Below are 57,671 nucleotides of genomic sequence, written 5' to 3'. Positions count from 1 at the left end.
CACAACGTTTTGTTCACCGAGCAGCTCTTTTAACTGGAAAATCACAGCATGATCTGCATGAACTTTGTATGCATCTGGAAGTCTCATCGTCTTTTTTTGCTTCTCATAATACAAATAGACATCTGCTTCTCCGCTGTGCATCGAGAGGACTCGTTTTACTTGCTCTAACAGCTCCTGCGTGTGATTCTCTTCTTTCACCCGAATGTAGACAGACTCTTTTCTTTTTGCGTCCATCTCTTCCAGCAAAGCAGCTTCTTGCACGATGATTTGACTGCTGTCATTTCTGACCTCTACTCTGCCTTCAACATAAAGCATGGTGCCCTCCTCAAGCAAGGGGGACAGCTTTCTAAATTGCTCTGGAAAGACGACGCCTTCCATTTCTCCCGTTTCATCCCCAAATGTAACAAATGCCATCGATTGTCCATTTTTTGTCCGAATCGATTTCACTTTTGTCAAAAGACCACCCATTGAGATTTTACGCTTTATATAGGAAGAAAGTCTGATGATTTCCACTGCACCATTCTCTCTTAAGCGGTCTCGGTACGCTTGTACTGGGTGATTTGATAAATATAACCCGAGTGCCTCTTTTTCAAATTGCAGGAGATCAACAAGCGGCATTTCTTCTATCTCCGCATATTTTGGCTTAATGGAGAAGGTTGTATCCCCAAGAAAGTCCAGCTGATCCTCTGGATTTAAAAATGACACGTGATCTAACGCAATATCTATCGATGCTAATAACGAAGCACGATTGGGATAAAATTCATCCATCGCCCCTGAAAAAATGAGCGCTTCTATCGTTTTTCGGTTGACACTCTTTGGTGATACTCTTGCGCAAAAATCAAATAAATCTTCAAACGGCTTTTCCTGTCTTGCTCTGTATATATCCTTTACAGCTGACACTCCGACATTTTTGATCGCTCTTAAGCTGTAGCGGATCTCCCCTTTTTCAACCGTAAATGGAAATTCACTCTTATTAATAGAAGGCTTCAACACAGATATCCCTTTTTCCTTCGCCTCATAGAAATATTGAGCAATTTTGTCTTCATTTCCAATTACACTCGTTAAAAGACCGCACATAAAATATAACGGATAATGCGCTTTTAAATAAGCAAGCTGAAAGCCAATCATGCTATATGCAACAGCATGGCTTCTATTAAAACCATAGTTTGCAAATTTGACGATTAAGTCATAAACGTCATTTGCAATGTTAACAGGATACTCCTTTTTTAGGCATCCTTCAACAAAATGGCTTCGCTCTTCATCAAGGACCTTTTTATCCTTCTTCGAAACAGCTCTTCTTAATAGATCTGCCTCGCCCAGCTGAAAACCAGCCATCTTCGCTGCAATCAGCATGATTTGCTCCTGATAGACGATGACCCCATATGTATCCTTTAATATGTCATACAAATCAGGATGAGGATAGGAGACCTTGACTCTGCCATGCTTTCGGTCGATAAAAAGCGGGATATTTTCCATTGGACCTGGACGATAGAGGGCATTGACCGCTACGATGTCTTCTAAACTAGACGGTTTCAGGCGTCTCAGCACCTGACGCATTCCCTGTGATTCAAGCTGGAATATTCCAGTTGTATCTCCCGCGGATAACAATTCAAACGTTTTCTGATCCTCATATGAAATGTCACTAAAGTTAATGTGGACGTTTTCCTGTCTTTCAATCTGGTTTTTAATGGATTCAATTAATGTTAAGTTTCTGAGCCCTAAGAAATCCATCTTTAAAAGTCCGAGATCTTCTAAATAATTCATGGCATACTGCGTTAAATACACACCTTCATGGCCGTCTTGAATCGGAACGACCTCTGTCAGCGGCTCCTCGCTCAGCACAACGCCAGCTGCATGTGTCGAGGTGTGTCTTGGCAAGCCTTCTACTTTTAAAGCAGTTTGGAACACCTTTCGAAGCTCTTCGGATTGCTGAAGCATCGTTTTTAATTCAGGAGATGCAGTCACCGCTTCTTTCAGCGTCGTTCCTGGCTTTGATGGGATCAGCTTGGCAAGACGGTCCGCTGCCTTTGAATCAATTCCCATCACACGTCCAACATCCCTTAAAGCAGCCTTGGCTGCAAGTGTTCCAAACGTGACAATTTGCGCCACATGCATGTCTCCGTATTTGTCTTTTACATAAGAAATGATTTCATCTCTTCTCGTGTCGGGGAAATCAATATCAATATCTGGCATACTGATTCGCTCTGGATTTAAAAAACGCTCAAATAAAAGACCGTGACGGATCGGATCGACATCCGTAATAAACAGAACATACGCAACAAGTGAACCCGCTGCTGATCCCCGTCCAGGGCCTGTGACAATCCCTTTGTCATGCGCATACTTCATAAAATCCCACACAATGAGAAAATAATCACTGAAATTCATTTTTTGGATAATGCTCAGTTCATATTCAAGCCTTTTGACATACATGTCATGTGAAGCAATCTTTCTTTGCTTCATCCCTTCTGCGCACACTCTGCGTAAAAACTGATCTGCTGTTGATTGATCAGGAGTTGGATAGGATGGGAGTTTTGTCTGTCCAAGATTTAAATCGACTTCACAGCGGTCTGCAATCTCTACCGTTCTTGTCAGCAGCTCTCGATCATCTCTATACCATTCCAACATTTCTTCAAAGGATCTGAAATGCTTTTCTCCTCGGTCTTCCTCTATCTCTGAAAGCTGCTCCCCCGCTTTAATGGCTTTTAAACACGTATAAGCCATTTTGTCTTCTCGATTGATGTAGTGAACATCCCCCGTCGCAACAAGAGGAATGTCCGCACTTTGTGAGACGTCCCGCAGTTTGCCGGCGAGCGATTCGTCTTGTTGAAATGGCTGAAGTGCGATATACACATGTCCCTCGCCGAATATATGCTTCAATTGTTTTGCGGCTTCACGCGCTTCTTCTATCTGATCATGCTGCAAAAGCGTTTCGATATAGCCAGATGCGCCTGGTGTGATGGCAATGAGCCCGCGGTGATAGCTTTTGAGCCATTTTTCTTTCAGTCCGGCTTTTGATTTTGATTTCAGCACACTGCTGATTTTGATCAGATTTTGATAGCCTTCATTGTTTTTTGCAAGGAGTACCAAGGGATAAGCCTCTGTCTCTTGTTCATCTATGAAGACAGAAGCTGTTAAACCGATAACCGGCTTGATGCCATGTTTTTTACATTCCTTATAAAATTCAACCGTTCCATACATCACATGGTCATCGGTAAGAGCGAGCGCCTTGCAGCCAAGTTCTTTTGCTTTCAGCACAAGCTCCTTTACTTTAGCTGCACTGCTTAACAAGCTGTATCCACTGTGGACCTGAAGATGAACATAAGACATGCTTAATCCACTCCTTTCGTCTAAAGTCATTCTTTCATTATAAAACGCGATGCGGTGAGAAACAAATGTTCTTTCTTTTCTCTCTGTTCATACTTGTCCAGCACACACCATATATTGAATAGAGTGAGGTGGACAAAATGGATGTGAAGGAAGCTTTTATTCCGAATTTTATCAGCTGTTATTTTATCGCCCTTGGGGTCATTTTGGGTGGTGCTATCATAGGCGGTGTTGGTGCGTATTTATCTGGTCAGCCGCCTTTATCCATTATTACTAGTCTTGCCAACCGTTTAAAAATTTGGGCGCTTGTCGCCGCTATCGGCGGAACATTTGATGCTGTTTATAGCTTTGAACGAGGCATTTTCGAAGGAAACACGCGTGATATTTTCAAGCAGATTTTATTAATTATCTCTGCCATGGGCGGTGCACAAACGGGGTATCTCATTATTACGTGGCTCACCCAGGAGCATGTGTCATCATGAGGGTGCCGGAGCTGTATAAACGCCCAGGCTGGCAGCGTTTTTTTGCGGGAATGATGTTTGGTGCGATTGTAAGCTGGCTTATTTTTCTCTTTACATACGGAACCTTTCAGGAAAAGCAAGTGACACTGCTGAGAAGCCAGCAGCATCATATGGACAGTCTGAAAGAACAAATCACACTCTATCGGGAAGATCTGCATAAGTTAAATGAGGATAATAAGAAGCGGCTGCTGATTCAAAGCGTAGATGTTCATCTCGTGAATCGTGAGCAATATAAAATCCCAGAGCCAGATACGCTAAAGTTTGAAGATCAGGTCAAGGAGGATATCTCAGAAGTCATTACAAAGGATATTGAAAGTGTCTATAAAACAAAGGAATTACTAAAACGGACAGTGGAAAATAAAGAATATACCATTCGGGAAAAGGCATACCGCGCCAAAGTGACAGAGCTGACAATTTATACGAAGCTTTCACTAGAAGTACGTATTTCATTTGCTGAATAAACAGGTTGTGGAATTTTTATGAATTTCTGCCCTCAATGATCGCTTTTCACGCTTCATTTTTATACACTAAAAGTAGAACGAGATCTTAAATAGAAAGAGGTGAGGACAATGGAGGTTTACAGCTATCGTCAAATGGCACGAGACAAAGCAAGCCGGATCAAAGACGGCATGTGTGCTTATGCTGAGACAGAAATGATGGCTCATTTAATTAAAAAAGAATTAAAGCATCAAAATCTCCAAGCCTATGAAGATTCAACAGACATCGGCTGCTGGTTTATCCCTGTATGCAAGTAACCCTTTTCTCCATGACAAAAAAGAGAGAAGGGACTTAATATCCCTCCTCTCTTATGATGATGATTTACATACTTCTTCTAAATCACGCAAAATCTCATCTGCTACGGCCCAATCATAAATGGACGCACCGGCTGCAAGCGGGTGGCCGCCTCCATGATATTTTTTCGCAATGGTGTTAATGACGACACCTTTAGAGCGGAATCTAACACGAATCTGATCGTTTTCTTCCACAAAAAAGACCCATGCCTTAATGCCTGCAATATTTCCTAGTGTCCCAACAAGCTGTGAGGCTTGCTGCGCTGTTGTTTGGAACGATTCCAGAATTTCACGCTTAATGAAAACAGATGCAACCCCGTTCTCTGACAAAGAAATATGTTGAAAAATATAGCCATTTAATTTCACGACATTCAAATCTGTCTCATACAATTGATTGAAAAGATCTGAAGATGAAAATGGATATTCGATGAGTTCCCCTGCATATTTGAGTGTCTTTTTCGTTGTGTTTGGGAAAAGGAAGCGTCCTGTGTCTCCTACAATGCCGGCATAGATCAATTCAGCCGCCTTTGTATTCAGCTGATATCCTTCTTCTTTCCCCTCTAAGTACAATTCATAAATCATCTCGCTCACAGAGCTTGCCTCTGTATCCACCCAAAGCAAATCACCATAAGGATCTTCATTCGGGTGATGGTCGATTTTCATCAGCTTATCGCCCATTAAATAGCGCTGATCATCGATTCTTGCTTGATTGGCCGTATCACAGACAATGACAAGGGCCCCTTTATACACATCGTCTGGTACCTCATCGAGTTCATATAAAAATGAAAGGGATGGCTCAGGCGTTCCTGTCGCATAAATATTTTTTTCTGGATAGGTGGCACGCAAGATTTCCGTAAGGCCGCACTGCGATCCATACGCATCAGGATCTGGTCTTACATGTCTATGGATGATGATGGTGTCATATAATGATATGGTTCTAATCAGTTCTTTTTTCATAAAAACTCCTTCTCATGCGATACTCTTTTTATTATTAAATCATAATCTATCGTGACGGAAAAGTGAGGAATAGACAATTTATTCTAGTAAGCAAGCCTATTTACGTTTAAAATAGGGTTGTAACCACTTACAATGGAGGCTTGGCACATGCTTGTTTTGATTGTGTTTATTATTTGTTCTGCCATGTTTTATTTATACTACAAAGCAAAAAATGTCCGTACGAACCGGCCAGTCGAGAAAAAATTCTGGTCGGCGAAATCCAGTATGGCACTTGGCTGCTTTGTCCTGCTCTTCGGTGTGAATCAATTATTTTTAAACCGCTCGTCACTCGCATTTGTCATCGGATTTATTTTTGTTGCTGTCGGTATCGGCAGTACATGGGCTGGGTATAAAGCCTACAAGCATTATCTTCCGCTCTTTTTAAAGGAAGGCGAAAAAGATCACGCGTAATAAGGAAAGGGGCGACATGAGTTCGCCCTTTTTATCATTATCCCCTCTCCATCAGCTGCACCATCAGCATCGCTTTGCCTACGATATTCGATTGATGGTACACCTCGACTTCCAGCTTTCCAAACTTGCGTCCTACTTCTAAAATATTCGGCTTGATCTGGATTGTGGATTCCATTTGGACCGGCTTTAAGAAATAGACAGAGAGACTCTCGACGATCAGTTCGCCCTTTTTATGAGATTTTAAGAAGCGGTTGGCAGATTCGATTAAAATTTGTGTGAACACCCCATATGAAATGTTTCCAAGCTGGTTCGTCATTTGCGGAGTGACCTCGTATTGATAAACCGCATCTGCTTTTGGTTTATCTGTATCGGTTTCTTTAAACCCTCTTGAGACAACATCATCCAGCTTTTCTCCGACCTGCGGCTGCTTTTGAATCATTTGGAGCGCCTTGAGCACATCCTGACGGCTGATCATACCAATCAGCTTCGCATGATCATCCACAACTGGCAGCACCTCAATGCCTTCCCACACCATCATTTGTGCAGCTGAGGCGACAGATGTCTTGCCAATGACCGTCAGCGGATTTTTCGTCATCACCTTTTCAATCGGTGTGGAGCGGTCATGCCCCGCAATATCCTTTGAGGTGAGGATTCCGTGAATCTTCATTTGATCATCTGCGACGGGGAAACGGCCGTGGCCAGTTTCATAATTCTTTTCATACCATTTTTCAAGCTTATCCTCTGGTGATAAATACACCGTCCGTTCTATCGGCGTTAAAATATCTTCCACCAGCACAATCTCTTTTTTAATTAATTGGTCATAAATGGCTCTGTTTATGAGGGCCGCTACGGTAAATGTATCGTAGCTTGTCGATAAAATCGGCAGCTCCAGCTCATCTGCGAGCTGAATGATTTCATCATCTGTTGAGAATCCGCCTGTGACCAGCACAGCCGCTCCTGCCTCTAATGCCTGCCTATGGGCATTGATCCGGTTTCCGACGATGAGCAGGTTGCCAGCTGCCGTATAGCGCATCATTGCGTCCAGCTCCATCGCTCCGATGACAAATTTGTTTAACGTTTTATGTAAGCCGGCGCGCCCTCCAAGGACCTGTCCATCAATGACATTGACCACTTCAGCATATGTCAGTTTTTCAATATTTTCTTTTTTCTTTTGTTCAATTCGAATGGTGCCGACTCGTTCAATGGTACTGACGAATCCTTTATTTTCAGCATCTTTGATGGCCCGGTAAGCGGTGCCTTCACTCACTTTCATTTCTTTCGCTATGCGCCGGACAGAGATTTTCTCCCCGACATCTAATGAATCAATATACGATAAAATTTGCTCATGCTTTGTCGCCAATCCCGTTCACCCTTTTTGTTTTCAGCGTTTTCATCTATGTTTCATTATAAGGGCAGGAGGCTTTTAATAGCAATTTGTCTTTTCTTTCAGCAGATGAAGGCAAACAAAAAAGCCGGCATTTGTGTGCCAGCTTTTTCATATGAGGATTAAATCTCGATTGATTCCCCGCTGTTTAACACATGACCGACGCCGCCATGCAGGCTGTCTGCAAATGCATGCGGATCCTGTTCAATTGGCGGGAATGTGCTGTAGTGAATCGGAACGACCTGTTTTGCCCGCAGCCATTCTGCTGCGATTCTTGCATCCTCCGGTCCCATCGTGAAGTTATCACCAATTGGAAGGAATGCGAGCTCAATATGATTCAGCTCACCAATCAGTTTCATATCTGAAAAGAGTGCAGTGTCTCCTGCATGATAAATTGTTTTGCCCTCTGCGGTAAATAAAATACCTGATGGCATCCCTGTATACGTAATCGTCTGTGCCTCTTCATCAATGACAGCTGAACCGTGGAACGCTTGCGTGAGCTTCACTTTACCAAATTCAAACTCACGTCCGCCGCCGATATGAAGCGGGTGCGTTTTCACCCCTTGCCAGCTTAAATAAACGGCAAGCTCATTTGGCGCAACGACGAGAGCGTCATTATTTTTAGCAATTTCAATGGTGTCACCGAGGTGATCTCCATGCCCGTGTGTCAGCAAAATGACATCTGCTTTCACATCTTGCGGTTTAATATCTGTGTGCTTATTTCCATTTAAAAATGGATCAATCCAAATATGGTATCCGTTTGTTTCAATGTGTACAACTGAATGTCCATGATATGTAGCTTTCATGTAAGTATATCCACCTTTCAAATTTTGATCTCATATCATTTATTCCCTCTATAAAAAGCTGAAAAACTTAATGCCTGTGAATCACGTTAAGACCACCTGTTGCTTCAATGACGGTCCCTGTAATAAGATCTGAACGGTCATCGCATAGAAATGAGATGATACGTCCAATATCCTCTCCAGTGCCAGACCTGCCTATAGGCGTTTCATCGTCTTTGATTTGACGGGCTTCCTCTATTGTCGATTCTTTCATGTCTCCAACGATTTTGCCTGGACACACCATATTGGCCGTGATGCCATTTTCGGCTTCTTCAATCGCAATGGTTTTCGTCAATGACGCAAGGCCCACTTTTGCCGCTCCAAAGGCTGATCTGTGCATCCAGCCTGGCGCATGGTCTGCACCTTGGAAGCCATAAGTGATAATGCGGCCAAAGCCTTGTTTTCTCATCATTGGGATGACCATTCGGAACAAATGGAATACTGCTGATAGGTTGCCTTCCAACATTTGATACCATTCATCTTCAGAGTAATCCGCCAGTTTTTTTCGTTCAAAAATATAAGGACCAGCATTGTTAATTAAGGCATCAATCCGCCCAAATCGCTCTGCTGCCAGCTCTACCATGTTTTTTAAATCTTCTTTTTTTGTCACATCACCTTGGACAAATTGAAGCTTATCTTCGTACTGCTGTAATTCTTCTTTCATCTGCCGGACAGCTTCATCATCACTTCGATAATTCACTGTCACAGAATACCCCATATTCAGTAAAGACTCGGTGACTTTCCGGCCAAGTCCTTTAGAACCCGCTGTTATTAATGCGTGTCGCACACAATCTCCTCCTAAAGCAAAGGTTGCAAGTTCACGTATTTCTTATCTTATCTTTTACTTTACTATAAACCGTCAACTGGCGCACTTATGAACCCTTTATCAATACGGGTAAAACAGTATAGGGTGATTCATCCACTGTTTCATATCCCATGAGCCATGGATATCGAGGAGCAGCGAAACAAAACGATAGCATTCTCTCACCTCATGAAGATCATGAGGAAGCGGACAAATCTCTTCATAGCCCAATTGAACATTGCGGGCAGCTTCTTTTGTCAAAAGGTATTCCAATGCAATAAAATCAAACGCTGCTGGTCCAAATACGACATATTCCGTATCAACTAAACTCGTCACTTGATCATCTTTTTCAATATATTGAGACGGATCTAAATCAATTAAAATGAGACAGGCTGACTCAGGAGTCCTTAGCTTTTCAATCTTTTGCTGCACAAATTCTGCATAACAGTGAAATTCAGGCTGATCCGCGTAATAGCGGTCTATGAGTTTGGATACAGCCTTTTTTAACACAGCATGGAATTCTCTCAAATGCTTCTTTTCAGCACCGTATACTGCACCAAAAAAGTCAGTTCGATATGAATGAAGATATGCTAGTTTCCTCCCGTAATCCTTATAAAAGTCTGATGAACGTCCCTCAAAAGATGTGAAAGGTGTCCCTTCTATTTTTTCCATGACATAAAATTGTCTCCCTGCCTTCTTCACTTTACGAACAACTTTTGGAATAAGAAAGGAATTCGTATGAGACAGCTTTTGATTGATTTGATCGATATAATCTTGTACAGTACGGTCATCTACTCCATAGATCATATTGATTCCAGACACAAATTCACTTTCTTCTCTTGCAGTTTTAGGAGATTTAATCACATATTCCGTTTTATCTTGTAAGGAGATCAGCCACACATCATTAGCCCGTCCGTCATATTGTTCTCCTAACGTTTTCACTGAAACGATCGGTTGATGAAACAAAGCCTCAAGCGTTTTCTTCATGATCTGCTGTCACTCCCTCTTCTGCTTGACGACGGTATGCTTTCATTTTCTCCAATGATCATCAATCTCCTTTTTCCATGACAAAAACCATCCGTATAAACGAATGGTTTTTGAAATGTTACGCCAGGCAGGCTTTTGCTTTTTCTAGAGCGAGCTGGATTTGTTTGAATCCAGTTCCGCCTGCACTTGTTCTTTTTTCAACAGCAACATATGGATCAAGAACAGTGTAAATGTCTTGTTCAAAAAGATCGCTTGCTTCTGTAAATGTTTCAAAAGGAAGATCGCTTAGATAGATACCTTTTTGAATACATGTATACACAAGCTTGCCAACGATTTCGTGTGCTTCACGGAATGGCATGCCTTTTTTCGCAAGGTAGTCTGCCACTTCTGTCGCGTTTGAGAAATCTTCTTTTGTTGCCTTTTTCATGACATTTTCGTTCACTGTCATCGTTTGAATCATGCCTGTGAAGATTTGGAGGCTGCCAGCGATGGTTTTCACTGTATCAAACATGCCTTCCTTATCTTCTTGCAAGTCTTTGTTATACGTAAGCGGCAAGCCTTTCATAATCGTGAGAAGCCCCATCAGGTTGCCATACACACGGCCTGTTTTCCCGCGGATTAATTCAGCCATATCCGGGTTTTTCTTCTGCGGCATCATGCTGCTGCCTGTTGCATACGTGTCATCGAGTTCAATGAATTTGAATTCTTGCGAGCACCATAAAATGATTTCCTCACAAAAACGTGAGAGATGCATCATCACAAGGCTGCTATTAGACAAAAACTCTAAAATGAAATCCCGGTCACTCACACCGTCGAGGCTGTTTTCGTAAATGTGGTCAAAGCCAAGCTGCTCTGCTGTATATTCACGATCAATCGGGAATGTCGTTCCTGCTAACGCTCCGCATCCAAGTGGAGACACGTTAATTCGCTTCAATGAATCTTGAAAGCGCGCTTTGTCACGCTCAAGCATCCAAAAATAGGCGAGCATATGATGGGCAAACGAAATAGGCTGTGCACGCTGCAGGTGCGTATATCCTGGAAAAATTGTTTCAACGTGCTGTTCTGCCTTTTCTACAAGCACCGTTTGAAAAGAAGAGATCAGTTCAATGATATGCTCTACTTGGTTATTCAAATATAAGTGCATATCGGTTGCGACTTGATCATTCCGGCTTCTCGCTGTGTGCAATTTGCCGCCAAGCGGACCAATCTCATCAATGAGCATTTTTTCAAGGTTTAAATGAATGTCCTCATAATCTACTGAGAATTCCAGTTCATCCGCCTCTGCCTTTTTCATGAGCGTATTCAGTCCGTCTTTGATCGCAGCGGCTTCCTCATCATCGAGGATACCGCATTTATTCAGCATACTTGCATGAGCAAGGGAGCCGGTCAGATCTTCTTTGACTAATTGTTTGTCGAAATGAATGGACGCGCCAAACTCATCGACCCATTTTTCAGGTGTTTTTTGAAATCGGCCTCCCCAAAGCTTTTTCATGCTTTAACCTGCTCCTTTTTATTCACGATGCTGTTTACTTTTGTCGGTAAGCCCCAAAGGTTAATAAATCCTACAGCTGCATCATGATCAAATTCATCTGCTTTTGTATAAGTTGCTAGATTCTCATCGTAAAGTGAATATGGTGATTTACGTCCTTCTACAATGGCATGGCCTTTAAATAGTTTCACACGTACAACACCTGTTACGTTCTGCTGTGTTTCTTGTAAGAATGCATCTAGTGCTTCTTTAAGCGGTGAGAACCATAAGCCGTTGTATATTAATTCAGCCATTTTTTGTTCAACGATTGGTTTAAAGTGTGCGACTTCTTTGACAAGCGTTAAGTCTTCAAGCTCTTTATGTGCTTTAAGAAGTGTGACAGCACCTGGGCACTCGTACACTTCACGAGATTTGATGCCAACAAGACGGTTTTCAACGTGATCGATTCTGCCTACACCATGCTGACCAGCGACTTCATTTAAATGAAGGATGAGATCAGATAATGAATACTGGATACCGTCAATCGCTGTCGGTTTTCCTTTTTCAAACGTGATTTCAATGATTTCAGGTGTGTCAGGCGTTTTTTCAAGTGGATTTGTCAGATCATATGCACCTTCTGGCGGCGCAGCCCAAGGATCTTCTAAAATACCACATTCGTTACTTCTGCCCCAAAGGTTTTGGTCGATTGAATATGGGCTGTCTAAGTTAATCGGAATTGGAATACCGTGTTTTTGTGCATATTCGATTTCTTCATCACGAGACCATTTCCATTCACGCACTGGTGCAAGAACTTCTAGGTCTGGATTTAATGCTTTAATGGATACTTCAAAGCGAACTTGGTCGTTCCCTTTTCCAGTACATCCATGAGCGACGGCTACTGCATTTTCTTTCTCTGCCACTTCCACTAATTTTTTTGCAATAAGCGGGCGGGATAGGGCAGATACTAGTGGATATTTTCCTTCATACATTGTGTGTGCTTGTAATGCAGTGAGTGCGAATTCTTCAGCAAATTCTTCTTTTGCGTCAATCATGTATGATTGAACGGCTCCAACTTGAAGTGCTTTTTGCTGAACGAATGCCAGGTCTTTTCCTTCACCTACGTCAAGGCAGCAAGCAACGACTTCGTATCCTTGCTCTTGTAACCATTTAACTGCAACAGAGGTATCAAGACCTCCGGAATATGCTAATACAACTTTTTTATTTTGTGACATGATTGAAAAGCTCCTCTCGCTTGTTTTGATTCTGTGAATGTTTTTTGCATAAAAATAAGTTTTAATTTATAAACATGCATTTAGTATGTATACACTGTAACAAGGAAAAATTGTTTTTTCAACCCCTTTATGAAAAAAACTCTGCCAAATTTTCTTGGCAGAGTCATTTTGGGCTATGTTTAATCCTTTTCAAGCTCTCGTAAGACGTGAGGAAGCTCTGGAATCACAAGTTTTGTCATGGCTAAACGAACGGCTCCGGTAGATCCTGGCGAGGCAAAGACAGCTTTTTGATTGACGACTCCTGCCGTTGCCCGGGACAAAATAGCGGCTGAACCTATGTCTTCTGTATAACTGAGCATGCGGAAGATTTCGCCAAAGCCAGGGAGCTCTTTGGAGAAAAGAGGGGTGATGGCTTCAATGGTCACATCCCTTGCGGCAATTCCTGTCCCGCCATTTAACAAGACGGCATCTATTTTCGCTTCGCTTGTTCCTTCCAGCACAGCGTCTTGAATGGCTCCAATATTATCTTTTACAATATCGTATGCAAGAACAAGATGTCCCTGTTCTTTGAGCAAATCAATCATCAGACGGCCGCTTTTGTCTGTTTCTTTTGTTCTTGTATCACTGACCGTAATGACTTTTATATAAAGCCTCTCTTTCGCCTCTCGTTTATGTTCTGTCACGCTCATCTTTCGCAACGCTCCCTTTTGCTTCATATTGGACAACATTATAGCATGCTGCTTTTAACAGAAAAAAGCCCTTTTCCAATAAGGAAAAGAGCTCAGCGTGTAGACAAACCCTTGCATTTGGTGTCAGGTCTGCGCTTCGGTGCTCACGAATGTTAAATTCGCTCCGCTCCGATGCTCGGCCTTCCTAGACTTCAAAGGTTTTCTATCACGCTGAAAAAAAGACAAAAGGCTAAAATAAAGATCATTTTAGCCCTTTGTCAACAATATTTTGATTACGCTAAACGCATAACGTCTCTTGCAATCATTACTTCTTCGTTTGTTGGGATGACGATCACTTTTACAGGAGAGTGCGGGTAGCTGATGAATGCTTCTTCGCCTCTCATGTTGTTAAGGGAAGGATCCCAGTAAACGCCCATGAATTCTAGACCACGAAGTACACGTGCTCTTACTTCAGAACTGTTTTCACCGATTCCAGCTGTGAAGATGATCGCATCTACGCCATTCATTCTTGCTGCATAAGAACCGATGTATTTATGAATACGGCTCGCAAAAATATCAAGAGCGACTTCTGCACGGTCGTTTCCTTCTTCTGTTGCTTCTTCGATATCACGAAGGTCACTTGACAGACCAGACACACCTAAAAGACCACTCTTCTTATTCAAAGTAGAAAGCACTTCTTCAGCAGTATGTCCTGTTTTTTCCATAATGAATGGAATAAGGGCAGGGTCAATGTTACCTGAACGTGTACCCATTGCAACACCAGCAAGTGGTGTGAAGCCCATAGATGTATCGATTGATTTTCCGCCTTCAACCGCTGCGATACTCGCGCCATTTCCAAGGTGGCAAGAAATCAAACGAAGCTCTTCTAGAGGACGGCCTAATAGCTCTGCTGCACGCTCTGTAACGAACTTGTGGCTTGTCCCGTGGAATCCGTATTTACGAATACCAAAGTTTTTGTAATAGTCATATGGAAGGCTGTATAGGTAAGACTGCTCTGGCATTGTTTGGTGGAATGCTGTATCGAATACAGCAATCGCTGGTACGTCAGGCAGAATTTGTTTGAATGCTTTGATTCCTACAACGTTTGCAGGGTTGTGAAGTGGTGCAAGCTCTGAAAGCTGATCAATGTCATTGATGACTTCATCTGTTAAAACAACAGAATCGCTGAATTTTTCTCCACCGTGAACGACGCGGTGTCCTACGCCATCAATTTCATTAAAGTCTTTGATGATGTGAAATTCAGTTAGTTTTTCAAGCAGCATTTTGACCGCTACTGCGTGATCTGGAATATCTGTCACTTCTGTTTTCTTTTCTCCATCTACAGAAATCGTGAAGATACTGTTGTCCATTCCGATTCTTTCAACAAGACCTTTTGTTAAAACGGTTTCTTCTGGCATGTCGAACAATTGGAATTTAAGAGATGAGCTTCCTGCGTTGATTGCAATAATTTTGGACATTACTGTCGCTCCTTTTACTCAGTTGTTATATAAGGTTTCACGTTTTTTCCGGTGCTATATTCAACCTGTTTGACGGGTCTTTTATAGTTTAACGATAAGTCCGAAAAATATCTGACTTTTTCATTTAAACATTGAAAACTTTGCATTTCAAGTGCACCTTCGAACTGTTATCGCTTACATAAATAAGTCGTTATTTTCTGAATAGTAAAATAGCCAGAAATGACTCTGGCTATTCTTTCGTTTCTTTTTCTTCTATAAACCACTGGTCTAATTTTCTCATCACACCGACCATTGCTTCCTTCTGTGAGAAAGACGGCAGATTGGCAAACAGCATTCGTTTTGGTGCTTCCAGCCCTTCTTTTTTCTTCTGCATCACAAATAAGCTTTTGGCGTGTTTTTTGTCCTTAAACATGGACACTGGCAGCTGAATTAACGCATTCATATACGCATGATCTTTGATGAAATCCTTTAATTGTACGCTCTCTTTTCCTTCAAACAAGTCGTTTGGAATGATGAAGAATAAGAAGCCGCCTTCTTTTGTATATCGCAGGCTTTGTTCAATGAATAAATAATGGGCAAAGGCATGTCCTTCTTTTGCCTTTAATTCAAAGTCCGCTGCACGCTCATCATTTGGATAATAGCCTACTGGGAGGCTGCATACAGTGACATCCACTGGTGAGATCAGAAGCGGCTCAAGACTGTCCTGATGGAAAAGCTCGACTTCTTTCTCTTCTAAATTCGCCTGTGCCCAAGCAATTTTAATGAGCACATCATCAATTTCAGACGCAAAGCCGCGTTTTGTTTCTGCCGTGAGATTGTTTAAGACAGCAAGCAGTAGGTTTCCTGTTCCCGCTGCTGGATCAAAGACAACAAGCTCTTTTTGACCTTCTAAAAATTTATTCACCAAATAGCTGACAAACAGTCCAATCGTATCTGGTGTCATTTGGCGATTTGGATGAGAAATATCCTTTTGGCCTTTCAATACGGCGAGCTGAAACGCTTTACGAATCTGCTCATGATCATAAGAAGCAAAATCTGCTTTCTCTATTAAATCCTTTAATAAACCGTTTCGATCATTTGCTTGGAAAAAGGCTTCTCCTGCTTCTGCCAATGCTTCAATATAGGAAATGCTCTGTTCCTTTTTTAATCGAATAGAAGCTGTATCGAGCAGTTCAAAAATCGTACTTACTTGATCTTTCTGCAATGCTTTTCTCTCCTCGCTTTGTTAAAAGCTATATGTTCTCATTGAAAAGAGCCCCAGGATGAAGCCGGAGCTCTTGTCGATGCTGCTTTTATAACAGTGATTTTGCAGCTTCAATGGCTTTTTCATAATTTGGGTGATTCGTTGCTTCACTTACGTATTCAGTGTAAACCACTTTTCCGTTAGGGTCTAATACGAAGACTGCGCGCGCCAATAAACGCAATTCTTTCATATACACTCCGAATGCTTCACCAAATGACATATCTCTGTGATCAGATAATGTTTCAACATTTTCAATTCCGTTTGCTCCGCACCAGCGTGCTTGTGCAAATGGAAGATCTGCACTAATCGTATAAATATTGACCGGACCTAAACCGGCTGCCTCTTCATTGAAACGTCTTGTTTGTGCGTCACACACACCTGTATCAATAGAAGGAATCACTGAGATGATCGTCACTTTTCCTGCTAAATCAGAAAGTGAAACTTCTCCAAGTGAGTTCGTTAATACCGTAAAATCAGGAGCCTGCTCGCCTACTTTTACTTCATTTCCTACAAGCGTGACAGGACTTCCTTTAAATGTGATCGATGCCAAAACAATTCCTCCCTTTTCAAATGTATGGTTCTATCATAGTAGAGAAAGCAAAAAACTGCAAAGCCTAATCGTCCATTTTGAAAAAAAAGTTAACTGCAGCGCAGCTAACTTTTTAAAGGTCTATGTCATCTAGTTTTCGTTCTTTGTGACGGTGCTCCCGCTCATCCTTCTTAAACATGTGCTGAAGACGTTCAATTGCTTGAGGAGCAGAATCCAATATTTTATCGAGCAGATGTGTGTGTTCATCCAAATGAAGCATTCGAACTCCGTTTGTTCCTACAATTAAGAAGGCGATTGGTGTAATCGACACCCCGCCGCCGCTTCCGCCGCCAAATGGGAGTCTTGGTTCTTTTCGTTCCTGTTCATCAGAACGTTTTTCTTTCTTTTGGTTCCCGTTAAATTCACTGCCGCCGGCTGCAAATCCAAAACCAACCTTTGACACAGTGAGAATGACACTGCCGTCAGGGGTTTCGACTGGATCGCCGATGATTGTATTCACATCTATCATTTCTTTTAAGTTTTCCATCGCTGTCTTCATGAGACCTTGGATTGGATGATCTGCCATTTTCGGGTTCCTCCTTAAACAGATGATTCATTCTTCGTTGCTTGAAGAGAGGCACTTTTTCTCGCCTTTCTCCCTTTTAACCAATGGACAAGTAAACGAATGGCTGCAAGCATAGCATGTCCAATACGAAAATAAGCTATACATGTAAACTGAGTCTGTGACACATTGTGCTGAAAGGCCGGAATGACTTCATATACCGGTTTATGCTTAAAGGTGAGATGCTCCTGCATAAAGGCAAGCAGTGCTCCTTTAACTGACCACACACCGCCGGCTGCTACACCTGTTAAAGCGGCGTCATGAAAGCCGATCCATGTCGACCAGTGAAACGAGACAATCTTTACGTGGATGAAGAATTTGCGCATGATCCGGTTTAAATCGACAATCTCTTTTGTGATGCGTTCCATTTGGTGAAGGATTTGCTTCATATCACGTTTTCCCACTTTTTTATGCATGGTTTCTTTTTCGTGATCAGGCGTTTTGGCGCTCTCCATTTTCTTTTCACGAATATCAATCGTTTGGTCTTCCGGATTGACCCTCACCATCGGAATCTCTTTTTTGAGTCTGACCAATCCATATAAAGTGATGACCTTCAGTGCAATGTGGTCATTGTCGTTTGTATGCGAATAGTCCAGCGAAATGGTTACTTTCATGAAAATCAACAAGATCACAAGAAACAAAAACGCTGCGATCCAAACGTAAAGCACTGTGCTCACTTCCTCCATAACAAATGATGCTTCCCCTACGATTATGGCTCTCATTCTGGATTTTATACCCAATCATCAAAAAAGAGTTTGACCGGTCCCCGGCCAAACTCGTCTGATTACACGTTTGCTTCTGTTTTTTCATATAAATGTTCATGGACGACCGCCGTATCGGCAAAGTAGTCATGAACCCCTTGCTTTTTTGGTGAGAATCCAACGATAGCATAGAGAACAAAGATCGTATTAATGTAGCGTCCCACAATCTCTCTAAAGAAAATAACATCCCATGCCAGCTTCTTCTCAGGCTGTAGCGAGACCACTTTAATCCCAAACACCATCTTGCCAAGTGTTTGTTGAAAGATTTTCGTCATGATGGCGAAATAAAGGAGGAATACAATCGTCGTTGTGACGGAAAATGGAGAAAACCATCCCCCTCCTTTGGACCAGCCGAACAGACTAAAGATGGGAGAAACCGTCAAATGGTTTACACCCCAGACGACGAGCCAATCAAGAATAAACGCCCAAAATCTAATCCAAAAACCTGCAAACGCCTGTGCTTCAATTGAAGCGCGCTTCACAAAGGCCGGCTTCGATTCTTCCTCTTGGCTGCGGCTTTCGCTTACTTCATCGAATGTAGAATCCATCTATGATCCCTCCTTTATTTTGAATAGAGATACATCGGTTTAGACCCATTTGAGCCAGCCAGTGTTTCTTTTAAATTCAGAAAATCAATTTCGCTTTTAAAGAGCTTGCTTGCACTCATGTTAAAGAGAGAGTTCCAGCCAAAGCTTTGAGAATAGCTGACCACTGTTGCTCCTTTTAAGCCTTTTTCATTTTTCTTCATCGCTTTTAGTGCATCTTCATAATACCCAAGCTCATCGACTAATCCGTTCGATTTTGCCTGTGTTCCGTCATATACTCGGCCGTCAGCAATTTTCTTGACGTCCTGTTTTGACATGCCGCGTCCTTCAGAGATCACTTTGACAAATCCTTCATAAGAGTTATCGACCATGCTTTGCATGATGTTGCGCTCATCTTTTGTCATATCACGGTTTGGAGACATGATGTCTTTGAATTTTCCGCTCTTAATCGTTTCATATTTAATGCCTAAATTATCTGCGAGCTTTGAATAATTCAAGCTTTGCATAATGACACCTAACGATCCTGTTAATGTTTCAGGTGAAGCAAAGATTTTCTTCGCTGGAGTTGACACGTAGTAGCCGCCAGAAGCTGCCATTGAGCCCATAGATACGTAAATCGGCTTCTTCGCTTTTTTCACTTCTTCTAATTTTTTATGTATTTCAGCACTTTCATAGACACCGCCGCCAGGAGAGTTTACGCGCAGCAGTACACCTTTTACCGAAGCATCCTCTTTCGCTTTATCTAGTTCCTTGAGGAATGCACGATGATCATAACCTTCTCCGCCTAATAGGCTCGATGCGCCGCCATTATCTTGAATGGTTCCATTAATCTCAAGAACCGCAATTTTGCCTGCACCGCTGCCATTCTCTAGTACCTTCTCTTCTATTTCATCCCCAAATTGATAGCTCATTTTATTGTCATTGAAGCTATCGAACAAGGCCATCGTGACACTAATCACAATTGAAAATCCGAAAACACCAAGTGCAATAATTAACGCTACCCATCTTTTCGCATTCATCTTTTTCTCCTCCTTTTTGTCTCACTTCATTCATACGAATGCCCACATGAAATGTTTCACAGGAATTGTGGTTTTTTTACATTTCATGTAGGCATATGATAGCACCTCTCTTAAATAACGATCAACTTTACATCGTCTACTTAGACATGAGCATAACGAAAAATTGGCTTTTTTATCCTCTCCCTGCACCTAATAGGCTAGATCTTCACCGCAACGAAACACCTAAACCTTTCTTTCATGAGAAAACGGCTATTCAATTATGCTCAGGATCCAGCCATTTCGAATCCCTTACATTGACTCATTTCTCAAAAAGCAAATTCGATCATGAGGCGGTCTTTCTAATGTTTTTACTTTCATATGAAAAAAGTGTAAAATGTGAGCAAGGGTTTTCATGTAAGCCCTTTATCATTGGAAATTATTTTTGACAGCAAAGGGGAGAACGTCAATGACAGACAATCGTCGCAATGTATTTTTCTTTTACAAAAAAGATCATGAATTGGATGGACACATTTCTTCTCTCGAGAAGCTCGCTACCGACCAAGGCTTTCACGTCGTCAAGCGTGCAGAGGATGCCCACATTATTGCTTCAATTGGCGGGGATGGCACATTTCTTCAAGCAGTCCGCAAAACGAATTTCCGGGATGACTGCTTGTATGTAGGGGTATCAAAATCAGAGAATACGCACCTATACTGCGATTTCTCGTTAGAGCATTTTGATAAAATGATTGATGCTATGAATACTGAACAGCTTGAAGTGAGAAAATATCCGATCATCGATGTAAGCGTTGACAGCACAAACCAGTTCCATTGTTTAAATGAACTGTCGATCCGCTCCAGCATTATTAAAACATTTGTGATCGATGTGTATATAGATGATTTCCACTTTGAAACTTTTAGAGGCGACGGCATGATTATTTCCACTCCGACTGGCTCAACGGCCTACAATAAATCCGTGAGCGGCGCCGTGGTTGATCCAATGCTTCCTTGTATGCAAGTCACAGAGCTTGCATCGCTGAATAACAACTCGTACCGTACATTAGGCGCTCCTTTCATCTTAAGCAGTGACCGCAAGCTGACGCTGAAGGTGGTGCAGGATGGAAACGATCATCCAATTATCGGGCTTGATAACGAAGCGCTCGGCACAAAACACGTCAAACAAATTGACATTGGCCTTTCAGGAAAAGTGATTAAAACGGTGAAATTAAAAGACAACTCTTACTGGGAAAAAGTAAAACGCAGATTCCTTTAATTTTTCAGATTTGAGGGTTTGTCCGCACGCTGGAAGCTCCTTTATGGGGCTTTTTTTTTATGTCTTTTCATTCACAGTCATGGTTATGGTATGATGTCACAAGTATGAATGTACGAAAAGGAGAACACGATGACATTACAACATTTTGATCAATATCCATTAAGTGATGAATTGAAACAAGCGTTAGAAGCGCTTCACTTCCATACACCTACACCCGTTCAGCACGAGACATTATCCGTTGCTTTTTCAAAGCAGGATTTAATTGTCAAATCTCAGACTGGGAGCGGCAAGACTGCAGCCTATGGTCTGCCGATTTGTGAAATGGTTGATTGGGCTGAAAATAAACCTCAAGCCCTCATCCTCGTTCCAACACGAGAACTCGCCATGCAGGTCAAACAAGACCTCACAAGCCTTGGGCGATTCAAACGAATCAAAGCCGCAGCCATTTATGGAAAAGCCTCTTTTCAAGCGCAGAAAGTAGAGCTTTCACAGAAAAACCATATTGTGTGCGGAACACCAGGCCGCATTTTGGATCACCTTGAGAAAGGCACCCTTTCTTTAGAAAATCTCAAATTTTTCGTGTTAGATGAAGCGGATGAAATGCTGAACATGGGATTTATCGATCAAGTCTCTTCTATTATTCAGTATCTGCCGCCAAAGCGCATGTCGATGCTGTTTTCAGCGACAATGTCTGATGACATGAAGAAATTGAGCGAACAGTTTTTACAATCACCCAAAGTCATTGAGATCGCACGGGAAGAAACGTCTGTACAGCAAATCACCCACACCGTGATTGAAACAGAAGAAGAATCGAAATTCTCCCTTCTTCAGCGTACGATCGTCATTGAAAATCCAGATAGCTGCATTATTTTCTGTAATACACAAGACCGGGTGAATGAACTCACGATGAAGCTGGACGAATGGGATGTGCCCTGTGACAAAATTCATGGCGGCATGAGACAGGAAGACCGCTTTGATGTGATGGATGAATTTAAAAAAGGTGAATTCCGTTATCTGATCGCAACAGATATAGCAGCCCGGGGAATTGATGTCAGCGATATGACACATGTGATTCATTATGATCTTCCTTATGAAAAAGAACGCTATATTCACCGGACTGGTAGAACAGGCAGAGCGGGAAAAAGCGGGAAAACGATTGCGTTTATGACAAAGAATGCAAAGCCGCTTATTGATGAATTAAAGCAGGATGCCGGCATAGATTTTCAAACTCAGCCTTATCCAACGAAAGAAGAAGCAGAGACGCATGTAGAAAGCTTTGAAAAGAAGATTGAAACGCCTATTCAAAAGGAAAATAAACAGGCAGGCGTTGAGAAGGATATTATGAAGCTTTATTTTAACGGCGGGAAGAAAAAGAAGCTGCGGGCTGTTGATTTCGTTGGGACCATTGCCAAAATAGAAGGCGTTGCATTCGATGACATTGGGATTATTACGATTCAAGACACGAAAACATATGTCGATATTTTAAACGGCAAAGGCCCTCTTGTGCTGAATGCGATGCGCCATACAACCATTAAAGGCAAGCAGTTAAAAGTACATGAAGCACGTTCATAAAAAGTGAAGGCTAAGCGCCTTTACTTTTTTATTTAAAATAAAATAAGCTTACAACCCCTGAACCATCAGCCTTTCCTGTGTCCAACATGACAAATGTCATATTGAATACATGATGGGTGCTACTATGAGCATGACACCTTTCCTTCTATACTTTGAAGTAGAAAGAAACGGAAAGGACTTGAACGTTCATGACGACTTCAACAAACACAAAGCAGCAAGCCACTTTAAGAAAACAAGTGGGTCAATTCTCTGGTGCTAATTCGAAAAAAAGTATCATTCAACTCTTTAATACATTCATTCCATTTTTGGGGCTTTGGTTTCTTGCCTATTATAGCCTGAACATCTCCTACCTTTTAACCCTCTTCTTTGCGGTTATTGCAGCTGGTTTTTTAGTACGTGTCTTTATTATTTTTCACGACTGCTGCCATCAATCCTTTTTCAAACAGAAGCCGCTGAATCACCTGTTCGGTTTTTTAACGGGCGTACTCACCCTTTTCCCTTATCTTCAATGGCAAAGAGATCATTCAATTCACCATGCCACAAGCAGTAATTTAGACAAACGAGGTACTGGCGACATTTGGCTCCTGACAGTCAAAGAATATCAAGAAGCATCAGCATGGACGAAATTTCGCTACAGATTTTATCGTAACCCTTTTGTGATGTTTATTTTAGGTCCGATCTTTGTCTTTCTCTTAAAAAACCGTTTCAACGTCAAAAATGCTCGTAAAAAAGAGCGCTGGAACACGTATTTCACAAACGTGAGCATCATTGCGCTAGCAGCAGCAACGTGTCTTCTTTTTGGCTGGCAGGAGTTCCTACTTGTCCAAGGTCCAATCTTCCTGATCTCAGGATCAATCGGTGTATGGCTGTTTTATGTACAGCATACGTTTGAGGATTCTTACTTTGAAGCAGATGAACATTGGAATTATGTGCAGGCAGCGGTAGAAGGCAGTTCTTTTTACAAATTGCCAAAGCTTCTTCAGTGGTTAACAGGCAATATCGGTTATCACCATGTCCATCATTTAAGTCCGAGGGTACCGAATTATCACTTGGAGCATGCACATGATCATAGTGAGCCGCTTCAAAATGTTCCAACCATCACTTTAAAAACAAGTATTGAATCAATGAAATTTAGACTTTGGGATGAAGAAACGAAAGCATTCGTTACCTTTAAAGAAGCACGGCAATCTAAGAAGATGCCCGCACCTGTCATTAAAGGAGACATTCTAAAGAAAAATGCATAATTGGTGCAAGCTCTTTCTTACACTAGAAGGAGCTTGTTGTCATTTACAGGATGCAACCATAAGTTGAATTTGATAAAGTAATGAAAAAGAACGAAAACGGAAAAGGTGGCACACGGATGAAAAAACAGTTTAAAATTCAAAAGTTGCATGGGATTTCCCCCTATATATGGGCCATTTTTTTCATCCTGCCCTTCTATTTTATCTTTAAGACACCTTCGACTTTAGGTATTGTGATCGGCATTATTTTGAACGTCGTCTTTTTCGCTGTGTATCGTTTTGCCTTTGTCGCAAAAGGCTGGTCTTTATATGTCTTCGGCCTTTTATTGATCGGCATTTCAACTGGTTATGTGATGCTCTACAGCTATATTTATTTCGCTTTTTGCATCGCCTATTTTAACGGACATATTAAAAGAAAAGTCCCCTTTTATATCTTGTACTATATCCATCTAGGAAGCGCTGCTATTGCAGTGAACTTTAGTTTGATCTTAAAAAAGGGCTGGTTTCTCACACAAATTCCTCTTGTCGTAATCACCCTGATTAGTGCCATTCTTCTTCCTCTCAGCATTCGGAGCAGGAAGGAACGTGAACGGCTTGAGGAGAAATTAGAATATGCCAATGAACGGATTGCTGATCTTGTGAAGCTTGAAGAAAGGCAGCGCATTGCACGCGACCTGCATGACACCCTTGGACAAAAGCTTTCTTTGATCGGTTTAAAAAGTGATCTTGCCCGTAAACTCGTGTATAAAGACCCTGAACAGGCTCGTGCCGAACTCAAAAGCGTCCAGCTGACCGCCAGAACGTCTCTCAATGAAGTGCGGAAGATTGTTTCCTCCATGAAGGGCATCCGAATCAAAGAGGAAATGTCGAACATCGAGCAAATTCTGGATGCAGCCGGAATTGAATTGATCTATGATGAAAAGGAAGCACCGAAACACATCTCACTTCTGAACGAAAACATTGTGAGCATGTGCATCAAAGAGGCGGTGACAAATGTCGTCAAACATAGTGACGCGACTGTTTGTAAAATCACCATTCACCAAAAATCAAAGGAAGCCATCATCACCGTTGAAGATGACGGAACATTTAAAGGCGACAATCCGCCCTCTCAAATGAAGGGTCACGGCCTTTTAGGAATAAGAGAAAGATTGGAATTTGCAAATGGCCGCCTGCGTATTGAAACAAAAGACGGGACAAAGCTCATTATGAGCATTCCAAATGATTCAGCAGCAAAAGAAAAGGAGGGGATGAAATGATCAACATCTTTATCGCAGAAGATCAGCAAATGCTGCTTGGTGCACTCGGTTCACTTCTCGATTTAGAAGACGATATGACGGTTGTTGGGAAAGGTACGAATGGCCAAGATGCCATCGATTTTGCCAAAACACACCCTGTTGATATTTGCTTAATGGATATTGAAATGCCGGGAAAATCCGGACTTGATGCAGCAGAAGAGCTTAAAGGGTCAGATGTGAAAATCATCATTTTAACGACCTTTGCCCGCTCCGGTTATTTCCAAAGGGCGCTAAAAGCTGGCGTCAGCGGCTACATGCTGAAAGACAGCCCAAGTGAGGATCTGGCAAGTGCCATTCGCAGTGTGATGAAAGGGAAAAAGGTGTACGCACCTGAATTAATGGAAGACTTATATAGTGACGAAAACCCTTTAACGGAGCGAGAGAAATCGGTTCTTGAACTCGTCGCAGACGGTAAAAACACAAAAGAAATTGCAAAAGAACTCAGCATTAAAAGCGGCACTGTCCGGAACTACATTTCCATTATTTTAGATAAGCTAGAAGTGAAAAACCGCATCGAAGCCATTACACGATCAAAAGAAAAAGGCTGGTTTAAATAAGAAAAAAGATCAGGACACATGCTGCCTTGATCTTTTTTTTATCGAAAATCCCCCCTTTATTTTTTATCACCAGCTATCAAAATGTCATTGACAACAGCCTACAGTCTTATGATATGATATCCAAGTGATAATAATTATCATTATCACTAATACACCCAATATCCGGCTTATGTGCCGATTTCAAAGGAGTCTACATTCATGAAGAAAATATTGTTCCCTCTGATGCTCATCTTTGTACTTGCATTGAGCGCATGTGGCAATAGCAGCAGCTCTTCCTCAAATAAAGGAAATCAATCAACATCATCAGACAAAATTACATATCAATCTGAAAATGGGCCTGTAAAGCTGCCAGCACATCCAAAGCGTGTTGTTGTTCTCGGCTCTTACACAGGTAATGTCATGTCACTTGGTGTGAACCTTGTCGGCGTCGACTCTTGGTCCAAAAAGAATCCGCGTTTCCAAAAGGAATTAAAAAATGTGGAGGAAGTATCGGATGCCAATGTAGAGAAAATCATGAAGCTAAAGCCTGATGTCATCATTGGCTTAAGCAATACTAAAAATGTAGAAAAACTCAAAAAAATCGCACCAACCGTTTTGTTTACGTATAACAAAGTTGATTACCTTCAGCAGCACATTGAAATTGGAAAAGTATTAAACAAAGAAAAAGAAGCAACAGCTTGGGTAAAAGATTTCAAAAAACGCGCAGCGGAAGCTGGAAAAGAAATCAAAGCAAAAATTGGTGAAGATGCAACAGTTTCTGTCTTTGAAAGTGGCACAAAAGATCTTTACGTCTTTGGAGATGCATGGGGCCGCGGAACAGAAATTCTCTATCAAGCCATGAAACTGAAAATGCCTGAGAAAGTGAAAGAAAAAGCATTAAAAGCCGGCTACTACGCGGTTTCACAGGAGGTCATCCCTGAATTTGCAGGAGACTATATGATCATTAGTAAAAACAGCGAAATGGACAATTCCTATCAAAACAGTGAAATTTACAAGTCCATCCCGGCTGTCAAAAAACATCGTGTGTATGAAGCCAATGCAGAGGAATTCTATTTTAATGACCCACTCACACTTGAATTCCAACTATCATTCTTTAAAAAGCACTTTTTAGGTAAATAAGCTGAAGCAAGGGACCTCTTCCCTTGCTTTTTTCTTGTCTGCTTCTAGCGGCAGGGACTTTTTTCCGCTACAATGACAACAAGTGAATACAAAAAGTGTGGTGCTGATTTTGTTTAAGATTCTACTGATTGAAGATGATACAACCCTCTTCCAAGAAATCAAAGAACGTCTAGTCAACTGGTCCTATGATGTCTATGGGATTCAAGATTTCCATCAGGTTTTGCAGGAATTCACGTCTGTCCAGCCTGATCTCGTCATTATTGATATACAGCTGCCAAAATACGATGGCTTTCATTGGTGCCGGATGATTCGGCATCATTCAAATGTTCCAATCATCTTCCTCTCCTCAAGAGACCACCCTGCTGATATGGTCATGTCGATGCAGCTCGGTGCCGATGATTTTGTGCAAAAGCCCTTCCACTTTGACGTGCTCATTGCCAAAATTAGTGCTGTTCTTCGCCGCGTGCATGATTATAATGCAGAACCGGCCAGCCTAAAGGTGTGGTGCGGTGCTGCCATTGACCTCGAAAAAAACACCGTAACAAATGATCACGGTGAGGTTGAATTAACGAAAAACGAGTTATTTATTCTCAAGGAATTGATTCAGCATAAAAATCATATCGTCAGCCGGGAATCCCTCATTCAAGCATTGTGGGAGGATGAACGGTTTGTCAGTGACAATACTCTGACTGTAAACGTCAATCGCCTCAGAAAAAAACTAGACGAGATCTCCCTTGGCGCCTTCATCGAAACAAAAGTGGGTCAAGGCTATCTTGCAAAGGAAAAGGATGATCAATGATGCTGCAAGCATTTTTAAAAGAACGAAGAAGCTGGATTCTTTTCTTTCTTAGTTTGCAGCTCCTCATTCTGTTTGTTGCTTATTTGGATACGACCATTCCAATCGCTTCTCTTTTTTATATTGTGCTATTGTCTACGTTTCTCATGATCGTCTTTCTCTTTTTCCGATACCGAAAAGAAACGGCTTATTATGAGAGGCTGAAAGAATGGGATGATGACATTGAACATCAAATGCGGCTAACCCCCTCTTCCCCATTTGAGCACCTCATCCATGATGCGACGTCAGAGCAAATTGCACGCTACCGGCGGATGGCAGCAGAGCAGAAAATCGCTCTTGAAGAAGAAAAAGATGAATTGCTCTCTTGGATACATGAGGTCAAAACACCGCTTACAGCGATGCGCTTAATGATTGACCGCTTAACAGATCAGCCGCTGAAATCAAATATGACGTATGAATGGCTCAGAATCCATTTATTACTCGATGCCCAGCTGCACCAAAGCAGAGTACGTCATATCGAAAATGATTTATTCATTGAAAAGCTTGACCTGCAAAGCATCATAACAAAAGAAATCAAAGCGCTCCAATCATGGTGCATGCAAAAAGGAATCGGCTTTGAGCTGGCGCTGGAGGAACGTACCGTATTAAGTGATATAAAATGGTTATCCTTTATGATCAGACAAGTACTCACAAATGCAGTCAAATACAGCCATTCGTCCGATATTGTCATTGAAAGCACGCAAATAAATGACCAAGTCATGCTGAGGATTACAGATCAAGGCAGAGGAATTGATCCAAGAGACATCTCTCGTATTTTTGAAAAGGGCTTTACCTCAACAAGGCATCACAATGACACCGCCTCAACGGGAATGGGCCTCTATTTAACGAAAAAAGGAGCAGACGCTCTTCATATCACGATCGAGGTCAACTCCACGATAGATGAAGGTACAACCTTCACCTTCATCTTTCCGAAAAAGAATGATTTTGTTCATATTGCGAGCATGTAAAAAGCAATCGCAATCTCTTCGCGACGTCAAAACTTGCGCGAAGAGATTGAGGTGGCTTACTTAGGAAATACTCCCCGCTTCTTGGCGAAAAACATCTCCCATCTGTCTCCGTCTATAAATACTTAAGATCAGCCCAACAGCCATCATTTCTAGAAGAATATGTGAACCTCCATAGCTCATGAAAGGCATAGACACTCCAGGTAAAGGCAGAAAGCCAAAGTTTGTGAAAATGCTTAAGAGACATTTTGCTGCAAAAACAGCCGCTAAACCTGTCATGACCATTTTGCCATAAGCCATTTTCACTCGTTTTGCTGTATGAAATACTCTGTGAATAAAGATGACAAACAACATGAGCGCAATGAGCCCTGCCAACCAGCCAAATGAATAAATGATATATGTAAACATCCAATCCGTGTGAACTTCAGACATGGCATAAGGTGTGATCTGAAGCCCGTTTGAGCTGAATTCATGAATTCTATAAAAGAAAAGGTGCCCATCTGCTTGAAAAAGAGAAAATAATTCAACCATCAGATATAAAATGCCTGCTGCTGTCAGCATAATGATTTGCCATAAACTTGCGCTAGACACATACATCACGGTTAAGCACATGACGAGACAGATAACGGTCGCAGGAAGAAAACCAATCGTACTGATTAAAATAATCGGTAAAGCCATCATCCCTACTCCAAGCCAAGCTTTGTACGCATTCTCCCAATTCCAATTGTGAAAGATACCTGCTAAAGAAATAGCTAGAAGAAAAGGCATAATCTCAGTCAAATTTATAGATACATCACTTATTCTTAAAAAAAGAATACCGTTCACTCTTGACCCGAACATCATTGAAAAAATCAGCGTTCCGAGTGTCCCAATGTATAAATGCCAAGAGTATTTCAATAAGCGCCGATAATCGAATGAAAACAAACCAAACATAAGCACTAAACCCACTAGATAAAAAGCAAGGCTTTTATAAAAAATGTTCATGTTTTGAAGATTTGTAAAATCTGAATGAAACTGCAAAAAGTACATCACAAACAGCCCGCAAAAACAAGTGGCTAACACTAGAAGAATCGTTTTAAAATCGATTTGGGTTTTATGTGTTTCATGGAGCTGCATTCCGAGAATTTCCGCATCACCAATTTGGTTCAATGCTTGATCTACCGCCTCTTCTTCAGACAACCCAGCATTCATCGCTTCCTCTTTTAGTGTGTATAGATGATCCATCAATTCAAGCTTTACACTCGAATGAACATCTTTATTTTTAATTCGTTTACATACACTTTTGACATACTTCTCGAACTTTTTATCTAATCCCATGCGATTTTCTCTCCGTTCAATACGCCATCGACTGCATGTTTGAAAACGTTCCATTCTTCTTTCTTTTCCTGTATCAATGCTTTCCCTTGCTCATTGATTTTGTAATACTTTCTTTTCCGATTGCCATTCCCTTCGCCCCAGTAAGAAATAATAAATTCTTTCCCCTCTAAATTGTGCAAAATAGGATAGATTGTTCCTTCTTTAAAGCTGAAAACCCCTTCCGACTTCGCCTCCAATTCTTTAATCATTTCATATCCATACATCGGTCTTTCATTTAATAAGCTTAATATAAGGGTAGCTGTACTTCCCTTTAGAAGCTCTTTACTCACTTTCATTCTTAGTTACCTCCAATACATAGATTTACTATGCATATATTTAATATGCATATCATACATGAATAAAATAACCATGTAAAGCTTCAAAACGCCACCATGACATGAAAAATCATAGAAGATTGATACATAAGAGTGAAAAACAGATAAAATAAATAGATAAAGAAAACTCACCTTGCATAAGAAACGGGTTTACATAAAATTTGTTTAAAAAACAAGCATGTGACAACAATGTCACATGCTCGTCTATTTTGTTCGCCAAATCGAAGGAAGTCTGGCAGGATTCTTTTTATACTAGAGATATCAATTAAAAGAAAAAGGGGTTCAGCAAATGAACATTTTAGAAGCTCGCAAAATCTATAAAAGCTACGGAAATAAATTCAATAAACAAGAGGTGCTGAGCGGCATTGACTTGACCATTGAAGCCGGAGAATTTGTCAGTATCATGGGGCCTTCAGGCTCTGGGAAAACAACCCTTCTGAACGTATTGTCCTCTATCGATCATGTGTCCAGCGGATCAATTCGTATTGCAGATGCTGAGATGACGCAAATGAAGGATCAGCAGCTTGCTGAATTTAGAAAAAAACAGCTTGGCTTTGTTTTTCAGGATTATAATTTACTTGATACACTCACGGTCAAAGAAAATATTCTTTTGCCTTTATCCATCTCCAAAACACCAAAAAAAGAAGCTTTTGAACGTTTTCAGCAGCTCGCAGAAGACATGGGGATTTATGAACTAAGAGACAAATACCCGAACGAACTCTCTGGAGGACAAAAGCAGCGGACATCAGCGGTTCGTGCCTTCATTCATGAACCGAGTCTTATTTTCGCTGATGAACCTACTGGTGCACTTGATTCCAAATCTGCATCTGACTTGCTTAACAAGCTGCAAGATTTCAATCGTAAACGAAAAGCGACCATTGTGATGGTGACACATGATCCTGTCGCAGCCAGCTATTCAAACCGCGTCATTTTTATCAAGGACGGACAGATTTATACACAGTTGAATAAAGGCGCTTTAGAAAGAAAAATGTTTTTCGAGGATATTATGAAAACGCAAGGTGTCTTAGGCGGTGTGAAGCATGAACATTAATCAGCTCATCTTCCGTAATCTGAAGAAGAATTTGAAGAATTACTATTTATATGTGTTTGCTCTCGTGTTTAGTGTCGCGCTCTATTTTTCCTTTGTCACCTTGCAGTACTCACCAGCACTTGATGATGTAAAAGGCTCCATTAAAGGCGGCGCTTCAATTAAAGCCGCTTCGGTTCTGCTCATTGCCATCGTCGGTATTTTCCTGCTATATGCGAATAGCATTTTTATTAAGCGCAGAGGAAAAGAAATAGGTCTCTTACAGCTCATTGGCATGACGAAACAAAAAATTGCCAGACTGCTCAATGCAGAAAACTTTATCCTATACGTGACAGCCATGGCGATCGGCATCATTGCCGGCTTTATCGGTTCAAAGCTGATGCTGATGGTGCTATTTAAAGTGACTGGTGTTAACGCCATCGCCAATCTGCATTTTTCAGGCATGGCCCTTCTGCAAACACTCATTGTCTTTTTCATTATCTATGTATTGATTATGCTAAGAAATAGACGCTTTATTAATAAACAGACGATTTTATCTTTGTTTAGAACCACGTCTTCGACAGAACAGCGTGTGAAAAAGATCTCTGTGTTTGAAATCATCATTGGGGTTTTCGGTATTGTCTTGATCAGCTCAGGCTATTATATTTCTTCTAAGCTTTTTACCGGCTCATATACGTCCATGCTTGAGTTACTTTTAGCCATGATTTATATTCTAGCCTCTGTCATCATCGGTACTTTTCTTTTTTACAAAGGCTCTGTTTCTTTCATTGCCAATATCGTACGTAAAAGAAAAAATGGCTATCTCGCCATTCATGAAGTGTTATCTTTGTCATCCATTATGTTCCGGCTAAAATCAAATGCACTGCTTTTAACGATTATTACAACCGTATCTGCACTTGCCATCGGCTTGCTGGCTCTTAGCTACATTTCCTATTACTCAGCAGAAAAAACAGCTGAGCAGCAAATTCCAGCTCATTTTGTCATGGGCTCAGAAAAAGAAGCAGCAACCTTTACTCGTGCACTATCTGACAAGCACATTGCTTATGATCAAAAGCAGTTCAAAGTGATTCAAGCGAAATTTGATGCGAAAAAAATCATGGATTCAGAGTTGAAAAATATGAATAATGATCCAGGCGTATTGACACTGCCTGTGATCAGTGAGAAAAACGCACCAAATATTCATGTGGAGAAAAGCGAAGTGATTTTAAGCGGCTACAGTGATCTATTAAAGAAATTCATGCCGATTCAAAGCTCAGGCAATGTGAAGCTTCTCATCAAGAAGCCTGTTGATTTGAAAGTCATGGATATGAAGAAAGATTATCTCATTTCTTACAAATTCACTTTTGGCGGTCTGCCTGTTGCCGTCGTGAGTCAAGATGTTTTTGAGCAGCTTGACAAGCAGAAAGATCCTAAGCTGCAACTTGAAAATAGCCAATATATTGCAGTCAATATAAAAGATGATCAAAATCTTGAACAAGCAAATAGCGTGTTTACATCTTTAAAACTAAGTGACAACAGCATGTCTCAATTAGCTTCAGCACAGCAGCAAAAACAAACAATAGGACTAATGATGTTTGTGGTCGGGTTTTTAGGTCTCAGCTTCCTTGTCACATCAGGCTGTATTTTATACTTTAAACAAATGAATGAAAGTGAAGAGGAACAAAGTTCCTACACGATCTTGCGTAAGCTTGGTTTTACTGAGAAGGATCTATTACAAGGCATCCGGCTTAAACAGCTGTTTAACTTTGGGATTCCGCTCATCATCGGATTGCTGCACAGCTACTTTGCTGTACAATCAGGCTGGTTTTTATTCGGCGGTGAATTGTGGACTCCAATGCTCATCGTCATGTCGATTTACACTATCTTATATTCTGTCTTCGGATTCCTGTCTGTCCAATATTATAAAAAGGTCATTAAAGAATCCTTGTAATCAATTCCCCATAGGCATCACCTATGGGGTTATTTTATTTACGAAGGTGTCGATTCAAATTTGTGTGATAAAATATGGTCTCTTGCCGCATAAGCTTTTCGTTTGACCTCTTCTAGGTTCACACCGACAAGCTTCCCGTTTTGTTTCACTGCTTTTCCAGCAACGTAAACAGAATCAACATTTGAAGGATGTGCCGTTTGGACAACCGCTCCAGCTGGATCTGTCATCGGAAGAAGATTCATGCTTGTCCGATCGATCAGAATGAAATCAGCTTCTTTCCCAGGTGTAAGTGACCCAACTTTATGATCGAGCTGTAATGCACGAGCACCATTGATCGTCGCAGCCTCAAGCATTTGATAAGCAGACAGCCCAAGTTCAGGCCCCGGCATGATCCCATCCATTAACAACGATTGATTTTGGATCGCACGCTCTGCCTGAAGCCCGAATTTCATTTGGGCAAACAAATCTCCTCCTGTCGCTGTCACTACGTCTACACCGAGAGTTGGAAGAACACCTTGTTCAATCGCAAGTCCTGTGACAGGATAACCGTGACCCATCATCATTTCAATTTCAGGTGTAATGGATATGGAGCTTCCGCTGCCTGCCAGCATCTTCATTTGATCCGCATCAATCGCATTAATATGCACCATGTTCAAATCCGGTCCGAGTAAACCTGCTTTGTGAAGCCGCTCAATCGATCGATCCTCCGCTCCCCAATTCCCAAAGCCGATGTGCATACTGCATAGAGCGTCTAGAGACCGGGCTGTTTCAATTTCAAATACCGACGTCTCCCATGAAGAAAACTCTGGACCACGAATCGCTAGTCCCATTGTTAAAAGCTGATCTGATGATTGAAAATGCGCTTTTTTCACACGTGCTGCGTCCTCCATATTGGTGAGCGTACTCTCCCTATCCCAATATTCAGCATCTCCAGAGGAACCAAAAGCAAAAACAGCTCGTATGCCCGCATCTTTTAATCCTCCAATGAGCTCTTCTGTATGATCCATTGAATTGATCATCGTCCAGTCTAAAAACGTGGTCACACCTGCATCTAAAGCCTCTAATGCCCCTAAATAATTGGCGATGCGATCGTCGGATGGGCGTCTCATCGCTCCATAGTTGCCATAATAGATTTTGCTCAAATATGTCTGCAAAGACCAATCTGTCCCTATGCCCCGGATGACAGACTGCCACACATGCCGATGTGTATCTACAAGACCTGGCATGATGACCATATCAGATGCATCAACGATGTCAGCATCACTTACTTCAATTGAAGGTCCAACTTCTAAAATGTGTTTCCCTTCAATTAATAAATCTCCCTTTTCAAGAAAACCTAAAGATGGATCCAGTGTTAAGAGAGCTGCATCTTTAAACAATGTTTTCTTCATCCATATCCCCCTTTTCAAATGACAAGGATGAGTGACCCCGCCTCAATGTCATTTTAAAACAGTACAGGATCAAATTAGAAGAAAAGTGACTTATCCAAATGTTTTATGAGCTGATGTTTCTGAAATAGTTGTATGTGCGTTTTAATTTGATGTCATGTTTCCCTTTTGGACTTTCCATCATCCCAAACTCAAAGAACTTCACAGGTTTGATACCGACATATTGTAAGAGAGCTCGTTTCATTAACATCTTGTGCGCATTTTGTAAAAAGAACAAAGGGTAGTTGGTTGGTCCTTGCATTGTCGATACACAAACGGCGCTTTTCCCTTTTAATAGTCCTTCTGGCAGCAGCCCGCCTGTTTGACGATAGGCGAAATTCGCAGCAAACATGCGGTCAATAAAGCCAAGGAGCATAGCTGGCGGCCGCCCCCACCAAATGGGATAAACGAACACGATTTTGTCCGCCCACTTGATCTTATCCTGATACACCTGAATATCAGGGTCCTTATGCATATCACGTCTTTTTTTCTCTTTATTAAAAACAAGCACAGGATCAAATTTTTCTTGATATAAATCGATGATTTTCACTTCTTGAACCATTGGATTTTCTTCACTGCCTCTAACTATTTCTTTTAAAAAAGCACCATTTAAACTATTGTGATGAGGGTGAGTATAGATAATGAGTACATTCATATTTTTCTCCTTTAGTTATCATTTGATAACAAAACAATACACCCCACTCCACTAGTTGTCAAATGATAATTGTTTTTTGATAATAAATTTGGTATGTTACGGAGGAGGTGATCATCATGCAACATCCACATTTCTTCAAGGAATTCGTCGCATTTGCTTCTACTTTTTCGGAGTTAAAACATGACTTGATGAGCAAAGTCAAACCACCAGAATTAACACCCTTACAATATTTGATTTTAGAGCAGCTAGCGGTCAGCGAACCGCTTACCCCTAGTGAAATTGCAGACTGCCAGCATATGTCTCTTCCGAATGTCAGCAGAGAACTGAAAAAGCTGCACGAAAAACAATTCATTGATAGAGAAGAAGACCGTAATGACAAACGAAAGCATGTCATTATACTTTCTGACAAAGGCCGTGCCTGTATGAACGAAGCCTTCCAGCATATCGAAAAGATGCTGATAGACAGCCTATCTCCCTCAGATATAGAACAAATGGATGATATCGTACAAGCTCTCCGTCTATTAAATCAAACGATATTCAAAAAATGACCCAATGAAAAAAGCATGAGCGCTATGCTCATGCAGGATTGGGCTGCTGCACTTCCAACTTGACAAAAAAAGCGCTGGATCATTACGTCCAAACGCTTCTTTGTTTGATTCTTTATGTACCTTTACACAATCAATTGATACGCAATATATAACGCAACCAGCCAGATCATGACCGCTGAAGCTTTATTGATACGGTTCATCCACTTGCCGTTTGTATCTAACTTCCCTAACATCTTCCCTAAAAGGGCGAGCCCAATAAACCATAATCAGGACACGATGATACAGGCAAGTGTGAACGCCAGCTTTTCTGCTCCGCTATATTGCAGCGAATTCGTACCAATGACACCAATCGTATCGAGAATCGCGTGGGGATTTAAAAGAGAAACTGAACAAGCAAATAAAATTTGTTTTCTTGCAGGCATTAATTTCTGCTTCTCTTGATCCCCTGATGATGAGCTTGTGTTCCATACAGACCATCCCATATAAACTAAAAAACAAAAACCAATGATATAAAGACCGATTTGCAACGCTGGAATGGTAAACACCACAACAGAAACACCTATGACAGCTAAAGCAATTAAAAGTGTGTCACAAAGAGTAGCCGTGATGACGACAGGCAATGCTCGATATAAACGAGGCTGCAGCGCTCCTTGTTGAAATACAAATACATTTTGTGCGCCCAAAGGTAAAATGAGACCAAAGGCAAGTACAATTCCATGAATGATCGCAATGGACATCTACTAACATTCTCCTTTTTCAGAAATTCCTACATATTTTAACATAAAGCACCCTGCCTGCTTTCAACAAATTTCATTTTCCGTACAAAAAAAGCGCTGGATGCTTCCATCCAAACGCTTCTCATTTATTCATTATTTACTTTTTCGTGCAAGCTCTCTTTCTCTCAGCTCTACACGGCGGATTTTCGCTGACGGAGTTTTTGGCAGTTCGTCAATGAATTCGATTTCTCTTGGGTATTTGTACGGTGCTGTTGTGTTTTTCACATGTGTTTGCAGCTCTTTGATCAATTCATCACTTTGCGCAGTTCCATCACGAAGGACGACGTATGCTTTGACGATTGATCCTCTGATTTCATCTGGGCTCGCCACAACTGCACATTCCTTCACTGCTGGATGCTTGATCAGCGCATCTTCTACTTCAAACGGTCCAATCGTATAGCCCGAGCTGACAATGATGTCATCTCTGCGGCTTTCAAACCAGAAGTACCCATCTTCGTCTTTTTTCGCGCGGTCACCCGTAATAAAGTAATTGCCGCGGCGCTGCGCCTTTGTACGCTCTTCGTCTTTGTAGTATTCCTTAAATAGAGCCGGTGTTTCTAGATGTACCGCAATGTCACCAATTTCTCCAGGTGCGCAGACGTTTCCGTCCTCATCAATGATGTCTACTTCGTTGCCAGGGGTTGGTTTCCCCATACTGCCTGGCTTGATGTCCATTCCTTTTAGCACCCCTACGAGCAGTGTGCTTTCAGTTTGGCCATAACCGTCTCGTACTTCTATATCGAAATGTTTTTTGAATGTATCAATGACTTCACGGTTCAGCGGCTCTCCCGCAGAAACAGCACTATGCAGCTTTGGCAGCGCGTACTGACTCAAATCATCCACTTTTGCCATAAAGCGATATTCTGTCGGTGTACAGCATAGGACATTGATTTCATTTTTTTGAAGCAGCTCTAAGTATGTATTTGGATTGAATTTTCCTCCATACACAAAGCCTTCTGCTCCACTTCCTAACACAGATAAGAGGGGACTCCACACCCATTTTTGCCAGCCTGGTCCTGCTGTTGCCCATACTTTATCTCCTTCATTAATGGAGAGCCATGCTTTTGCAGCTGTGCGTAAATGTGCATACGCCCATCCGTGTGTATGAACAACCCCTTTTGGGTTCCCTGTTGTACCCGATGTATAGGATAAAAACGCCATGTCTGTGCGCTTTGTATCAGCCAATTCAAGTTTGTTTGATTGCTCTTCCTTTTGCGCTAGAATGTTTGTCCAGCCATGATCGTTTTCACCGATTGAGAATGTTATAAAATCGTTTGGCTGTTTGGTTCCGTCGAACGATTGAATGAATGAAGAGTAAACGATCGCTCCCTTTGCTTCTGCATGTTCAATTCGGTAATCTATATCTTTCGCACGCAGCATTTCAGAACAAGGAATCACGACCATTCCTGTTTTCAAAATCGCTAAATAAATGCTGTATGCCTCGAGCATGCGCGGCACCATCACAATGATTTTATCGCCTTTTTTGAAGCCTGCATTTAATAAAACATGTCCAATTTTATTTGCCTCTTTGACTAATGCTGCATATGTCACATGCGCTTCGTGGCCATTGCCATCCTGCCAGTGCAGGGCCATTTTCTCCTTGTCATGACTGAACGCTTCAATCTCGCTGACTAAGTTATATTGTTCTGGTGCAATTAAGTCTTCTCTTTTCATGGTACAGCTCCTTTTAGCCTCTTTCTTATGAAACGAAACATGTTTCAATTTACCTATTCTAACACTCATAACTGAAAAATGCTTGAATTAGGACCTACTCCTAATATTATGCCATAATTTTTTTCATTCGTCTCCTTTTTTAAAAATATTCTAACTATTTATATGTACAAAAAGAAAAGAGCGGGAATGATCCCGCTCATAAGCCATAGCTTTTTAATTGTGTGTCTTAGAAAGATCCGCCACCCATATGTTGTTGAGCGTAAGATACAAGACGCTTAGTGATTTCTCCACCAACTGATCCGTTAGCGCGAGATGTTGTTTCTGCACCAAGGTTTACACCAAATTCAGAAGCGATTTCGTACTTCATTTGGTCGATAGCTTGTGCAGCGCCTGGTACTAGTAATTGGTTAGAACTGCTTTGTCTGTTTTGTTGAGCCATGTGTTCTCACCTCCTTGTGAATATAGAATGTGTAGAAACACATGACTTCATGCGATTGATTTTATGGTAATTATTATGAAATTTTCGTTTTAGAATAAATCAGCGAATTCGTCTGCCGCTTTCTTTTCATTTGTCACAATAATCGTTTCAATTTGCTCTACTGCCTCGTCCAGCATCGGCTCGAAATCAGCAAAGCTTTCGTAGCGTTCTACTTTCTCAAGCTTTGGTTTTGTTTTAGGGGACGGCGGCGTAAAGATCGTACAGCAATCCTCGAAAGGCTGAATGCTTGTATCGTATGTGCCAATTCGTCTCGCTTCATCAATAATGTCATTTTTATCGACAGCAATGAGCGGGCGGATGATTGGTGTATTGGTCACATGGTTTATGGCATACATGCTTTCAAGTGTCTGACTTGCCACTTGACCAAGGCTTTCACCGGTAATAATCGCAAGAGCATCACGCTTTTCTCTTATTTTATCAGCTATTTTCAGCATCATTCTTCTTGTTGATGTCATCGTATAGTTTTCAGGTACTTGTTTGTGAATCAGCTCTTGAATGTTTGTAAAAGGTACGATGTGAAGCTTCACTTCGCCTCCATATGCTGCCAGGCATTCTGCAAGATCAATGACCTTTTGTTTGGCACGTTCACTTGTATACGGTGGACTAAAGAAATGCACAGCTTCAATTTCAATTCCGCGTTTCATCGCTTGATAGCCGGCAACTGGGCTGTCAAAGCCGCCTGAAAGCATGAGCATCGCTCTTCCGCTAGAACCAACCGGCAGGCCGCCTGCACCTTTGACATCTTTAAATGTAATGTATGTTGCGTGCTCTCTTATTTCAATGCGTAAATGTACATCCGGCTGTTTCACATTGACCGTTAAGTTTTCCGTATTCCTTAGAACATGCCCGCCAATTTCGCGGTTCATTTCATTTGAATCAAGTTCAAATTGTTTATAAGAGCGTTTCGTTGAGACTTTAAATGTATTTCCTTGTTCATACACTTCCTGTACAGCTGTTAGTGCCGCTTCTTTAATCGCACCTAGATTTGTCTCACATTTAACCGCAAGACTAAAGCTTTGAATGCCAAATACACTTTTGAGCTGTTCTGAAATCAGTTCAGGGTCTTCTCCGTTCAGCATAATCGTGATGCGGTCTCTATCAGATGCATACTTTAATGCTTCAAAATCCTTTAAGACGAATCGAATGTTCTGTCTTAGTTTTTCAATGAACTTCTTTCTATTCTTCCCTTTTGTTGAGATCTCACCAAAACGGACTAAAATATGATCATATTTCATGCTGTTATCTCATTCCTTTTAATTTTTTCACACTTTGTGCGATCGATGTGATGATTTGCGGCGTTAGCTCTGGTCCTTGTCCATACGTCAAGCTGATTCTCATACTGCTTTTGGCTACTTCTTCTGGTTTTCCCATTGCCAGCAGTACACGGCTTGGCTCTTTTTTCTTGGCTGAGCAGGCAGAGGTTGTAGAAACATATATGCCTTCTTTTTCAAGCATATGGAGGAGGACTTCAATTTGAATACCCGGCACTGAAAAATTCACAATGTGCGGCGCACTTAGCGCCTGCGGTGTGTTCATAACAATGCCATCTATTTCTCCAAGCTGTTTTTGCAGCTGCGTTTTTAAGTTCAGCATCTCGTCATGATGCTTGTCAAGCTGTTCAAACGATTGTTTCATGGCTTTTGCTAAGCTGACAGCTCCAGCAGGGTTTTCAGTGCCCGATCGAAGACCTAATTCCTGCTCTCCTCCAGTAATGAAAGGGGCAAGAACAACATCTTTCTTTAAAAAAAGCGCTCCTGTGCCTTTTAAGCCATGAATTTTGTGGCCTGACATCGTCAAAAGGTCTACATCCAGCTGTTTATTGAGTGCTACTTTGCACATTCCCTGCACCCCATCGACATGAAAAAGTGCGTTTTCGGCATGCTCACGAATGATGTCAGCAGCTTCTTCAATCGGCTGGATGGCACCCGTTTCGTTATTGACGTGCATCATGCTGACAAGCACTGTATCAGGGCGAAGCACTTCTTTTAAATGCGTCATATCTGCATGACCATGCTCATTTACTTGAATATAGGAGATGTCAAAGCCAAATAAAGCCTTCAGCTGTTCAAACGATTCAATGACAGAAGGATGCTCAATTGCTGTCGTCACAATGTGCTTGCCACGGTTCATTTTGGCGAGAGCTGCTCCCTTAATGGCGATGTTATTCGCTTCTGTTGCACCAGAAGTAAAAATAATCTCATATTGTTTCAAGCCTGTATAGTGAAGCATTTGTTTTCTCGTTTCATTTAACAGCCGGCTTGCATCTATTCCGAGCTGATGAAGCGAAGATGGATTTCCAAAATAACGCTCACTCACTTGCTGATATACTTGTAAAACCTCAGGGTACGGTTTTGTGGTTGCACTATTATCAAGATACATCATTGCGAAACTCCTTATCCTCTTGCGTTTAACTGATATGAACCAAATTCCTTTTATTTCAATATAAAGCGGTATATTGACAACCTCATCAATTCACTATATCATGCATAGTGCTCTTGTCATATTTTTTCCCAAATTGACAGAATATTTAAATATGGCAGAAAAATAAAATAATAGGGGGTCACCTTATGAAAAATAAGTTAAGTCAAACAGACACATTAGCCATCGGCTTAATGTTGTTTGCACTCTTTTTCGGCGCAGGTAATATGATATTCCCTCCTGTACTTGGACAGTACGCAGGTGAAAATGTATGGCTTGCGATCGGTGGATTTTTACTGACAGGCGTGGGACTTCCGCTCTTAGGCATCATTGCCGTTGCCCTGACAGGAACAGGTGCAAAAGGGCTTGCTGATAAAGCTCATCCTACATTCGGTACCATTTTCACCGTCATTTTATATTTATCTATTGGACCTTTCTTTGCAATCCCTCGTACTGGAACGGTTTCTTATGAGATTGGGCTGGCTCCGTTTTTGTCTGAAGCGCAGTCTGAATCGTGGATTCCATTACTCTTATTTTCAATTGCTTTTTTCGGCATTACCTATGCTCTTGCTTTAAATCCATCGAAGCTTGTTGACCGAATCGGTAAAATTTTAACACCAATTTTACTTGCTGTCATTGCTTTAATTGTGATAAAAGCCATCGCGACACCAATGGGTGGAATTGGCAGTCCACATCCAACTTATGAAGGAAGCCCGCTCTTCACCGGATTTTTAGAAGGCTACAAAACGATGGATGCTCTTGCTTCAATCGTTTTCGGAATTGTCGTTGTCACGGCTGTGAAAGAACGCGGTATTACAGAACGAAAATCGATTGCAGCAGCCTGTATTAAAGCAGGGCTTGTCGCAGCTGCTGGACTAGCTCTTGTGTACATATCACTCGCTTATGTCGGGGCATCAAGTCCTGAGGCTACAGGTATGGTCGGGGCAAATGACGGCGGGAAACTCCTTTCGCTTGCGGCAAACTTTTTATTTGGTTCTGCTGGAAATATTGTGTTAGGGGTTGCGATTTTATTTGCATGTTTGACCACAAGTATTGGGCTTGTTTCATCCTGCGGGGAATATTTTTCTTCGCTATTTCCACGCTTTTCTTATCGTACAGTTGTTTTAGTTGTATCTTTATTCAGTACAGTTGTAGCAAACCTTGGACTTGCACAAATTATTTCACTCTCTGTTCCGGTTCTTGTCTCAATTTATCCGCTAGCCATCGTGATCATTCTCTTATCTTTTCTCGATCGCTGGATCAACGGAAGACGAATCATTTATATCGCTTCACTCCTTTTCACAGGTGTCTTTGCTGTGATTGATGGGTTAGTTGCAGCGAAAATCCCTCTTGGCGGATTACCTGAATTTTTAGAAGCTGTTCTTCCTTTATACAGTCTTGGGATCGGCTGGGCTGTCCCTGCCGTTATTGGAGCTATTATTGGACTTCTTATTTCTTTATTTACGAGTCCACCTAAGCAGCTTGCTTAATCAAGCATCAAAACAGAAAACATCCCTTTCCATAAGAGAAGGGGATGTTTTTTTACGTTCTTCATATACTAAAATAGAAAAATTCATGACTTTTGTATGAAAACATATGTTGACATCAGGCGTACATCCTTTATAATTAGTGAATGTTAATGAAGAACGGTTTTAACAACTAATTAACAGAATATTTCAACATAATATTGGAGGCTTTATATTCAATGAAGGCAACATTGTCGACGAAAGATACGGTTATTATAGGTTTTATGTTATTTGCTTTATTCTTCGGCGCCGGAAATATGATTTATCCACCAGAGCTTGGGCAATATGCTGGAACAAATGTATGGAGAGCAATGGGCGGATTTTTATTAACAGGTGTCGGTTTACCTCTACTAGGTATTATTGCGATCGCTATAACAGGACGTGATGCAAAAGGACTTGCGGATAAGGCTCACCCAGTGTTTGGAACAGCATTTACCGTCATTTTATATTTATCCATTGGGCCGCTTTTCGCTATTCCGCGTACAGGAACGGTATCGTATGAGATTGGCGCATTACCATTTTTATCAAGCGTGCCAGCTTGGCTGTCGCTGCTTTTATTTACACTCGTCTTTTTTGGTATTACGTATTACCTTGCTTTAAATCCAACGAAAATCGTGGATCGTGTAGGTAAAATTTTAACACCGATTAAATTTACGATTATTTTTATTATCATTGTAAAAGCCATTTTGACGCCGATGGGCGTGATTGGTACACCAGATGTATCTTATAGCAATGGATCGTTTTTCAAAGGATTTTTAGAAGGCTATAAAACGATGGATGCTCTTGCTTCTATTGTATTTGGAATTGTTGTCATCAACGCGATTAAAGGACGCGGTGTGACAAGTAAAAAGGCACTGGCTTCTGCTTGTATTAAAGCGGGTTTGATTGCAGCTGCTGGATTAACCTTCGTTTACTTATCGCTTGCGTATCTAGGCGCTTCTAGTACACATGCCATTGGATTCGTTGGAGATGGAAGCAAAATCTTAGCTCAGTCTTCTCAGTTCCTTTTCGGAAGTCTAGGAAATATTGTGTTAGGTGCTGCCATCACAGTCGCTTGTTTAACAACAAGTATCGGTCTTGTCACATCATGCGGAGAGTATTTCTCAAAGTTACTTCCTAAACTTTCTTATAAAATGGTCGTGACACTTGTTACATTATTTAGTTTCATCATTTCTAACTTTGGACTTGCTCATATTGTTGCTTTCTCTGTTCCAGTCTTAACAGCGATTTATCCGCTGGCGATTGTGATCATCGTTCTATCACTTGCTGATAAATGGCTTGGACATAGAAGACCAGTATATGTCCTCTCGTTAATTTTAACAGGGTGCATCAGCTTATTTGACGGCTTAGCAGCAGCAAAACTTCCAATCGGTCCAGTAAAAGACATGTTCCAAACAGTGCTGCCTTTTTATGACCTTGGCATCGGCTGGCTTGTCCCTGCGATACTTGGAGTCGCAATTGGATTCCTGGTCTCACTTTTCACTTCTTCTGCTTCAGAAGAACGCCAAAAACAGGCGTCATAATACAAAAAAAGCTGAAGTCCTATCAATGGACTTCAGCTTTTTTTATTGATGCTGATATTCTTTTTCCTGCTGAGCTAATAGCTTCTGAACGGCTCCAGGTGATGCTTTTTCAACAGCCGCTGCTGCTACATCAAATGAACCGTTATAATCGTACGCATAAAATCTTCGCTCTGCCTCTTTTAATTGTTCTGAAAGAATATGATTTTGGCTTCTAAAACGATTGCCGTATTGAATGATTCGTTCAATTCGATCCACTTTAGTGAGCATTTCTTCCGTCTCATCCACAACATTTCTCACTGTATCAGAGGCTTCTTTTAATTGCCCATTCACGGCTGACATGTTGAGCGGCAGGTTCTCCAGCTGCTCGTGCACTTGCTGAATCATCACCTGCGCTTTTTCAGCCTGCGCTTTCATGTCAGCAGGTACACCTGGAATATTGCTTTTTTGAAGCTGACGCACTGTATCTGTCAGCATCGTTTTGAGCTCAGCCAGTGTTTCTCTCGCTTGCAGCTCTTCTTTTCTTAATGATTGAAGATGATCTTTAAACGCATCGTGCAATGCTTTTGCATCATCGATAAAGGTCTCAAGCTGATTGATTTCATCCATTAATAATGAATATGCTACATGGTCACGATCAAGCTTCTCGCGAATTTGTTTCATGAGCTTTTCAATTTCTTCTAAGCGTTTTTCGAACGCCTTCTGTTGATCAAGCTCTCCGGCTGTCAGTTTGTAGCTTTCTTTTACAAGAGCTGTTTCTGCCTTTGTTTGGGTGTGATCCTGCTCGAGCTTTTCAAATGCTTCCGTCAGCTCAGGCATTTTGCTTTTGATTTCCTGCCCTGCTTCTACTTCCGCTTCCAGCTGATCATACAGTGTCTGAATTGCATCATCAATCATTTGCAGAATGCTTGATGCCTCATCCAGATTGAGTTCATCAATAAGCAGTTTTTCCGCACGGGTCAGCTGTTTGTTTAAGTTCTCAAGCTCCTTAGTGATCTGGATGTGCTCCAGCTTGTAGCCTTTGTCTGTCATTTCTTTATATCCGTCTTTCAGCTTCGTCAGCTGGCCTGGTACGGTTTGTTTGCAGTCTGCAATGAGCTTCGGTACATCATTGATATACAGTTGAAGCTGATCGAGTCTGCGGTCTTGCTCAAGCAAAATCTTTCTTGCTTTCATATAGTTGCCGTTTTCTGTCTCTTCCTCGTACTGCTTGATCCCTTCCCAGGCCTCATCTAAGTCCTGCTCCATTTTGTCATAAAGGGTGCCGTATAAATGGCTGTACGCAAGCAGATTTTTTCGAACTGTTTGATATTGTTCTTTGACCTTTTCAATGTCCTTGCGATTTTGCTCCTCGCTTGTGACAAGGTCTGCAATTTCTTTTAAAATGTCTTCAATGTTCGAATCAGCAGCACTCAGCAAGTCCTCAATGTGCGTAAGAACCTGTTTGGCTTTGGAGAATCGATATTTATCAGAATACTCTTCTGCATCATATAATAGCTCCTCTACCTTTGGAAGATGGGCTGTGACGATATCGTCCCACTCTGCACGCCATCTTTCAAAAAATTGCTCTGTTTCTCCGGTCATTTTTAAATGTTTGATTTTTGAAATTTCTTCTACAATTGATCTGTTTAAAATTTCAATTTTCCATGCTTCCAATCGGTCAATCTCTTTATATATATTTTTTCGCAGGAAATAACCGACTGAAAACAAAGCAAGCAAAATGACAATTAAACCGATGATTAACTCCATAATGAGCCCCCTTGTTGTGATCTAAGTGATGTCAGGGTAAAAGTGTCCCGAGTAGACCTGAGAACCCTTTCGTGTCCGCTTTGCATTTGTTTTTATAAGCAGGATCGTATGTTTTCCAATACCATCCATTCACGGTTTTATGTATGTTTTTTCAAGAAAGTATTTGTGCGCTTTCTATCATTTGATCACACGTATCAATGTGACCTGCTTTTATGTATGCGGAAGCTGTCGTTTTCATTGTTATTATGATACCATGTAACCAGCATTTTTGGTCATGATTTTTCATTATTTTCGCTGATAAACATCACGTTTTTCAAAATATCGACAAGAGGTGACGACATGCTGAAACAAGATGCACATCTACATACACCGTTTTGCCCGCACGGCTCGCTTGATCCTTTTCATTCTTATATTGAAAAAGCCATCAAAAAGGGATTTGATTCCATTACCTTTACCGAGCATGCCCCGCTGCCCCCATCGTTTCAAGATCCAACACCTGAGCAGGATAGTGCCATGAAGCTCCAAGACCTTGAAGCATATATAGCGAAACTGGCTCAGCTGAAACAAGAATACAAAGGGCAATTAATAGTAAAAACTGGGCTTGAGGTTGACTATATCAAAGCGTATGAAGAGGAAACAAGAACCTTTTTAGACTGCTACGGTCCAGAACTAGACGACGCCATTTTATCTGTACACTTTCTTCCTGCTGGCGATGATTATATTTGCCTTGATTTTGACGAGCATGCCTTCCAGCAGCTAATAAGCATCTATGGCAGCATCGAACAGGTCTACCAAAGCTACTTTGACCAAATTCATTCTTCTATTCTATCATCTTTAGGCCAATATAAGCCAAAGAGAATCGGTCATATCACCCTTGTCCAGAAATTCAAACAGCTTTTTCCATATGAAATGTCACCTGAACTTTGTCAAAAGGTCACCCTTTGCCTTGAAGAAACGGCAAAAAAAGGCATGTCTTTAGATTTTAATACATCAGGTCTTCGTAAAACATATGCCAGAAGTATCTATTTAGATCCATGGATGATTGACCTTGCCAAAAAGAAAAAAATTCCGCTCATATTCGGCTCTGATGCCCATCAAGCGGAAGATCTCGGATATGCGTATGATCAATTCGAGGACATCATGAGCTTCAGATGAGAATCTAGTGCCGGCTCTTTTGGTTCTAACAGATGATGAAGCGAGCGGCTCAGCTCCTTAAAGTACATTTGATAGAAATACGGCTCACTTGGGTTCAAATAAAGCACCTCTGTTAAATATTGCGGCTGTAAATATGGCATCATGAGAAGTGATTTTAGCTGGATCATAAAGGATGCAAGTGAAAGCTGCTCACAAATAACATGGGTGCTTTTTCCTTTTTCAATGATGAGCTGAAACAAATACTTTTCTTTTGTTAAATATGTCGACATGATTTCTCTGATGAGTGTGGAATCAATCGTCACCTCCCGATAAACGAAACGGGTTAATTGACGGTGCTTGTGCTGATAAGATAAAATATCAAAAACCACATGTAGTAAGCATTCTTTTGCGTGACGGGTTTCCATGTGATGGAGATGTGATTCAATCATGTGAATGTAACCTTCATAAAAATCGGATACGAGCTGCTCAAGCAGCCCCCCTTTTCCTTGAAAGTAATAAGAAATGTGGGCAACGTTGACGTTTGCTTCCTTCGCGATCTCACGGACAGAGGTTCCAGAAAATCCTTTTTGGTTAAAAAGTCTGATGGCAGCATCCATAATACGGTCTTTTGTTTGCACGGTTGTTGATGTTTTCATCCGCTCACCCCTCTTCATGTGTACATACTTCAAGATGAAGGCAGAAGTTCCTTTTACAATTGCTCGACAAATCCCACATTCGAGACGCAAGTTATGTATTTTTAAGATAGAAAGTAGGAGATTTTCATGTTTCATGTCGAAAAACAGTCTGGCGATCCTTCAAAAGACTATCAATTGCTTGTCAAACAGGTAAAAGCCATTACAGATGGTGAACCTGATCTGATTGCCAACTTGGCAAATGCAGCTGCACTGCTCTATCACACACTTCCTGAAGTCAATTGGGCAGGGTTTTATTTAGCAAAGGACGGCGAGCTTGTGCTTGGACCATTTAACGGACTGCCTGCATGTGTGCGCATCCCTTCTGGAAAAGGTGTTTGCGGTACAGCATTTGCGACAGGTGAAGTACAGCGTATCGCTGATGTCCATGCATTCCCTGGACATATTGCATGTGATGCAGCATCGCAATCTGAAATAGTCATTCCGCTCAAGGTCAATGGACAGATCATTGGGGTGCTCGACATTGACAGCCCTGTGAAAGACCGCTTCAGTGAAGTAGATGAGACCTACCTTATTCAATTTACAGAAATTCTCCAACAGGCGTTATCCGTCTCTACGGATGCGTAATCATGCAGAAAAAGCAGGCACATTGTCTGCTTTTTTATTTTTCTTTATATAATGGGGAACGTCACCTTTGCCTCTAAATAGGTTGACTTCTCCTATCCAGCGTCATATAATAGAGTTTGTGTGAAATATGGCAGCCTTTTTGTTCGGCTTTTTTGTATCATTTTGTTCCTTCTATATGAAGGTGCATCTTGTAACTCCCTGCTGCTGGAGCGAGGATGCATGAAAACATAATGACGAAAAAGAGGAAGAACAGACGGTTTTTATTTTTCACAAATAAAAACAATAAGGAGGAGTCACATTATGGCTCGCTATACAGGTCCAAGTTGGAAGATTTCCCGCCGTTTAGGCATTTCATTAAGCGGAACAGGTAAGGAACTTGAAAAACGCCCTTACGCTCCAGGCCCACATGGTCCAGGACAACGCAAAAAACTATCTGAATACGGTTTACAATTACAAGAGAAGCAAAAGCTTCGTCACATGTACGGTGTCAACGAACGTCAATTCCGTACACTATATGACAGAGCTGCTAAACTTCCTGGTAAACAAGGTGAAAACTTCATGATCCTTCTTGAAACTCGCCTTGACAACCTAGTATACCGTCTTGGCCTTGCTCGTACTCGCCGCCAAGCTCGTCAGCTAGTAAACCATGGTCACATCCTTGTTGATGGAAGCCGTGTAGACATCCCATCTTTCTCTGTGAAACCAGGTCAAACGATTGCTCTTCGTGAGAAATCTCAAAACCTTGCAGTAGTGAAAGAATCAGTCGAAGTAAACAACTTCGTTCCTGAATACCTTTCTTTCGATGCTGAAAAGCTTGAAGGAACTTTCACTCGTCTTCCAGAGCGTTCTGAATTAGCGCCTGAGATCAGCGAACAACTAATCGTTGAGTTCTACTCTCGTTAATTTCATGACTCTCTAAGAGAGATCGAAAAAACCCTAGATCCCTTGATTGTTCAAGGATTTCTAGGGTTTTTTGTTTGCATTCTCCTATGAACAAATGAATTTAAAACATATATAGAAAACAGACTATGCACAAGACGAGCACCAGGCAAAGCTTCTAAAAACATTTCTCCACATTTAAGTTAGTCTAATTTTTTAATAATAATAGAAGCATTCACGTTTGTTTGAGTCCCTCCTGCTAGGGTTTGAAGAGTAACTGCTGCTGCGGAAGTATGGTTTACAAGAGTAAGCGTGTCACCCGCTGCTAGAGCGAGGATTGCCTGACCGTTATTCTGTTGGGTACCAGCTCCTGACCCATAAACTGTGTTCGTCACAGGACCTCCATTTACAAATAGGGTAAATTGATTTGGCTCTACGCCAGAAACTGAAAAAGTAACCTCGTAGTTTCCTGGATTGGTGACTATAATTTGAGAAGTTCCAGGGGCATGTGTAATACCAGAAGTAATAATTCCAGTTGAGTCAAAAATCACCGGGGCCTCTAAAGCTACTGTTTCAGCACTTAGATTGTATACATATGCAAATTCAGATAACCCTGCTCCCGTGGCTCCTGTGACCCCCGTTGGACCGGTCGCTCCGGTATCTCCCGTGGCTCCGGTTACTCCCGCTGGACCGGTCGCTCCGGTAGCTCCTGCGGCTCCAGTTACTCCCGTTGGACCGGTCACTCCGGTATCTCCCGTGGCTCCGGTTACTCCCGCTGGACCGGTCGCTCCGGTAGCTCCTGCGGCTCCAGTTACTCCCGTTGGACCGGTCACTCCGGTATCTCCTGTGGCACCTGTTACTCCCGTTGGACCGGTCACTCCGGTATCTCCCGTGGCTCCGGTTACTCCCGCTGGACCGGTCGCTCCGGCGGCTCCCGTGGCTCCGGTTACTCCCGCTGGACCGGTCGCTCCGGCGGCTCCCGTGGCTCCAGTTACTCCCGTTGGACCGGTCACTCCGGTATCTCCCGTGGCTCCGGTTACTCCCGCTGGACCGGTCGCTCCGGTAGCTCCTGCGGCTCCAGTTACTCCCGTTGGACCGGTCACTCCGGTATCTCCTGTGGCACCTGTTACTCCCGTTGGACCGGTCACTCCGGTATCTCCCGTGGCTCCGGTTACTCCCGCTGGACCGGTCGCTCCGGCGGCTCCCGTGGCTCCGGTTACTCCCGCTGGACCGGTCGCTCCGGCGGCTCCCGTGGCTCCGGTTACTCCCGCTGGACCGGTCGCTCCGGCGGCTCCCGTGGCTCCGGTTACTCCCGCTGGACCGGTCGCTCCGGCGGCTCCCGTGGCTCCGGTTACTCCCGCTGGACCGGTCGCTCCGGCGGCTCCCGTGGCTCCGGTTACTCCTGCTGGACCGGTCGCTCCGGCGGCTCCCGTGGCTCCGGTTACTCCCGCTGGACCGGTCGCTCCGGCGGCTCCCGTGGCTCCGGTTACTCCCGCTGGACCGGTCGCTCCGGTAGCTCCTTGAACCCCTCGTAATCCCCGTGGTCCTCGTCGCCCTACAATTAATTTTGTATGACAGATGATGCAACAGTTTGATTTTGATAGTTTCTGTTTACAATAAGGGCATTTTTTATACTTATCACAACCCATCAGTTGTTCATCTCCTTTATCATTATTCATATGTTACATCTGTAAATAGGTGCCGATAAGTAAAACGTACAAAGAATAAAGATAAACGTAGAATAAATATAATTTACCAGAGTCTTCTAAAAATCTTTTGGTTGTGAAAATTTGATTGTATTTTGCGCTAAATTTGTCTATTGTTTTTTCATGATGACTAGCCAGTCTTAAAAAGCTATTCAGAACCATATAATCTATCATGAAAAAAACCCCCTAGAATTCCAGAGGATTTTTTTGTTCCAAGGTTCACTCAAGTATTATTAAGCGTATAGCGATATCTTTTATTTTACCATCCAATTACTAATCAATTGATCTGTTGTTATGACAGTAGCAAATTCATCATGCAATGTAGCCAGTGATAGCCGATGAATCATTTCGGGATCATAATATGTACCGGTTTGATCTGTTAGTCCAAAGGCGGCTACTGCATCTGAGATAAGGTACGTATCAAAGCCTAAATTGCCGCTCATTCTTGTTGTCGTTGACACGCAGTGAGGGGTTGTCAATCCTGTGATCACGACCGTGTTAATATGGTTTGACCTTAACTGTTCCTCCAAGTTTGTGCCAATAAAGCTGCTGTTGACTTTCTTTCGTATCACCGTTTCTTCCTCTAGCGGTTTGGCGATATCTTTGAAGAGATGCCCTTCATTTGCCAGATGAAATAAGGAGTCCGGTTTGTCAGATGTATGCTGGATATGAATCACTGTCCAGCCTTTCTCTCTCCAAAACGTCAATAGACGACTGATATTCTTCTCTGCATCAAGGTTATTTCGTTCTCCCCATTTTTCATGCTCGAACGCTTTTTGTACATCTACAATGATTAAAGCCTTTTGATTCATTTTCACAAACGCCCACCTCCGAAGATTCTTACTCACTACATGTAGTGTAAGGAATGGTGATCGTTTTGTACATGTTTTTATTCGGCTATATACAATGCTTTGTCTGTTTTTGCATCATCGTTTTGCTTCCCTTATCAATATCTCTTTCATCTAACAGCTGCCATATGTCAATTGACATCAAAAAAGACAGCATATGCCGCTGTCTTTTTTCGTTTTTTAATTCGTATTCTGTCCTCCGCCGTTCAGTCCTTCTTTAATATATCCTTTGACTTGGCTTGAGGTTAATAGACCGATATGTCCAACGCCATGGATTTGGACGTTTCTTGCGCCAATTAAACGAGAGAGACTGTTGACGACAATGAGATCGGCTGAGCTGTAGACGGATGTGTAAAGAATTTTTTGATTTGGATCTGTGCCTGGTAATGCTCTGCTTGAAACGAGTCCGTTTGCTCCACCAATTGTGACAACGTTCTCAATTTTATCGCCGCCATCTAGATTCTTAATATAGTATAGCGTGTTCGCCCCGCCCATACTATGAGCCACAATATCTACTTTTTTGGCACCCGTTTTGTCTAACACATCTTTGACGAATTTAGATAGACGCGGACCATTGTTGCGGTTATTTCCTGTTTTGTCTATGAAATCGATAGCATATAATTGGTTTCGATCCCAGCCTTGTCCAACCAAGTAACTTTTAATAGAATAAAAGTTATAAGAGGCACCACCAATGCCGTGTACCATTACAACTGGATTATGTTCAGCCGCCTTCACCTCTTTCGGCTGGATAAAAGCCATTGAACCAATCATCAATGCAAGCGCAACGAGAATTTGCAAACTTCTTTTCTTAAATAGAATCACTTTCATTCCCCCTTATTCATCTTTTTCTCCTCTATTTTATACAAGAAAAATATGACAGAAAAGTGAACAAGGTAATGTTTATGAGATGTTTTTACAGCCTTATAAATAATCAAAAAGCACCTTGGACTTTTTTTAATTAAAACAAAAAGACTACGAGACCTTCTTTCTTTCATTTATAATATGAATAGACAAAGGAGGTTCTGCTAGATGCTGTTTACTCAAACACCTGCACTACCCTATTATGCCGTGATTTTCACATCAAAACGAACAAATGTCGAGCAGAAAGAATACGATGCAGCTGCTCAAAAAATGGAAGAATTAGCGAAAGACCTAGACGGGTTTCTTGGAATAGAAAGCGTACGAGATGAACATGGGGTCGGGATCACTGTCTCTTATTGGGATTCATTAGAAGCCATCAAAGAATGGAAAGCACATACAGCACATCAGCGTGTTCAAAAAAAGGGGAAAGCAGATTGGTATGAAGCCTATACAACCCGAATTTGTAAGGTAGAACATGCTTATACAAACGAAGATTCACTCCTTGAACAAGAAGCAGGCGAATAAAAAAACGGTCCTATAAAAGCTTAAAAAGAAAAGCACCTCAATGTACACGAACATTTGAGGTGCTTTTCCATGATGTTTACTGTTTCATAAAGATTTATTTATACGTCACGAGGAAGTATTTCTTCTTTCCTCTTCTTAAAACGGTAAATTGGTTTTCAATTCGGTCTTCAGCTGAAAGAACATAGTCTTTATCTGTTTGTCTTTCTCCGTTGATGGAGACAGCACCATTTGTGATATCTTCACGTGCTTGACGCTTTGATGGAGACAGCTTTGATTCCACAAGGACATCGACAAGTGTTAATTCTTCTGTACCGCTTTTCTCTATTGATGGAACATCCTTAAAGCCTACTTTCACTTCTTCAGCTGTAAGAGATTTGATCTCGCCTTTGAACAGCGCATTTGAGATGTTGACAGCCTGTTCTAGTGATTCACGGCCATGTACAAGTGTTGTCACTTCCTCTGCTAGACGGCGCTGCGCTTCACGCTTTTCAGGTGCTGTTTGCACTTTTTCTTCGTACGATGCGATCTCTTCTTTTGATAAGAACGTAAAGTATTTTAAGTATTTCACGACATCACGGTCATCTGTGTTGATCCAGAATTGGTAGAACTCATATGGAGACGTTTTTTCTTTATCTAACCAGATGGCGCCGCCTTCTGTTTTACCAAACTTTGTGCCGTCTGCTTTTGTGACAAGCGGCATCGTCAGACCGAATGCTTTTGCCCCTTCTGCTTCAGACTTACGGATCAGCTCAAGTCCAGATGTGATATTTCCCCACTGGTCACTTCCGCCAATTTGCAGCTTACAATTTTCATTTCTGTAAAGGTTTAAGAAGTCTAAAGACTGCAGGATGACATAGCTGAACTCTGTGTAAGAAATCCCTGTTTCGATACGTGAGCTCACGATGTCTTTTGCCAGCATGAAGTTTACACCGAAGTTCTTTCCAATATCACGAAGGAACGTGATGACATTCATTTGGCTGATCCAGTCGTAGTTATTAACGATAACGGCTGGGTTTACATCCGCTTCAAAATCAAGAAATTGAGAGAGCTGGCCTTTGATTTTCTCTGACCACTGTTCAACGATTTCTGCCGGGTTGAGTGAACGTTCTGCTTTTTTGAAACTTGGGTCACCAATCAGTCCAGTTGCACCGCCAACAAGAGCAATCGGGTGATGACCTGCTTCTTGGAATCTGCGTAATGTTAAAATTGGCAATAGATGACCAATGTGTAAGCTGTCAGCTGTCGGATCAAAGCCGGAGTATAGTTTAATTTTTTCTTCTGCTAATAATTTTGTTAAACCTTCTTCATCTGTTTGCTGCTGAATTAATCCTCTGAACGATAGCTCTTCCATCAATTGACTCATATCCAAATCTCCTTTTTTTAAAATGAAACATAAAAAACGCCCCTTCGAATGAACGAAGGGACGATATATATCGCGGTACCACCCTGCTTAAAAGACAAAAAATCTTGTCTTTTCACTTACACTGATAACGGACAGATCCGTTCTTTCACTAATCAGGGCATGCTCCTTTTCGTAAAAGCGGTTCGTGAGGGTAATTCGAATATCTCTTTGTACTGACTCGCACCAGCCGTCAGCTCTCTTCAACAGGGAAAGATCATTCTACTGAATCTCAGTCAAAACCTTTTCATATTCAACTAATGTCATTTTTAACACACTTTTGAAATCAAGTCAACTGATGAAAAAATTAATCTTCCATTGTCGAAAGGTCGCCAGCAGGTAAATTCAGCTCCCACGCCTTTAGCACACGTCTCATGATTTTTCCGCTTCTCGTTTTTGGCAATTTGTCTTTAAACTCAATTTCTCGCGGTGCCGCATGTGCTGCGAGTCCTTTTTTCACAAACGTACGAATCTCTTCTTTCAGCTCATCTGTCGGCTCATATCCGCTTCTGAGCGCAATAAACGCTTTAATAATTTCACCGCGGACCGGATCTGGCTTTCCAATGACACCAGCCTCTGCAATAGCTGGATGTTCAACCAGTTTACTTTCCACCTCAAATGGACCAACCCGCTCTCCTGACGTCATGATGACATCATCGACACGTCCCTGGAACCAAAAGTATCCGTCTTCGTCCATATAAGCTGAATCTCCTGAAACATACCAATCTCCCGGCATAAAGTAAGATTCATATTTTTCAGGATTGTTCCAGATCGTATGCATCATAGAAGGCCAGCCTTTTTTAATGGCAAGGTTGCCCATCCGGTATGGCGGAAGTTCATTTCCTGCATTATCCACAATCGCCGCTTCTACGCCTGGAATCGGTTTTCCCATCGAGCCTGGCTTGATGTCCATGCATGGATAATTACAAATCAGCTGTGCACCCGTTTCTGTCATCCACCAAGTGTCGTGAATTCGTTTGCCAAAAACAGCATCTCCCCAGCGAATGACTTCTGGATTAAGAGGCTCTCCCACACTTAAGACATGGCGGAGCGAGCTGAGGTCATATTTTTGAATGAGGTCATCACCTGCCCCCATGAGCATTCTAAAGGCGGTCGGGGCACTGTACCAAACGGTTACACCGAGTGATTCAATGGTTTCATACCACGTATCAGGATTAAACCGGCCGCCTAAAATCACATTCGTCGCCCCATTTAACCACGGTGAAAAAATACCGTACACTGTGCCTGTAACCCAGCCCGGATCAGCTGTACACCAGTAAACGTCATCTTCTTTCAAGTCAAGCACCCATTTACCAGTCTGGCCTTGCTGCACCATTGCACCATGGACATGAAGCACACCTTTTGGCGTACCAGTAGATCCTGATGTGTAATGAAGAAGGAAGCCGTCTTTTTCATCCATCCATTCAATTTCAAGCTCCTTTGCTGCCTCCTCAAACGCCTTTTCATAGTGAATTGTCCGGACGCCATCGACGTCTTCGTTTTCACCGCCGACAATGATGACAGATTCAAGCTTCGGAAGCTCTGCAAATGGAATTCGCTCAAGCAAATCCGGTGTTGTTACGATCACCTTTGCCTCACTATTTTCTAAACGGTCTTTGACGGCGCCTTCCATAAATGCCTCAAATAACGGACCGACGATCGCACCAATTTTAACTGCGCCAAGCAGAAGAAAATAGAGCTCAGGTGATCTTGGCATAAAGATAAACACGCGATCCCCTTTTTCCACATGCGCCTTTTCTCTGAATAGATTTCCCGCTTTGTTTGTGTTGATTTTCATATCCCTGAACGTATACTTTTCATCCCGCTGTGAATCTTTGTAGTGAAGCGCCACCTTGTTCTGACGAAACGAGTCCGCATGTTTGTCAATCGCTTCATAGGCTGCATTTATTTTTCCTGTTTCATACCAGGAGAAGTTTTTTCTTGCTTCCTCCCATGAAAAATCTTTGTATGCCTGCTCATAATCATTTAAATGATAATCCCCTTTTACTGATGGTAGCGTTTCCAATTTCATCAAACAGTCCCCCTTTGCATACGTTTACAATGACCATTATAGTATAGATGACTTTTTTTCTCAATTTTTAAAAAACTTCTGATGAAACCGTTTTAAATCTTGCAAGATTTAAGATAGAATAGAGACGACTCACTAGAATTAGGGGCGGTGGATACGTGGAGCATCCTAAAACTTATTATTCAAAAACAATTGAGCGAGAAACAGGTTCCATCCTGATTGAAGGACCGGTACCTGCATCAGCGCTTGCGAACTATACATTTCATGAAGGACTAACGGCATTTCGCACGCCTGAGGAACAGAAACAAGCACTTGTTGAAATAGCAGATCTTCCAGAAGGACGTATTATCATTGCAAGAGTAAATGAGCTTGTCGTAGGCTACGTCACGTATTTGTATCCTGATCCACTTGAGCGCTGGTCAGAGGGCAAAATGGACAATTTAATTGAGCTTGGCGCGATTGAGGTCGCTCCTCCATTTAGAGGGTGCTCTCTTGGCAAGCATTTACTTGATGTGAGCATGATGGATGAGCAAATGGAGAATTACATCATCATTACAACTGAATATTACTGGCATTGGGATTTAAAGGGGACAAAGAAAAACGTTTGGGAGTACCGCAAAATGATGGAAAAAATGATGAACGCAGGCGGTCTTGTCTGGTTTGCAACAGACGAGCCAGAGATCAGCTCACATCCAGCCAATTGTTTAATGGCCAGAATTGGTAAACATGTGAGTCCTGATTCGATCGAGCGTTTCGATCGTCTTCGCTTCCATCAGCGTTTTATGTATTAACGTTCAATTCGTTTTTTGGCAAAGCAAAGGGGATTGGTAAACAATGATGATTGAACAAATTATGGAGCGTGATGTGATCACGCTGCGAAAAACCGATACGATTGAAGAAGCCATTCAAAAAATGAGTGCACACCACATCCGGCATATCCCGATCGTATCTGATCAAGGATCTGTCATTGGGATGGTGACAGACCGGGATATTAAAAATGCCAGTCCAAGTATTTTTGAAACAGAGAAAAGGAAGCTCTTTATTCAGCGGCCAGTAGAAGAGATCATGGTATTAGAGACGATCACTGCTCACC

The 57,671-nt window shown here is 41.8% G+C and carries 54 protein-coding genes, 1 pseudogene and 1 other annotated feature (2 of these 56 running past the window's edge); of the genes and pseudogenes, 23 read left to right on the top strand and 32 right to left on the bottom strand.

Annotated features, from left to right (window positions below; genetic code table 11):
- Window positions 1–3,327, bottom strand: the 5' portion of a protein-coding gene (dnaE, locus tag NSS92_RS00955; RefSeq protein ID WP_267587141.1) for a DNA polymerase III subunit alpha. It extends 9 nt beyond the left edge of the window; the window shows 3,327 of its 3,336 coding nt (coding positions 1–3,327); the start codon lies at window positions 3,325–3,327; its stop codon lies beyond the left edge, outside the window.
- Window positions 3,328–3,464: 137 nt separating this feature from the next.
- Here dnaE and NSS92_RS00950 point away from each other — a divergent pair, with 137 nt between their 5' ends.
- The 3 genes from NSS92_RS00950 to NSS92_RS00940 all read left to right on the top strand — a co-directional run bounded on the left by NSS92_RS00950 (window position 3,465) and on the right by NSS92_RS00940 (window position 4,600).
- Window positions 3,465–3,806, top strand: a complete 342-nt coding sequence (locus NSS92_RS00950) for a YtrH family sporulation protein (RefSeq protein WP_024424798.1) — start codon at window positions 3,465–3,467, stop codon at window positions 3,804–3,806.
- The gene (gene ytrI / locus NSS92_RS00945) at window positions 3,803–4,306 is read left to right on the top strand and encodes a sporulation membrane protein YtrI (protein ID WP_003216226.1); all 504 of its coding nucleotides are present in this window, start codon (window positions 3,803–3,805) and stop codon (window positions 4,304–4,306) included. The genes NSS92_RS00950 and ytrI overlap by 4 nt, the downstream gene beginning before the upstream one ends.
- Before the next feature lie 108 nt (window positions 4,307–4,414).
- Entirely contained in the window at window positions 4,415–4,600 is a 186-nt protein-coding gene (locus tag NSS92_RS00940) for a hypothetical protein (RefSeq protein ID WP_003216400.1), read from the top strand.
- Window positions 4,601–4,651: 51 nt separating this feature from the next.
- On the opposite strand, the gene NSS92_RS00935 is transcribed toward NSS92_RS00940, so the two are convergent.
- A complete protein-coding gene (locus NSS92_RS00935) occupies window positions 4,652–5,593 on the bottom strand; it encodes a DHH family phosphoesterase (protein ID WP_024424800.1) in 942 nt (313 codons plus the stop codon).
- 147 nt (window positions 5,594–5,740) lie between these two features.
- Here NSS92_RS00935 and NSS92_RS00930 point away from each other — a divergent pair, with 147 nt between their 5' ends.
- Window positions 5,741–6,043, top strand: coding sequence for a YtpI family protein (locus NSS92_RS00930; protein WP_003216665.1), 303 nt, complete (start codon window positions 5,741–5,743; stop codon window positions 6,041–6,043).
- Window positions 6,044–6,080: 37 nt separating this feature from the next.
- On the opposite strand, the gene NSS92_RS00925 is transcribed toward NSS92_RS00930, so the two are convergent.
- The 14 genes from NSS92_RS00925 to sppA form a co-directional block, all read right to left on the bottom strand.
- Window positions 6,081–7,403 (bottom strand): CBS domain-containing protein, encoded by a 1,323-nt coding sequence (locus NSS92_RS00925; protein WP_340866755.1) that lies wholly within the window; start codon window positions 7,401–7,403, stop codon window positions 6,081–6,083.
- A 146-nt stretch (window positions 7,404–7,549) separates the two neighbouring features.
- Window positions 7,550–8,233 (bottom strand): metal-dependent hydrolase, encoded by a 684-nt coding sequence (locus NSS92_RS00920; RefSeq protein WP_267587140.1) that lies wholly within the window; start codon window positions 8,231–8,233, stop codon window positions 7,550–7,552.
- 67 nt (window positions 8,234–8,300) lie between these two features.
- Complete coding sequence (locus NSS92_RS00915; protein ID WP_340866754.1) at window positions 8,301–9,056, bottom strand: SDR family oxidoreductase; 756 nt, start codon at window positions 9,054–9,056, stop codon at window positions 8,301–8,303.
- Between the two features lie 99 nt (window positions 9,057–9,155).
- Entirely contained in the window at window positions 9,156–10,058 is a 903-nt protein-coding gene (locus tag NSS92_RS00910; protein ID WP_340866753.1) for a phosphotransferase, read from the bottom strand.
- Window positions 10,059–10,176: 118 nt separating this feature from the next.
- Window positions 10,177–11,550, bottom strand: a complete 1,374-nt coding sequence (gene argH, locus NSS92_RS00905) for an argininosuccinate lyase (protein WP_340866752.1) — start codon at window positions 11,548–11,550, stop codon at window positions 10,177–10,179.
- Window positions 11,547–12,758 carry an argininosuccinate synthase gene (locus NSS92_RS00900; RefSeq protein WP_048239076.1) on the bottom strand — a complete coding sequence of 404 codons (1,212 nt, stop codon included), beginning with the start codon at window positions 12,756–12,758 and terminating at the stop codon, window positions 11,547–11,549. Before NSS92_RS00900 ends, argH begins: the two co-directional genes overlap by 4 nt.
- 179 nt (window positions 12,759–12,937) lie before the next feature.
- Window positions 12,938–13,447: a MogA/MoaB family molybdenum cofactor biosynthesis protein gene (locus NSS92_RS00895; RefSeq protein ID WP_267587136.1), complete on the bottom strand. Its 510-nt coding sequence runs from the start codon at window positions 13,445–13,447 to the stop codon at window positions 12,938–12,940.
- Window positions 13,448–13,719: 272 nt separating this feature from the next.
- Window positions 13,720–14,904: an acetate kinase gene (locus NSS92_RS00890; RefSeq protein WP_267587135.1), complete on the bottom strand. Its 1,185-nt coding sequence runs from the start codon at window positions 14,902–14,904 to the stop codon at window positions 13,720–13,722.
- A 229-nt stretch (window positions 14,905–15,133) separates the two neighbouring features.
- A complete protein-coding gene (locus NSS92_RS00885) occupies window positions 15,134–16,108 on the bottom strand; it encodes a class I SAM-dependent methyltransferase (RefSeq protein ID WP_047203773.1) in 975 nt (324 codons plus the stop codon).
- An 88-nt stretch (window positions 16,109–16,196) separates the two neighbouring features.
- The gene (tpx, locus tag NSS92_RS00880) at window positions 16,197–16,697 is read right to left on the bottom strand and encodes a thiol peroxidase (RefSeq protein WP_024424810.1); all 501 of its coding nucleotides are present in this window, start codon (window positions 16,695–16,697) and stop codon (window positions 16,197–16,199) included.
- A gap of 112 nt (window positions 16,698–16,809) precedes the next feature.
- On the bottom strand, window positions 16,810–17,262 hold the full coding sequence (ytfJ, locus tag NSS92_RS00875) for a GerW family sporulation protein (protein WP_007501733.1): 453 nt from the start codon (window positions 17,260–17,262) through the stop codon (window positions 16,810–16,812).
- Window positions 17,263–17,276: 14 nt separating this feature from the next.
- A complete protein-coding gene (locus NSS92_RS00870; RefSeq protein ID WP_340866751.1) occupies window positions 17,277–17,984 on the bottom strand; it encodes a DUF2953 domain-containing protein in 708 nt (235 codons plus the stop codon).
- Between the two features lie 98 nt (window positions 17,985–18,082).
- Window positions 18,083–18,607, bottom strand: coding sequence for an RDD family protein (locus NSS92_RS00865; protein WP_142945617.1), 525 nt, complete (start codon window positions 18,605–18,607; stop codon window positions 18,083–18,085).
- A gap of 14 nt (window positions 18,608–18,621) precedes the next feature.
- On the bottom strand, window positions 18,622–19,623 hold the full coding sequence (gene sppA / locus NSS92_RS00860; protein ID WP_251216378.1) for a signal peptide peptidase SppA: 1,002 nt from the start codon (window positions 19,621–19,623) through the stop codon (window positions 18,622–18,624).
- Between the two features lie 445 nt (window positions 19,624–20,068).
- Here sppA and NSS92_RS00855 point away from each other — a divergent pair, with 445 nt between their 5' ends.
- The 8 genes from NSS92_RS00855 to NSS92_RS00820 all read left to right on the top strand — a co-directional run bounded on the left by NSS92_RS00855 (window position 20,069) and on the right by NSS92_RS00820 (window position 28,459).
- Window positions 20,069–20,872: an NAD kinase gene (locus NSS92_RS00855; protein ID WP_024424814.1), complete on the top strand. Its 804-nt coding sequence runs from the start codon at window positions 20,069–20,071 to the stop codon at window positions 20,870–20,872.
- A 129-nt stretch (window positions 20,873–21,001) separates the two neighbouring features.
- A complete protein-coding gene (locus NSS92_RS00850; protein WP_340866750.1) occupies window positions 21,002–22,444 on the top strand; it encodes a DEAD/DEAH box helicase in 1,443 nt (480 codons plus the stop codon).
- Between the two features lie 188 nt (window positions 22,445–22,632).
- Window positions 22,633–23,688 (top strand): fatty acid desaturase, encoded by a 1,056-nt coding sequence (locus NSS92_RS00845; RefSeq protein ID WP_267587130.1) that lies wholly within the window; start codon window positions 22,633–22,635, stop codon window positions 23,686–23,688.
- Window positions 23,689–23,804: 116 nt separating this feature from the next.
- Entirely contained in the window at window positions 23,805–24,941 is a 1,137-nt protein-coding gene (locus tag NSS92_RS00840) for a sensor histidine kinase (RefSeq protein ID WP_267587129.1), read from the top strand.
- Window positions 24,938–25,537, top strand: a complete 600-nt coding sequence (locus NSS92_RS00835) for a response regulator transcription factor (protein ID WP_267587128.1) — start codon at window positions 24,938–24,940, stop codon at window positions 25,535–25,537. Before NSS92_RS00840 ends, NSS92_RS00835 begins: the two co-directional genes overlap by 4 nt.
- 198 nt (window positions 25,538–25,735) lie before the next feature.
- A complete protein-coding gene (locus NSS92_RS00830) occupies window positions 25,736–26,656 on the top strand; it encodes an iron-hydroxamate ABC transporter substrate-binding protein (protein WP_142945623.1) in 921 nt (306 codons plus the stop codon).
- Between the two features lie 109 nt (window positions 26,657–26,765).
- A complete protein-coding gene (locus NSS92_RS00825) occupies window positions 26,766–27,455 on the top strand; it encodes a response regulator transcription factor (RefSeq protein WP_025092270.1) in 690 nt (229 codons plus the stop codon).
- Window positions 27,455–28,459, top strand: coding sequence for a sensor histidine kinase (locus NSS92_RS00820; RefSeq protein ID WP_340866749.1), 1,005 nt, complete (start codon window positions 27,455–27,457; stop codon window positions 28,457–28,459). Before NSS92_RS00825 ends, NSS92_RS00820 begins: the two co-directional genes overlap by 1 nt.
- 60 nt (window positions 28,460–28,519) lie before the next feature.
- Here the strand turns inward: NSS92_RS00820 and NSS92_RS00815 are convergent, their stop codons facing one another.
- Entirely contained in the window at window positions 28,520–29,773 is a 1,254-nt protein-coding gene (locus NSS92_RS00815) for an FtsW/RodA/SpoVE family cell cycle protein (protein ID WP_267587126.1), read from the bottom strand.
- Window positions 29,764–30,108, bottom strand: coding sequence for a PadR family transcriptional regulator (locus NSS92_RS00810; RefSeq protein ID WP_142945626.1), 345 nt, complete (start codon window positions 30,106–30,108; stop codon window positions 29,764–29,766). Before NSS92_RS00810 ends, NSS92_RS00815 begins: the two co-directional genes overlap by 10 nt.
- Before the next feature lie 328 nt (window positions 30,109–30,436).
- On the opposite strand from NSS92_RS00810, the gene NSS92_RS00805 reads away from it, so the two are divergent.
- On the top strand, window positions 30,437–31,198 hold the full coding sequence (locus NSS92_RS00805; RefSeq protein WP_142945627.1) for an ABC transporter ATP-binding protein: 762 nt from the start codon (window positions 30,437–30,439) through the stop codon (window positions 31,196–31,198).
- Window positions 31,188–33,125 carry an ABC transporter permease gene (locus NSS92_RS00800; RefSeq protein ID WP_267587125.1) on the top strand — a complete coding sequence of 646 codons (1,938 nt, stop codon included), beginning with the start codon at window positions 31,188–31,190 and terminating at the stop codon, window positions 33,123–33,125. Before NSS92_RS00805 ends, NSS92_RS00800 begins: the two co-directional genes overlap by 11 nt.
- A 38-nt stretch (window positions 33,126–33,163) precedes the next feature.
- Here NSS92_RS00800 and NSS92_RS00795 read toward each other — a convergent pair whose 3' ends face one another.
- Both NSS92_RS00795 and NSS92_RS00790 read right to left on the bottom strand, forming a co-directional pair.
- Window positions 33,164–34,516 carry an amidohydrolase family protein gene (locus NSS92_RS00795; protein WP_267587124.1) on the bottom strand — a complete coding sequence of 451 codons (1,353 nt, stop codon included), beginning with the start codon at window positions 34,514–34,516 and terminating at the stop codon, window positions 33,164–33,166.
- Between the two features lie 103 nt (window positions 34,517–34,619).
- Window positions 34,620–35,207 (bottom strand): NAD(P)H-dependent oxidoreductase, encoded by a 588-nt coding sequence (locus NSS92_RS00790; protein WP_267587123.1) that lies wholly within the window; start codon window positions 35,205–35,207, stop codon window positions 34,620–34,622.
- A 116-nt stretch (window positions 35,208–35,323) separates the two neighbouring features.
- Here NSS92_RS00790 and NSS92_RS00785 point away from each other — a divergent pair, with 116 nt between their 5' ends.
- Window positions 35,324–35,755, top strand: coding sequence for a MarR family winged helix-turn-helix transcriptional regulator (locus NSS92_RS00785; protein ID WP_251216370.1), 432 nt, complete (start codon window positions 35,324–35,326; stop codon window positions 35,753–35,755).
- Window positions 35,756–35,877: 122 nt separating this feature from the next.
- Here the strand turns inward: NSS92_RS00785 and NSS92_RS00780 are convergent.
- The 5 genes and pseudogenes from NSS92_RS00780 to NSS92_RS00760 form a co-directional block, all read right to left on the bottom strand.
- Window positions 35,878–36,492: pseudogene (locus NSS92_RS00780) on the bottom strand (LysE/ArgO family amino acid transporter).
- 132 nt (window positions 36,493–36,624) lie between these two features.
- Window positions 36,625–38,205, bottom strand: a complete 1,581-nt coding sequence (gene mbcS / locus NSS92_RS00775; protein WP_340866747.1) for an acyl-CoA synthetase MbcS — start codon at window positions 38,203–38,205, stop codon at window positions 36,625–36,627.
- Between the two features lie 226 nt (window positions 38,206–38,431).
- Window positions 38,432–38,644 carry an alpha/beta-type small acid-soluble spore protein gene (locus NSS92_RS00770; RefSeq protein WP_024424829.1) on the bottom strand — a complete coding sequence of 71 codons (213 nt, stop codon included), beginning with the start codon at window positions 38,642–38,644 and terminating at the stop codon, window positions 38,432–38,434.
- Between the two features lie 89 nt (window positions 38,645–38,733).
- A complete protein-coding gene (gene thiI, locus NSS92_RS00765) occupies window positions 38,734–39,939 on the bottom strand; it encodes a tRNA uracil 4-sulfurtransferase ThiI (protein ID WP_267587120.1) in 1,206 nt (401 codons plus the stop codon).
- Window positions 39,940–39,943: 4 nt separating this feature from the next.
- Window positions 39,944–41,086 (bottom strand): cysteine desulfurase family protein, encoded by a 1,143-nt coding sequence (locus tag NSS92_RS00760; RefSeq protein WP_340866746.1) that lies wholly within the window; start codon window positions 41,084–41,086, stop codon window positions 39,944–39,946.
- Between the two features lie 185 nt (window positions 41,087–41,271).
- On the opposite strand from NSS92_RS00760, the gene brnQ (NSS92_RS00755) reads away from it, so the two are divergent.
- Both brnQ (NSS92_RS00755) and brnQ (NSS92_RS00750) read left to right on the top strand, forming a co-directional pair.
- Complete coding sequence (gene brnQ / locus NSS92_RS00755) at window positions 41,272–42,612, top strand: branched-chain amino acid transport system II carrier protein (protein WP_340866744.1); 1,341 nt, start codon at window positions 41,272–41,274, stop codon at window positions 42,610–42,612.
- A gap of 215 nt (window positions 42,613–42,827) precedes the next feature.
- Window positions 42,828–44,171: a branched-chain amino acid transport system II carrier protein gene (gene brnQ / locus NSS92_RS00750; RefSeq protein WP_267587117.1), complete on the top strand. Its 1,344-nt coding sequence runs from the start codon at window positions 42,828–42,830 to the stop codon at window positions 44,169–44,171.
- Between the two features lie 42 nt (window positions 44,172–44,213).
- On the opposite strand, the gene ezrA is transcribed toward brnQ (NSS92_RS00750), so the two are convergent.
- A complete protein-coding gene (gene ezrA / locus NSS92_RS00745) occupies window positions 44,214–45,917 on the bottom strand; it encodes a septation ring formation regulator EzrA (RefSeq protein WP_340866743.1) in 1,704 nt (567 codons plus the stop codon).
- Between the two features lie 339 nt (window positions 45,918–46,256).
- Here ezrA and hisJ point away from each other — a divergent pair, with 339 nt between their 5' ends.
- Window positions 46,257–47,072, top strand: a complete 816-nt coding sequence (gene hisJ, locus NSS92_RS00740) for a histidinol-phosphatase HisJ (protein WP_340866742.1) — start codon at window positions 46,257–46,259, stop codon at window positions 47,070–47,072.
- Here hisJ and refZ read toward each other — a convergent pair.
- Entirely contained in the window at window positions 47,042–47,707 is a 666-nt protein-coding gene (gene refZ, locus NSS92_RS00735; RefSeq protein WP_340866741.1) for a forespore capture DNA-binding protein RefZ, read from the bottom strand. The two genes, hisJ and refZ, sit on opposite strands and share 31 nt — an antisense overlap.
- Window positions 47,708–47,833: 126 nt before the next feature.
- On the opposite strand from refZ, the gene NSS92_RS00730 reads away from it, so the two are divergent.
- Window positions 47,834–48,331 (top strand): GAF domain-containing protein, encoded by a 498-nt coding sequence (locus NSS92_RS00730; protein WP_340866740.1) that lies wholly within the window; start codon window positions 47,834–47,836, stop codon window positions 48,329–48,331.
- A 300-nt stretch (window positions 48,332–48,631) separates the two neighbouring features.
- A complete protein-coding gene (gene rpsD, locus NSS92_RS00725; RefSeq protein WP_039180654.1) occupies window positions 48,632–49,234 on the top strand; it encodes a 30S ribosomal protein S4 in 603 nt (200 codons plus the stop codon).
- Window positions 49,235–49,413: 179 nt separating this feature from the next.
- On the opposite strand, the gene NSS92_RS00720 is transcribed toward rpsD, so the two are convergent.
- From NSS92_RS00720 to NSS92_RS00710, 3 genes are all read right to left on the bottom strand, one after another.
- Window positions 49,414–50,859 (bottom strand): BclA C-terminal domain-containing protein, encoded by a 1,446-nt coding sequence (locus NSS92_RS00720; protein ID WP_340866739.1) that lies wholly within the window; start codon window positions 50,857–50,859, stop codon window positions 49,414–49,416.
- A 311-nt stretch (window positions 50,860–51,170) separates the two neighbouring features.
- Window positions 51,171–51,728: a cysteine hydrolase family protein gene (locus NSS92_RS00715; protein ID WP_445661648.1), complete on the bottom strand. Its 558-nt coding sequence runs from the start codon at window positions 51,726–51,728 to the stop codon at window positions 51,171–51,173.
- Between the two features lie 216 nt (window positions 51,729–51,944).
- Complete coding sequence (locus NSS92_RS00710) at window positions 51,945–52,535, bottom strand: esterase/lipase family protein (protein ID WP_411353450.1); 591 nt, start codon at window positions 52,533–52,535, stop codon at window positions 51,945–51,947.
- Between the two features lie 258 nt (window positions 52,536–52,793).
- Here NSS92_RS00710 and NSS92_RS00705 point away from each other — a divergent pair, with 258 nt between their 5' ends.
- On the top strand, window positions 52,794–53,150 hold the full coding sequence (locus NSS92_RS00705) for an antibiotic biosynthesis monooxygenase family protein (protein ID WP_267588110.1): 357 nt from the start codon (window positions 52,794–52,796) through the stop codon (window positions 53,148–53,150).
- Between the two features lie 94 nt (window positions 53,151–53,244).
- Here the strand turns inward: NSS92_RS00705 and tyrS are convergent, their stop codons facing one another.
- A complete protein-coding gene (gene tyrS, locus NSS92_RS00700; RefSeq protein ID WP_267588109.1) occupies window positions 53,245–54,513 on the bottom strand; it encodes a tyrosine--tRNA ligase in 1,269 nt (422 codons plus the stop codon).
- A 53-nt stretch (window positions 54,514–54,566) separates the two neighbouring features.
- Window positions 54,567–54,798: a binding site (T-box leader), on the bottom strand.
- 58 nt (window positions 54,799–54,856) lie between these two features.
- Entirely contained in the window at window positions 54,857–56,581 is a 1,725-nt protein-coding gene (gene acsA, locus NSS92_RS00695) for an acetate--CoA ligase (protein ID WP_340866737.1), read from the bottom strand.
- Between the two features lie 155 nt (window positions 56,582–56,736).
- On the opposite strand from acsA, the gene NSS92_RS00690 reads away from it, so the two are divergent.
- The gene (locus NSS92_RS00690; protein ID WP_039180674.1) at window positions 56,737–57,369 is read left to right on the top strand and encodes a GNAT family N-acetyltransferase; all 633 of its coding nucleotides are present in this window, start codon (window positions 56,737–56,739) and stop codon (window positions 57,367–57,369) included.
- A 43-nt stretch (window positions 57,370–57,412) separates the two neighbouring features.
- A protein-coding gene (locus tag NSS92_RS00685; protein ID WP_095409302.1) for a CBS and ACT domain-containing protein crosses the window boundary here: on the top strand, window positions 57,413–57,671 show its start. 383 nt of this gene lie beyond the right edge of the window; the window shows 259 of its 642 coding nt (coding positions 1–259); it begins with the start codon at window positions 57,413–57,415; its stop codon lies off the right edge, out of view.

It is taken from the genome of Bacillus sp. FSL M8-0166, assembly GCF_038008825.1.
Lineage (GTDB): Bacteria > Bacillota > Bacilli > Bacillales > Bacillaceae > Bacillus > Bacillus safensis.
Note: the sequence above shows the minus strand (reverse complement) of the source record. Positions and strands in the feature narration are given on the sequence as shown.

Coding starts and splice junctions, on each gene's coding strand:
- thiI (WP_267587120.1), bottom strand. CDS start 39,939: ATGAAATATGATCATATTTTAGTCCGTTTTGGTGAGATCTCAACAAAA.
- NSS92_RS00710 (WP_411353450.1), bottom strand. CDS start 52,535: ATGATTGGTTCAATGGCTTTTATCCAGCCGAAAGAGGTGAAGGCGGCT.
- ezrA (WP_340866743.1), bottom strand. CDS start 45,917: ATGGAGTTAATCATCGGTTTAATTGTCATTTTGCTTGCTTTGTTTTCA.
- acsA (WP_340866737.1), bottom strand. CDS start 56,581: ATGAAATTGGAAACGCTACCATCAGTAAAAGGGGATTATCATTTAAAT.
- NSS92_RS00935 (WP_024424800.1), bottom strand. CDS start 5,593: ATGAAAAAAGAACTGATTAGAACCATATCATTATATGACACCATCATC.
- NSS92_RS00810 (WP_142945626.1), bottom strand. CDS start 30,108: ATGAAAGTGAGTAAAGAGCTTCTAAAGGGAAGTACAGCTACCCTTATA.
- NSS92_RS00910 (WP_340866753.1), bottom strand. CDS start 10,058: ATGAAGAAAACGCTTGAGGCTTTGTTTCATCAACCGATCGTTTCAGTG.
- NSS92_RS00790 (WP_267587123.1), bottom strand. CDS start 35,207: ATGAATGTACTCATTATCTATACTCACCCTCATCACAATAGTTTAAAT.
- NSS92_RS00720 (WP_340866739.1), bottom strand. CDS start 50,859: ATGGGTTGTGATAAGTATAAAAAATGCCCTTATTGTAAACAGAAACTA.
- NSS92_RS00895 (WP_267587136.1), bottom strand. CDS start 13,447: ATGAGCGTGACAGAACATAAACGAGAGGCGAAAGAGAGGCTTTATATA.
- rpsD (WP_039180654.1), top strand. CDS start 48,632: ATGGCTCGCTATACAGGTCCAAGTTGGAAGATTTCCCGCCGTTTAGGC.
- NSS92_RS00890 (WP_267587135.1), bottom strand. CDS start 14,904: ATGTCCAAAATTATTGCAATCAACGCAGGAAGCTCATCTCTTAAATTC.
- NSS92_RS00855 (WP_024424814.1), top strand. CDS start 20,069: ATGACAGACAATCGTCGCAATGTATTTTTCTTTTACAAAAAAGATCAT.
- NSS92_RS00920 (WP_267587140.1), bottom strand. CDS start 8,233: ATGAAAGCTACATATCATGGACATTCAGTTGTACACATTGAAACAAAC.
- ytrI (WP_003216226.1), top strand. CDS start 3,803: ATGAGGGTGCCGGAGCTGTATAAACGCCCAGGCTGGCAGCGTTTTTTT.
- NSS92_RS00930 (WP_003216665.1), top strand. CDS start 5,741: ATGCTTGTTTTGATTGTGTTTATTATTTGTTCTGCCATGTTTTATTTA.
- NSS92_RS00865 (WP_142945617.1), bottom strand. CDS start 18,607: ATGGATTCTACATTCGATGAAGTAAGCGAAAGCCGCAGCCAAGAGGAA.
- brnQ (WP_340866744.1), top strand. CDS start 41,272: ATGAAAAATAAGTTAAGTCAAACAGACACATTAGCCATCGGCTTAATG.
- NSS92_RS00840 (WP_267587129.1), top strand. CDS start 23,805: ATGAAAAAACAGTTTAAAATTCAAAAGTTGCATGGGATTTCCCCCTAT.
- NSS92_RS00820 (WP_340866749.1), top strand. CDS start 27,455: ATGCTGCAAGCATTTTTAAAAGAACGAAGAAGCTGGATTCTTTTCTTT.
- NSS92_RS00760 (WP_340866746.1), bottom strand. CDS start 41,086: ATGATGTATCTTGATAATAGTGCAACCACAAAACCGTACCCTGAGGTT.
- brnQ (WP_267587117.1), top strand. CDS start 42,828: ATGAAGGCAACATTGTCGACGAAAGATACGGTTATTATAGGTTTTATG.
- NSS92_RS00705 (WP_267588110.1), top strand. CDS start 52,794: ATGCTGTTTACTCAAACACCTGCACTACCCTATTATGCCGTGATTTTC.
- NSS92_RS00940 (WP_003216400.1), top strand. CDS start 4,415: ATGGAGGTTTACAGCTATCGTCAAATGGCACGAGACAAAGCAAGCCGG.
- ytfJ (WP_007501733.1), bottom strand. CDS start 17,262: ATGGCAGATCATCCAATCCAAGGTCTCATGAAGACAGCGATGGAAAAC.
- sppA (WP_251216378.1), bottom strand. CDS start 19,623: ATGAATGCGAAAAGATGGGTAGCGTTAATTATTGCACTTGGTGTTTTC.
- NSS92_RS00770 (WP_024424829.1), bottom strand. CDS start 38,644: ATGGCTCAACAAAACAGACAAAGCAGTTCTAACCAATTACTAGTACCA.
- NSS92_RS00715 (WP_445661648.1), bottom strand. CDS start 51,728: ATGAATCAAAAGGCTTTAATCATTGTAGATGTACAAAAAGCGTTCGAG.
- refZ (WP_340866741.1), bottom strand. CDS start 47,707: ATGAAAACATCAACAACCGTGCAAACAAAAGACCGTATTATGGATGCT.
- NSS92_RS00800 (WP_267587125.1), top strand. CDS start 31,188: ATGAACATTAATCAGCTCATCTTCCGTAATCTGAAGAAGAATTTGAAG.
- mbcS (WP_340866747.1), bottom strand. CDS start 38,205: ATGAAAAGAGAAGACTTAATTGCACCAGAACAATATAACTTAGTCAGC.
- NSS92_RS00785 (WP_251216370.1), top strand. CDS start 35,324: ATGCAACATCCACATTTCTTCAAGGAATTCGTCGCATTTGCTTCTACT.
- NSS92_RS00795 (WP_267587124.1), bottom strand. CDS start 34,516: ATGAAGAAAACATTGTTTAAAGATGCAGCTCTCTTAACACTGGATCCA.
- NSS92_RS00950 (WP_024424798.1), top strand. CDS start 3,465: ATGGATGTGAAGGAAGCTTTTATTCCGAATTTTATCAGCTGTTATTTT.
- NSS92_RS00730 (WP_340866740.1), top strand. CDS start 47,834: ATGTTTCATGTCGAAAAACAGTCTGGCGATCCTTCAAAAGACTATCAA.
- NSS92_RS00845 (WP_267587130.1), top strand. CDS start 22,633: ATGACGACTTCAACAAACACAAAGCAGCAAGCCACTTTAAGAAAACAA.
- NSS92_RS00900 (WP_048239076.1), bottom strand. CDS start 12,758: ATGTCACAAAATAAAAAAGTTGTATTAGCATATTCCGGAGGTCTTGAT.
- NSS92_RS00870 (WP_340866751.1), bottom strand. CDS start 17,984: ATGGAGGAAGTGAGCACAGTGCTTTACGTTTGGATCGCAGCGTTTTTG.
- NSS92_RS00805 (WP_142945627.1), top strand. CDS start 30,437: ATGAACATTTTAGAAGCTCGCAAAATCTATAAAAGCTACGGAAATAAA.
- argH (WP_340866752.1), bottom strand. CDS start 11,550: ATGAAAAAGCTTTGGGGAGGCCGATTTCAAAAAACACCTGAAAAATGG.
- NSS92_RS00835 (WP_267587128.1), top strand. CDS start 24,938: ATGATCAACATCTTTATCGCAGAAGATCAGCAAATGCTGCTTGGTGCA.
- tyrS (WP_267588109.1), bottom strand. CDS start 54,513: ATGAGTCAATTGATGGAAGAGCTATCGTTCAGAGGATTAATTCAGCAG.
- NSS92_RS00850 (WP_340866750.1), top strand. CDS start 21,002: ATGACATTACAACATTTTGATCAATATCCATTAAGTGATGAATTGAAA.
- NSS92_RS00830 (WP_142945623.1), top strand. CDS start 25,736: ATGAAGAAAATATTGTTCCCTCTGATGCTCATCTTTGTACTTGCATTG.
- hisJ (WP_340866742.1), top strand. CDS start 46,257: ATGCTGAAACAAGATGCACATCTACATACACCGTTTTGCCCGCACGGC.
- NSS92_RS00815 (WP_267587126.1), bottom strand. CDS start 29,773: ATGGGATTAGATAAAAAGTTCGAGAAGTATGTCAAAAGTGTATGTAAA.